Here is a 56,018-nt window from a genome sequence, read left to right on the forward strand (position 1 = left end):
ACCAAAACCGGGGTCAGTTCTGCCAATCGCACACGGGCGCTACCGTAGCAGCTGCTACGGTAGCGCCCGTGTGCGATTGGCAGAACTGACCCCGGTTTGATTAGAAGCGGTACAGCAGCGACGCTTCCCAGGTGCGGCCAAACAGCGGACGCGCGTTGATCGGACCGGTGCCGCCGGTGGTCAGGCGCGAGTTGCCTTCGGTCAGGCCCAGCTCGTTGTTGAGGTTGGTGCCGGCCAGGCGCACTTCGATTTTTTCACCCAGCGAGAACAGCACGCCCGCGTCCACCGTGCGGTAGGACGGCAGGTATTGCGTGTTCAGCTGATCCGCCCAGCGTTCGCCGATCGAGGTGTAGGTCGCGTACAGCTTGGCCGAGTTGCCTTCGCCGAAAGGAATGCGGTAGGTCGGCGTGAAGCGGAATTGCAGCTTCGGCTGGCGCTGCACGACTTTGCCGGCGGTGTCCGGATTGTCCTTGTACTCGGACTTCTGGTAATCGCCGGTCAGCGACAGTTGCAGGTTTTCGATCGGGCGTACCGCCAATTCAAATTCCAGGCCGTTGCCCTTGGAGCCGCTGATGCGGTGCAGCTCGGTGCCGTCGGTGAGGATCTGGGTGAAGGCGATGCCGTCGAAATCCGTGTGGAAGGCGTTGATGTACGCGGTGTACAGCTGGGTCGCGGTCTTGAAGCCGATCTCGTACTGGCTGACTTTTGGCGTTGGCAACACGCTGCGGTCGTTGGCGCCAGCTTGCGTGCCGGCGCCGCGGATATCGTCAAACGACACGAAGGTGTGACCACGGTTGGCGCGCACGAACACCGAGCTGTTGGCGGCCAGCTTGTAGTTGCCGCCCAGGGTGAACGAGTTGGCGCTGTCGGTGCGGCTCAGGTAGGTGTTGGAACCGTTCGGCATCGAGGTGCCGTTGTTGTAGACGGTCAGCACGTTGCCATCGGTATCGCCGGAGCTCAGGTTGGAAATGGTGCCGCTGATCTTCTGCTGCTCGTGGCGAATGCCGGCATCGACCTTGATCTTGTCGTTAATCTGCCACTCGTCCGACACGAAGCCGGCGGTGTTGCGGCCGTCGTACGACGCCACCGGCGCGTAGTTGACCGGACCGTCGGTGCCGTTTTTCGACACGACCACGCCGTTGTTCAGGGTGACGTTGATCAGGCTGGCCTGCGGCTGGGCCGTCATCAGGTGGCTGTTGCCCAGATACCAGACGTCGTGCGACGAGTAATCGGCAAAGTAGCCGCCAACGGTAATCGTGTTGCCCTTGAACAGTTCCTTGCTGACGCGCAGTTCGTCGGTGAACGATTTCAGTTGCTTCTCCACTGCCCACAGGCCGGCCTGCACCACCTGCTGGTTGCCGGCCACGGCGCCGCCGTGCACATACGATGCCGTGCCCGAGGTCGCCACGCCGCCAGCCGCCGCCACCAGCGCCGGGTTGCTGTTGGCCGAAGCGATCGCCTGGCTGATGTAGTCGCTCATCGACAGCGGGTTGTTACCGGTGAACATGGCGATGGTGTTGAGGTCGCCGTCAAAGCGGTTGAACTTGTTCGACACGCTCCAGTCGCCGATCTTCTGGTCGAAGTTGGCGCCGAATACCGTGGCTTTCAGGCCACGGCCATCGCCGAGGTCCTTGGTCAATGTCTTGCCAGGACCGGCTTCGATGGTGAAGTTGCGCATTTCGCCGCTCATCAGCGTGCCGGTCAGCGGATCGAAGCCGGGGAAGGCGCTGATGGTGCGGCCGCCGTTGCTGGAGATCAGCGGCACGCCGGTGTAGAAGGCGTTCTTGTCGTCGGTGCTGCGCGCGTACAGGGTCAGTTTGCCCTGGTCGAGGTTGCGGGTCAGCGTGGCGGTGATCTGGTGGCCGTCGTCGGCCGGGAAACCGGCGTCGCGCACGCCATCGGTCTTGCGGTAGAAGCCGCCGACCGAGCCGTACCAGCCGTCGCTGATCTTGCCGCCGTAGTACATGTCGACACGGCGCAGGCTGCCGGTGCCGGTGGTGAAGCGCACCGTGCCTTCCGGCGTGTCCGTGCCTTCTTTCAGGATGAAGTTCATGGTGGCGCCAGGCTGGCCGTTGGACCAGATGGTCGACGGACCGCCGCGCAGCACTTCGACGCGCTCGACCGTGTCGTCCAGGCGGAAGGCCGACGAGCCTTCAAAGAACGACAGCGTTGGCGGCGGGAAGATCGGATTGCCCATCATCTGCACCGACACAAACGGCGAATCGCTGCCAGACGGGAAGCCGCGCACCTCGATGTTGGCGCCGGACTGGCCGCCGGTCGATTCCGCATACACGCCCGGCACCAGTTTCATGATGTCGGCGGTGCTGCTTGGCGCGGCCTGCTTCAGTTGTTCTTCGTTGGCGGTGGTGATGGAGAAGGCCGAATCGACCTTGCGCACGCCGCGCGCCGACGCCACGCCGGTCACCACGACTTGCTGGATTTCTTTGGATACTTCCTTGGACGGCTCGGCGGCGGGGGCTTCGGCGGTCTGGGCCTGGGCGGCGCTTTGGTTCACAAGGATCAGGACGGCGGCCGCGATGGCCGATGGCAGGAACGGATTTTTCATCGTGTCTCTTCTTTCTTATAGGATGTGTCGTCTTCCGGAGACAGCGTTCCGCCATCGCCGATTTAGCCATTGAAACAAGAAATGTTATCGATGTCAATTGAAATGTTATCGATGTCATTTTTCGCGACAAACGAAAAATTTCTGTCATAATGCGTCCGCACTTCCGCTTTTTTACCCCTATAACAACGATGCCCGCAAAGAAGACTGTAGCCACCACGCTGACGATGGAAGACCTGGCCAAGCTGGCCGGCGTCTCCAAGATCACGGTCTCGCGGGCGTTGCGCGACAGTCCCCTGGTCACGCCCGAGACGCGCGAAAAGATCCGCGCGCTGGCCGAGCAGCAGGGCTATCGCTTCAACGTCAGTGCGCGCAACCTGCGCATGGGCCGCAGTTATTCGGTGGCGGTTGTTGTGGAAATGACACCCGTGCGCGGCCGGCCAATGTCCGATCCGTACCCGCTGGAGCTGTTGGGCGGCATTACGCAGGAGCTGACCACGGCCGGCTACAGCGTGGTGCTGACTTCGAAGCAGTTGATGAACACGGCGCCGGTGCAGGGCGCCGACGGTTTGATCCTGCTGGGCCAGGGGTCGCACGGCGAGGCGGTGCGCGCCTTGCAGCAGACCGCCATGCCGCTGGTGGTGTGGGGTGCGCCGGAAGCCGACACCGACTACATCGTGGTCGGTTCGGACAACCGCAAGGGCGGCATCAGCGCGGCCGAGCGCTTCATTTCTCAGGGCCGGCAGAAGCTGGTGTTCCTGGGCGACGTCGATCACGCCGAGGTGCAGGAACGCTGCGCCGGCTTTATCGACGCCATGGGCGGTATGGCGACGGTGCACATCATCCGTCCGAAGGCGTTCACCTTCGAGGCGGGCTTCGACAGCATCTCGTCGCTGCTGAAGAAGAAGGGTGCCTCGTTCGACGGCGTGTTTGCCGCCAGCGACCTGCTGGCCATGGGCGCGATCCGCGCGCTGGCCGAGAAGAATTTGCGGGTGCCGGAGAATGTCTCCGTCATCGGCTACGACGATACGCCCGGCGCGGCCAGTTTCGTGCCGCCGCTGACCAGCGTGCACCAGTATCTGCGCGACGGCGGCGTGTTGTTGGCCAAAAAGATGTTGGGCCTGATCGAAGGCCACACGGTCGCTTCTGAAATGCTGCCGACCACGCTGATGGTACGCCAGACCTAGTTTTTCCCGAAATCGTCAAAAATACCTCAAAAAACGGCGTATTTTGAAATTCAAACCGCTTTGAATCGCTTTTCTAAGGAATTCGCTGTGCAAGAACACACTTATCCTCTTGAAGCCTGGTGCATCCGCGAGACCAGCTTTGACACCGACTCCCACTTCCTGGACGAAACGCTGTTCGCGCTGGGCAACGGCTACATCGGCCTGCGCGGCACCGGCGAGGAGGGCTACAGCGGCCCGGCCGGCACCTCGCTGGACGGCACTTACCTGAACGGCTTCTACGAGTCGGAGCCGATCCAGTATCCGGAAGCGGCTTACGGCCTGGCCAAGGTCAACCAGTTCATGTTGAACGTGCCGAACGCCAAGGGCATCGAGCTGTGGCTGGACGACGAGCGCTTCGATCCGCTGACCGGCACGGTGCAGACCTACGAACGGGTGCTGGACTTCCGCACCGGCCTGCTGACGCGCGTGGTGGAGTGGACCTCGCCGCAAGGCCGCAGCTTGCGTGTGCAGAGCCGCCGCCTGGTCAGCTTCGAGAACAAGCACCTGTTCGCGATCGAGTTCGAAGTGACGTCGCTGAACTTTGAAGGCCGCATGCGCCTCGTGTCGGCACTGGATGGCGCGGTGAAGAACCTGGAAGCCGGCGACGATCCGCGCGTCGGCTCGGCCATCTCCGGCCCGACGCTGCACATGATCGACAGCGAGCAGGCGGACGGCTTTTCGGCGCTGGTGCAGAAGACGCACAACAGCGGCTTCACCCTGGTCAGCGCGACCGAGACGGTGCTCAGCGTCGACCTGCCGCCCGTGACGGCGCAGGATGGCCAGCGCCTGACGCAGACCTGGGAGCTGGCGGTGAACGCCGGCCAGTCGCTGACGCTGACCAAGTACGGCAGCTACTACTCGTCGCGCGACTATGAAGCGAAAGAGCTGATGTGGCGCAGCAAGGACACGCTGGCCAGCGCCAGGGCCGCAGGCTTCGAAGATCTGCGCCTGGCGCAGGAGCAGTACCTGGGCGACTTCTGGCAGCAGGCCGACGTGCAGATCGCCGGCGACGACGCGCTCCAGCAGGGCATGCACTTCAACCAGTTCCACCTGCTGCAATCGGTGGGCCGCGACGGCAAGACCAATATCTCGGCCAAGGGCGTGACGGGCGAGGGCTACGAAGGCCACTATTTCTGGGACACGGAAATCTACATCTTCCCGTTCTTCCTGTACTCCAAGCCGGAGATCGCGCGCAAGCTGCTGGAGTACCGCTACGCCGGCCTGCCGAAAGCCCGCGAACGCGCGCGCCAGATGTCGCACGACAAAGGCGCCCTGTACCCATGGCGCACCATCGCCGGCGAGGAGTGCTCGGCCTACTTCCCGGCCGGGACGGCGCAGTATCACATCAACGCCGATATCGCCTACTCGATCAAGACCTATATGGAAGCCACCGACGACCAGGAATACCTGGTCAAGGCCGGCGCCGAGATCGTGATGGAGACAGCGCGCATCTGGACCGGCATCGGTTCGTATGACCGCGAGGGACGCTTCTGCATCAACCAGGTCACCGGTCCTGACGAATACACGGCGCTGGTCAACAACAACTACTACACCAACGCGATGGCGCAGATGCACCTGAACTTCGCGGCCTCCATCGCCGAGCAGCTGCAGGCGCAGGAGCCGGCCGAATTCGCGCGCATCGCCGCCGCCATGGCGCTGGATGCGAACGAGCCGGCCGCATGGCGCCGCGCCGCCTCGCTGATGAATCTTCCCTACGACGACGCGCTGCAAATCCACGCGCAGGACGACAGCTTCCTGTCCAAGAAAGTGTGGGACTTCGCCAACACGCCGAAGGAGAACTACCCGCTGCTGCTGAACTATCACCCGATGGTGATCTACCGTCACCAGGTGTGCAAGCAGGCGGACGTGGTGCTGGCGGCGCTGCTGCTCAGCGACCAGTTCACGCTGGACGACAAGCGCCGCGACTTCGACTACTACGAGGCGGTGACCACGCACGATTCGTCGCTGTCCACCTGCATCTTCAGCATCATCGCGGCGGAAGTGGGTTACGAGGACAAGGCCTACGACTACTTCATGGAGACCGCGCGTCTCGACCTGGACGACACGCACGGCAATACGCACTACGGCGTGCACACGGCGGCGATGGCCGGCACCTGGATGGGCGTGGCCTACGGCTTCGCCGGCATGCGCGTGGTGGGCGGCGAGTTGCACTTCGCGCCGAAGCTGCCGAAGCAGTGGCAGCATTACACCTTCAAGATCCACTTCCGCGGCGCGCTGCTGGAAGTGCACGTGCAGCCAGGCCAGGTGGAGTATCGCCTGCTGCAAGGCGAGGTACTGGACTTTACCCACGGCGGCGAAGCGGTCGCGCTGAACCTGTCGCAACCGAAGCAATCGAGGAGTTTCGCATGAGCCGTTTTAAAGCAGTCATATTCGATCTGGATGGCGTGATCACCGATACCGCCCACTATCACTACCTGGCGTGGAAGCAGCTGGCCGAATCGCAGGGCGTGCATTTCGATCACGCGTTCAACGAGAACCTGAAGGGCATCGACCGCATGGGTTCCCTGGACCTGATCCTGGCATCGTCGTCGCGCAGCTACACGCCGGAAGAGAAGCTGGCGCTGGCCGACGCGAAAAACCTGCATTATCAGCAGCTGATCGCCACCATGTCGTCCAAGGATCTGCTGCCTGGCGCGGTGGAGGCGCTGGACGCGGTGCGTCGCGCAGGACTGCGCATCGGCCTCGCATCGGTGAGCAAGAACGCCTTTACGGTGCTGGAACGCCTGGGCATCACCGATAAATTCGATTACGTGGTCGATGCGGCGACCATCGCGCGCGGCAAGCCGGACCCGGAAATTTTCCTGAAGGCGGCGCGCGAGCTGGGCGTGGCGCCGGCCGATTGCCTGGGCGTGGAAGACGCCGTGGCCGGTGTGGCGGCTATCAAGTCCGCAGGCATGTTCGCGCTGGGGATAGGACATCCCTTCGTGCTGACCGAAGCGGACGTGGTGATTACAAGTCTCAAAGAATTCAACCTCGCCGCTTACTAAATAAAAACGCCGGAGACAAGCAGCATGAAGAACAACAGAATATTATTCGCGCTATTCCTGATCTACTTTGTATTCGCCATTCTGCTCAACAGCGTCGGCACGGTGATTCTGCAGGTGATCAGCAACTACGGCGTCAGCAAGTCCGCCGCCAGCGTGCTGGAAGGCTTCAAGGATCTGCCGATCGCGGTGGTGTCGTTCCTGGTGGCGTCCTTCCTGCCGCGCGTGGGCTACAAGAAGGCGATGCTGATCGGCCTGGCCATCGTCACCGCCGCCTGCGTGGCGATGCCGCTGCTGCCGTCGTTCGCCACCACCAAGGCCTTGTTCTTCTGCGTTGGCGTGTCGTTCGCGCTGGTGAAGGTGTCGGTGTATTCCACGCTCGGCCTGATCGCCGCCGACCGCAAGCAGCACGCCAGCACCATGAACCTGCTGGAGGGCTTCTTCATGGTCGGTGTGCTGAGCGCCTACTGGGTGTTCGGCTACTTCATCAACTCGCACGATCCGCAATCGCAAAGCTGGCTGCATACCTACTGGGTGCTGGCGGTGCTGTGTGCGGCGACCTTCCTGCTGATTTTGTCCACGCCGTTCAACGAATCCAAGGCGGCGCTGCCGGAAGGTCGCGGCATCGCGCAGGACTTCGCGGCGATGCTCAAGCTGTTCTTCAAGCCGCTGGTGTGCGTGTTCATCATCACCGCCTTCCTGTATGTGCTGATCGAACAAAGCATCGGCACCTGGCTGCCGACGTTTAACAACGAAATCCTCAAGCTGCCGGCGGCGATGAGCGTGGAAGTGACCAGCATCTTTGCCGCCTGCCTGGCCGTGGGCCGGCTGTCCGCCGGCGTATTGATGCGCAAATTGAACTGGTATCCGGTGATGAACGCCTGCGTGCTGGGCATGGGCGCCACGGTGCTGCTGGCGCTGCCGCTGACGCATGACGTGGTGGCCGATCCATCCATCACCTGGGCCACCGCGCCGCTGGCGACGTTTCTTTTCCCGCTGATTGGCCTGTTCATGGCGCCGATCTACCCCGGCATCAACTCGGTGATGCTGAGTTCTCTGCCGAAGCATCAGCACTCGGCCATGACCGGGCTGCTGGTGATTTTTTCAGCGCTGGGCGGCACCACCGGCTCGCTAATCACCGGCTACGTGTTCGGTAACTTCAGCGGCCACTTTGCGTTTTATCTGACGCTGGTGCCGATCACGATCGTGCTGGTGATGTTGTATTTCTTCAAAAAGGCAGTCGATGACGGTGGCGGGGAGTTCGACACGACCGCTATAATCAGCGGTCAACATTAAACTTTAGGCCATGAATCTCGCTCACCTCGCAAATCACCTTGGCATGTCCAAGACGACGGTGAGCCGGGCGTTAAACGGTTACCCTGAAGTCAACGTGCGCACCCGCGAGCGGGTGCTGAAGGCGGCCAAGGAGGTCGGCTACCAGCCGAATCCGATGGCGCGCTCGCTGGCGCTGGGACGCACCAATGTGTTCGGCATCATCTATCCGCTGCTGCCGACGGACCTGGGCGATCCGATGTTCCTCGACGTGGTGGCCGGCATGTCGGCCGCGCTGGAAGAGGTCAACAAGAACCTGATCATCGCGCCGGTGTCGCCGGCGGCGGAACAGCCTTCGTATCAGCAGATCGTGCGCGGACGGCGTGTCGATGGCCTGGTGGTCGGGCGCACGCTGGTGCATGACGAGCGCATCGCCTTTCTGAGCAAGGCCAAATTCCCCTTTGTCGCCCATGGTCGCACGGAGCTCAACGCGCCGTATGCATGGTTCGACTACGACAACGACGCTGGCATCCGCATCGCGATGGAGCGCCTGCTGGGATTGGGCCATCAGCGCGTGGCGCTCATCAGCGCGCCGTTGGACCTGAACTTCGCGCGACAGCGCAAGGACAGCTTTGTCGCCGCCTTGTCGGCGGCAGGCCTGAGCGCCGATCCGCGCTACCTGATCGACAATACGCTGGACCGCCGCAGCGGCTACCAGGCCATGCAGCAACTGCTGGCCTGCTCGCCGCGTCCGACAGCGGTCATCGTCGACAATCACCTATCCGGCGTCGGCGCGGTGCGCGCGCTGCTGGATGCGGGTGTGGCGATCGGCAAGGAGATTTCCGTGATTGTCTGGGGCAGCATGGCCGATACGCTGGCCGGTGCCCACGTCACCACCATCGACCAGCCATGCCCCCGCAAAGCCGGCGCCCGCATGGTCGAAATGCTGCTAGCCCTGGTCGACGGCGCCCCTGCCAGCGACCTGCATGAACTGTGGCAGCCAGTCCTGCTGGAAGGTACGACGCTAGGCCAAGCTACAACCGCTTAGGGCATCGTACCTTGGATGCGCCGAACTGCTTCCGTTACCTGAATGATCGGTATATTTTGGTACTGCTTCATCACCAGAAGGTCAACATCCCCGGTGACGATTAAATCTGCCGACGCCTTTGCGGCGCAAGCAAGCACAATGTCGTCATTGATATCCCGACAGAGCTGCGGCACTGGCTTGGAGACGATGATTTTCTTTGTAAAGCTTGAGTAGTTTTGCTGAAGCATATCGATATTGATGCCTGCGGCCGAAATTTTTTTATAAAATTTGGCATAGCCACACACTCGTCCGAGTTCCGCTAATAATTCTTCGCAGGTGAAGATCTCGGCTTTTTGTAATCGAACGAGATCAAGCAATTTCCTTGGCGCGCCGTGCCACAGCAGCCCCGATATGACAATATTTGTATCAAGTACGAGCCGCATTTTCAGCGGCCTGCTGTGAGCGAATTTCTACCTCGACTTCTTCAGGCGTCATTGCAGGCCCATCTAGTGCGGCCATTTTATCTGCAGCAAAGAAAAGCTGGTCGGTGCGCACACGCCGTATCTCTGCACGAAGTAGCTCGGCTAACTTCTCCGGAGTTAAAAGGCCGAGTTCATCAGCATCGCGTATGAGCTCTTCTTGCAAGGAAAACCTTATCGTCTTCATGATTGTCCTCCAGTTGACATATCAGTATAGGCTGCATGGACGCGTGCCAAAAGAATGCCGGTTTGACCAAAATCAAATGGTGACCGTCGCTTCAATTTCAAACAGCATGCCGTCGAGCGCGAGGCGAGGTACGGGGATCAGGGTACAGGTTGGAGCAGGGTGTTCGCCCCATGCTGCGCGCAAGGCGCTGCCGAAGATGTGCAGGCGTTCTTCGCTATGGTCGACGATCAAGGCGGTCACTTTCGCGATGTTCCACAGTTTTGTATCCGCAGCTTGCATGGCGGTTTGCAGGTTGCTGAGCGCTTGCTGGACTTGGGTGGCGAAGTCTTCACACATAACGCCGTTTTCGTCTTCGCCGCCTTGGCCGGCAATGTAGATGATGCGCGCGGGCGGAACGCGCCGGCGTTGCCGTCTCCGCGCTGCATTTTTATGAAGCCAAGGGTTTGATTCATTCCGTGCGCAGCAGCGGCAACCAGCGACGTTATGCACGCTCGGTGTTGCGCCGACTGGCCGTTATCAAGGTGGCGCAGCGCGTCGGCCTGCCGCTGGCGGACATCGCACAGGCACTCAACGCGCTGCCATCCAGCCGCACGCCCACCGTGGCCGACTGGCGCCGTCTGTCCGCAGCGTGGAAAAGGGAACTCGAAGAACGCATCACCACACTGACCCAACTGCGCGACCAGCTGGACGGCTGCATCGGCTGCGGATGCCTGTCGCTGAAAGCCTGCCCGCTACGCAATGCCGGGGACGCACTGGTCGATCAGGGCGCCGTACCGCATTTCAGAGAGGGAAACTAGCTGATAAAAAGCGAACTATCTAACGTACCGGCGGCATCGGACGCCATGATTAGTCGCTTCCGCAGGTTGGCTAAGGTAGAGTGGGAGTATTTCCATCATTCCACGCGATTGCATGAAACCTCATCTCGGTTATGTCACCATGGCGCTTCTGATCAGCAGCTGCGCCAGCATGCCGCCGCCGGTCGTGCTGGAAAACACCGGTACGGAGTTTCCGACCATGTGCATGCTGCTGCAGTCAGACGGCAGCTTGATCTTCCGTGGTGGCTTCGCGTTTTACAATCCAGGTACATGGCGGCGCACCGACAACGATGTGTTAACCGTGACCTTGGGTGGAACCGAGCCATTCCCCACGCCGGTGCTGAAGGAACAGCTGCCGAAACACATCGGCGGCCTGCTCGGTTTTGACGAGAAGCGACGGGAGATCACCTATCGCTTCGACGCCAAAACCGAGTTCCTCAACTTCGGCAACTTCTACTTCTACCGCGCGGCAAGCTGCCACGCTTCCTGACCTACATATTGCGGCGATACTGGCCACCGACTTCGAACAGCGCGGTGGTGATCTGGCCGAGTGAGCAGACGCGGACGGCGTCCATCAGCTTGTCGAACACGTTGGCGTTGTCGATGGCGGCTTGCTGCAAGGCGGCCAGTGCTTGCGGCGCTTCGGCCGCATGGCGCGTGTGGAAGTCCTCCAGGCGCTTGAGCTGCGATTGCTTTTCATCGTCGGTGGAGCGTGCCAGTTCGATCTGCTGCGGCGCTTCCACGCCTTTCGGATTGCGGAAGGTGTTGACGCCAATGATGGGCAGCGTGCCGTCGTGCTTCTGGTGCTCGTACAGCATCGACTCTTCCTGGATCTTGCCGCGCTGGTAGCCGGTTTCCATCGCGCCCAGTACGCCGCCACGTTCGGCGATGCGTTCGAATTCCTGCAGCACCGCTTCTTCCACCATGTCGGTCAGTTCGTCCATGATGAACGAACCCTGGTTCGGATTCTCGTTCTTGGCCAGTCCCCATTCACGGTTGATGATCAACTGGATCGCCAGTGCGCGGCGCACCGATTCGTCGGTCGGCGTGGTGATGGCTTCGTCGTAGGCGTTGGTGTGCAGCGAGTTGCAGTTGTCGTAGATCGCGATCAGCGCCTGCAGCGTGGTGCGGATGTCGTTGAAGTCGATTTCCTGCGCGTGCAGCGAACGGCCCGAGGTCTGCACGTGGTACTTGAGTTTTTGCGAGCGGTCGTTGGCGCCGTATTTGTCGCGCATCGCCACGGCCCAGATGCGGCGGGCGACGCGGCCTAGCACCGTGTATTCCGGGTCCATGCCATTCGAGAAGAAGAACGACAGGTTGGGCGCGAAGTCGTCAATGTGCATGCCGCGCGCCAGATAAGCTTCCACGAACGTGAAGCCATTCGACAGCGTGAACGCCAGCTGCGAGATCGGGTTCGCGCCCGCTTCGGCGATGTGGTAGCCGGAGATCGATACCGAGTAGAAGTTGCGCACCTGGTGGTGCACGAAGTATTCCTGGATATCGCCCATCACCTTCAGCGAGAATTCCGTCGAGAAGATGCAGGTGTTCTGGCCCTGGTCTTCCTTGAGGATGTCCGCCTGCACGGTGCCGCGCACGTTTTGCAGCACCCAGGCCTTGATCTTGGCCGCTTCGTCGGCGCTAGGCTGGCGTTTGTTCTCTTCGACGAACTTGTCCACCTGCTGATCGATGGCGGTGTTCATGAACATCGCCAGGATGGTCGGCGCCGGGCCGTTGATGGTCATCGACACCGAGGTGCTCGGGCTGCACAGATTGAAGCCGTCGTACAGCACTTTCATGTCGTCCAGCGTGGCGATGGACACGCCCGAGTTGCCGACCTTGCCGTAGATGTCCGGCCGCAGCGCAGGATCGGCGCCGTACAGGGTGACCGAGTCGAATGCAGTGGACAGGCGCTTGGCGTCCATGCCGGTGGAGACCAGCTTGAAGCGACGGTTGGTGCGGAAGGCGTCGCCTTCGCCGGCGAACATGCGGGTTGGATCTTCGCCTTCGCGCTTGAAGGCGAATACGCCGGCGGTGAACGGGAAGGAGCCGGGCACGTTTTCCAGCATCAGGAAGCGCAGGATTTCGCCGTGGTCTTCGTAGCGCGGCAGCGCCACCTTGCGGATGCGCGTGCCGGATAGCGTGTGCTGCACCAGACGCGTGCGGATTTCCTTGTCGCGGATTTTCACCACGTAGTCGTCGCCGGCGTAGGCGGCCTGCATGTCGGGCCATTGCGCCAGCAGCTTGCGGGCGCCGGCATCCATCTCGGCATCGCGTTCGGCGATCAGGTCGTCAAAGTCGGCGGACTTGTGGGCGACGGCCAGCATGCGTTTGGATTCGCTCAGTTGCTGGCGTTCGCGCGCCAGTGTGACCTGCTTGCGCGTGAAGCGGTGGTAGCCGCGCACGGTGTCGGCGATCTCCGCCAGGTAGCGCGCGCGGGCCGGCGGCACGATCACGTTCTTGCCGCTGGAGTGGTGCACGTCCGTCGCCAGCAGCTTGCCTGCTTGCGCCTTCAGGCCGAATTGCGCCAGCTTGGGCAGCAGGCCCTGGTACAGCGCCGTCACGCCGTCGTCGTTGAAGCGCGAGGCCTGCGTGCCGTAGACCGGCATTTCTTCCGGACGCTTGCTCCACAGTTCGCGGTTGCGCTGGTACTGCTTGGCGACGTCGCGCAACGCATCCTGCGCGCCTTTGCGGTCAAACTTGTTGATGGCGATGAAGTCGGCGAAATCGAGCATGTCGATTTTTTCCAGCTGCGAGGCGGCGCCGAATTCCGGCGTCATCACGTACATCGATACGTCGACGTGCGGCACGATGGCGGCGTCGCCCTGGCCGATGCCGGAGGTTTCGACGATCACCAGGTCGAAGCCCGCCACCTTGCAGGCGGCGATGACGTCGGGCAGCGCCTGCGAAATCTCGGAGCCGGCTTCGCGCGTGGCCAGGGAGCGCATGAACACGCGTGCCTGTCCGGCCCACGGATTGATGGCGTTCATGCGGATGCGGTCACCCAGCAGCGCGCCGCCGGATTTGCGACGCGACGGGTCGATGGAGATGATGGCGATGTTCAGCGTGTCGCCCTGGTCGAGGCGGATGCGGCGTATCAGTTCATCGGTCAGCGAGGATTTGCCGGCGCCGCCGGTGCCGGTAATGCCCAGCGTCGGCACCGGCAGGTCTTCAGCGGCGGCCAGCAGTTCGGCGCGCAGCGTCGGCGAGGCTTTTTCGTTTTCCAGTGCGGTGATCAGTTGCGCCAGCGGACGGTGGCGCGCGGCGATGTCGCCTTCGCGCAGCGGCGCCAGCGTGGTTGGCGAGTAGTGCGACAGGTCGATGTCGCACTGCTGCACCATCCACTGGATCATGCCGACCAGGCCCATGCGCTGGCCGTCTTCGGGGCTGAAGATTTTGGTGATGCCGTAAGCGTGCAGCTCTTCGATCTCGCTCGGGACGATGACGCCGCCGCCGCCGCCGAACACCTTGATGTGCGCGCCGCCGCGCTGGCGCAGCAGGTCGATCATGTATTTGAAGTATTCGACGTGGCCGCCCTGGTAGCTGGAGATGGCGATGCCTTGCACGTCTTCCGCCAGCGCGGCGGTGACCACTTCGTCCACCGAGCGGTTATGCCCGAGGTGGACGACTTCCACGCCGTTCGATTGCAGGATGCGGCGCATGATGTTGATCGAGGCGTCGTGGCCGTCGAACAGCGAGGCGGCGGTGACGAAGCGAACCTTGTTTTTCACGCGCGGCTCATCCGCGACGGCCGCGATTTTCGGAGTCGAGAGATCGTTCATTGGTGTCCCTAATAATATTTTTATCGATTATATGACGTTTACGTTAACGTCAATGCGCGTCAAGCTGCATGCCGTTGCGTGAACTGCGCGAGCAGGCGGGCCTTCTCGGTGCGGAAGGTGGCCACGGCCTTTTCCTTCACGTGACCGAAGCCGCGCACTTTTTCAGGCAGCGCGGCCAGTTCGACCGCCGTCGCGTGGTTATCCGCGTTCAGCTGGCCGATCAGCGCCGTCACCATGTCGCGATACTCGCCGATCAGCGCGCGCTCCATCCGGCGCTCTTCGGTGTAGCCGAAGACATCGAACGCGCCACCGCGCAGGCCTTTGAACTTGGCCAGCAGTTTGAACGCGCTCCACATCCACGAACCGAATTCCGCTTTCACCAGATGGCCCTTGGCGTCCTTCCTGGCGAACATCGGCGGCGCCAGGTTGAATTTCACGCTGAAGTTGCCCTCGAATTGCTGCTGCAGTTGTTCGACAAAGCGGCCATCCGTGTACAGGCGCGCCACTTCGTATTCATCCTTGTAGGCCATCAGCTTGAAGTAGTACTTGGCCACGGCGGTGGACAGCTTGTTGCCCAGGCCGAGCGTGGTTTCCTTCGCGCGCACCTGCGCCACCAGCTCCGAATAGGTGTTGGCATAAGCGGCGTTCTGGTACGACGTGAGGAACTCCATGCGCCTGGCGACGACGTGGTCCAGGTTTTGCGGCATCTGCATGACGATGGCCTGCGCCGGCGTGGCGGTGCGCTCGACGCGCTTCAGGTCCACGGCGGCGCGGCGGCCCCACAGCAGGCTTTTCTTGTTCGATGCGACCGCCACGCCATTCAGTTCGATCGCGCGCAGCAGCGATTCTTCTTTCAGCGGGATGCGGCCGCGCTGCCAGGCATAGCCCAGCATGAACAGGTTGGCGGCGATCGAGTCGCCCATCAGCGCGGTGGCCAGCTTGGTGGCGTCGATGAAGTCCGCCGCGCCGGCGCCGACCGATTCCTCGATCAGCGCACGCACGTCGGCGGCCGGATATTCCCAGTCGGCGTTCTGCGCGAAGGTGCCCGGCGGCTGCTCGTGCAGGTTGACGATGGCCAGCGTGCGGCCGGGGCGCATCTTCGATACCGCATCGGAGGCGCCGGCGGTCAGCATGTCGCAGCCGAGGATGACGTCCGCTTCGCCCGTGGCGATGCGCTGCGCGCGCAGATGCGATGGCGTGCGCGCGATCTTGACGTGCGAGGTGACCGAGCCGTTTTTCTGCGACATGCCGGTCATGTCCAGCACCGAGGCGCCTTTGCCTTCGATGTGCGCGGCCATGCCCATCAGCGCGCCGACAGTGATCACGCCGGTGCCGCCGATGCCGTTGATCAAGATGTTGTATGGCTGTTCGCATTCCGGCAGCGTTGGCGTTGGCAGTTCATCCCAGCCGTCATCGCTCTTGGTGGCGCCGGTCTTGGATTTTTTCAGCGCGCCGCCTTCGACCGTGACGAAGCTCGGGCAGAAACCCTTGACGCACGAGTAGTCCTTGTTGCACGACGATTGATCGATGGTGCGTTTGCGGCCGAATTCCGTTTCCTTCGGCAGGATCGACACGCAGTTCGACTGAATGCCGCAGTCGCCGCAACCCTCGCACACGGCTTCGTTGATGACCATGCGCTTGGCGATGTCGGGATAGGCGCCGGTTTTGCGGCGGCGGCGCTTCTCGGCGGCGCAGGTCTGGTCGTAGATCAGCACCGAGACGCCGGACACTTCGCGCAGTTCGCGCTGCACCGCATCCATGTCCTTGCGGTCGTGCAGCGACACCAGCGACGGCAGCGCCGAACGGTCGGTGTAGCGCGACAGGTCTTCCGTCACCAGCGCGATGCGTTTGACGCCTTCGGCCGCCATCTGCTGCGCGATCATCGGCACCGAGGTCTGGCCGTCCACCGGCTGGCCGCCGGTCATGGCGACAGCGTCGTTGTACAGGATCTTGTAGGTCATGTTGACCTTGGCCGCCACCGCCGCGCGGATCGCCAGGTAGCCGGAGTGGAAGTAGGTGCCGTCGCCCAGGTTCTGGAACACGTGCGGAATCTTCGAGAACGCGGCCTGGCCGATCCACGGCGCACCTTCGCCGCCCATGTGCGTGGTCAGCTTGTTGAATTCAGGGTAGATAGAGGTGGCCATCACGTGGCAGCCGATGCCGGCCAGCGCGAAGGAACCATCCGGCACCTTGGTTGAGGTGTTGTGCGGGCATCCGGAGCAGTAGAAGGCCGGGCGGAAAGGCGTGTTGATGGCCTTCTTCAGCACCGCATCCTTGGCGTCGAGGAAGGTCAGGCGCGCCTTGATCTGGTCGTGGATGTTGGCGTCGCTGATGTAGCGCGCCACGCGGCTGGCGATCACGCGCGCCACTTGCGACACCGAGAAGTCGGCCTTCGGCGGCAGCAGCCATTCGCCGCGCGGCGCGACCCACTCGCCCTTGTCGTCGAATTTGCCGACCACGCGCGGACGCACGTCGTCGCGCCAGTTGTACAGCTGCTCCTTCAGCTGGTATTCGACGAACTGGCGTTTTTCTTCCACCACCAGGATTTCGTCGAGACCCTGCGCGAATTCGCGCACGCTGTCCGGCTCCAGCGGCCATGGCATCGCCACCTTGAACAGGCGCAGGCCAACCTTGGCCGCCATGGCTTCGTCGATGCCCAGTTCCTCCAGCGCTTCCAGCACGTCCAGGTAGGATTTGCCGGAGGCGATGATGCCCAGCTTGGCGTCCGGCGCATCGATGGTGGTGTGATTCAGCTTGTTCTCGCGCGCGTAGGCCAGCGCGGCGTAGATTTTGTAGTCCTGCATCAGCGCTTCCTGATTGCGCGCCTGCTGGCCCAGCGGCACCGAGGACAGGCGCGCGTTCAGGCCGCCGGCCGGCATCACGAAATCCTTCGGCAGCCTGGTCTCGACGCGGAACGGATCGGCGTCGATCGAGGCCGACGACTCCACCGTGTCGGCCAGCGCCTTGAAGGCCACCGCGCAGCCGGAGAAGCGCGACATGGCCCAGCCGTGGATGCCGAGGTCGAGGTATTCCTGCACATTGCAAGGGTAGAGCACCGGCACCATGCAGGCCGAGAAGATGTGGTCCGACTGGTGCGGCAGCGTGGACGAATACGCGCCATGGTCGTCGCCCGCCACCAGCAGCACGCCGCCATGCTTGGCGGTGCCGGCGTGGTTCATGTGCTTGAAGACGTCGCCGCAGCGGTCCACGCCGGGGCCTTTGCCGTACCACATGGCGAACACGCCGTCGTACTTCGACTCGCCGATCAGGTCCACCTGCTGCGATCCCCACACGGCGGTCGCCGCCAGATCCTCGTTCACGCCCGGCACAAACTGCACGTGGTGCGCTTCGAGGTGCGGCTTGGCTTTCCACAGGTTTTCGTCCAGCCCGCCCAGCGGCGAGCCGCGGTAGCCGGAGATGAAGCCGGCCGTATTCAGGCCGGACGCCTGGTCGCGCAGGCGCTGCATCATCGGCAGACGCACCAGGGCCTGGATGCCGGACAGGAAGATGGTGCCCTGGGTGTTGGTGTATTTGTCGTCGAGGCTCACGGACGTGAGCGAGCTGGTGCCGTCTGGCATGGTGGTGTCTCCGTTTTTGGTATCAGATCGCGCTCAAGCTGGGGGACGCCGGGTGGGCGTGCCAGGCTCAAGCCATGGTGCCGCATTGTTAGCGGCTTACTCCCAGTATGGGCGCGAGTTGACGTATACGGAAATACCGTTTGCCGATGGGGTCATAAGAAAAACTTATAGCGGCTTGGCGCCGGGCCACAATCCTTCCATGCACAGGCGCTCGCTGACCTGGCGCACGAGGCGGGTGACAGCAGCGGCCGCATTCGTCAGCGGGATGTTGCGCGAAAAGCACAGTACGACCGTGCGGGAAATCGCCGGGTTGTGGATGGGCTGTGCGCGCAGGGTGCCGCGTTGCAGTTCGTCCAGGACAGGCGCGGAGGGCAGCAGCGTCGCGCCCATGTCCGCCAGCAGCGCGGATTTGAGGATGGCGATGGAGTTAATCTCGATCACATTGCCGACGCCAAGGCCGGCAGCGCGCGCCACGCTCTCGATGCGCGGCCGCACGCCATGCTGCAGGCCGGGCAGGATCAGTGTCGCAGCCAGCGCCTCTCGCAATGTAAGTGAGTGCTTGCCATTGGCGTAGGCCGCATCGGCGCGCGAGATGAACTGCAGTTCCTCCTCGACCAGCGGCGTGGTGCCGAACTGCCCCAGCTGGCCATCGTCGAACAGTACCGCCAGGTTGATGCGGCCGGATTTGAGCTGCTCGCCCAGGTTGCCGGTCAGCTCCTCGGTGAGTTGCAGGGTGATTTCCGGATACTGGGCGCGGCTGGCCGTCAGCAGCGGCAGGGCCAGCGCGCCGGAAATACTGTGCGGCAGTCCCAGGGTGACGCTGCCGCTGGGGCGCTCGGCCGACTGCGCCACGGCGGACCGGGCGTCCGCGACTTGCTTGAGGATAGCCTGGGCGTGCTCGTAAAAGACCTTGCCGGCGTCCGTGCTGAGTACGCCCTGGGCGGAGCGGTGCAGCAGCTGCACGCCCAATTCTTCCTCCAGCTGGCGTAGTTGCTGGGTGAGCGCGGGTTGCGCAACGTGCAAGATTACCGCCGCACGCGACAAGGAGCCGTGATCGACGATCGCAACAAAATAGCGTAACTGGCGTAGTTCCATGTAAATTTAAATCCCGGTGGGAAACGTTTTGTTATACTGGATGCATGACGGTTTAGCGTCCAGCTCTTCATTTTGGTAGGTATGCGTATGTTAAAGAAAGTCGATTCTTCTCAGCTTAAGGTGGGCATGTATATTCATGACCTCAGCTGCGACTGGATGACCCATCCTTTCGTGCGCAACCGTTTCCTGATCACCAGCTACGACGAAATCCGCAAGATCCTCAACGCCGGCATTCACGATGTTGTCATAGACAGTTCCAAGGGGCTGGATGTACAGGATGCGCCGACCGTGGCCGAAGCGCAAGCCGCCACCGAGCGCGAAATCGTCGAAATCGTGGCCAAGGCGCCGGTGCAAACCCGGGTGTCGCTGGGCGAGGAGATGCAGCGCGCGGTGCAGATCCGCCACCAGGCCTCGACCCTGGTGCGCAGCGTGATGCAGGACGCCCGCCTCGGCAAGGCCATCGAACTGGACCAGGTGCAGCCGGTGGTGCAGAACATCACCGAATCGATCCTGCGCAATCCGGGCGCGCTGGTCGGCCTGCTGCGGATCAAGACCAAGGACGATTACACCTTTTTGCATTCGGTCAGCGTGTGTACGCTGCTGGTGGCCTTCTGCCGTTCGCGCAACATCCCGGCCGACATCACCCACCAGGCCGGCCTCGGCGGGCTGCTGCACGACACCGGCAAGGCGCTGGTGCCGGACGCCATCCTCAACAAGCCCGGTCCGCTGACCGACGAAGAATTCGCCATCATCAAGAAGCATCCGGAAGATGGCTACAACATCCTGAAGCAAACGCCGGAGATCGGCCCGATTCCGCTCGATATCACCTTGCACCACCACGAGCGGCGCGACGGCAGCGGCTATCCGAGCAAGCAGGCCGACGACCAGATCAGCGAACTGGCGCAGATGGCCGCGATTGTCGACGTGTACGACGCCATTACCGCCGACCGCTGCTATCACAAGGGCATGTCGGCCGCCGCCGCGCTGCGCAAGATTTATGAGTGGAGCAAGTTCCACTTCAATCCGCAGTACGCGCAGGAATTCATGCGCTGCGTCGGCATTTATCCGGTGGGTACCATGGTGCTGCTGGAGTCGGGGCGCCTGGGTGTGGTGATCGAGCCACATGAGACCAATCTGCTGGCGCCCAAGGTCAACGTGTTCTTCCATACCAAGAAGAATGTCTACATCAAGCCGGAAACGATCGATTTGTCGCGCGGGCTGGGCTTCGGCGGCGGCGACAAGATCGTCGGCCATGAATCGCCGGCCAAGTGGAACGTCGATCCGATGCGCTTCCTGACCGTGGCGGTCTGAGCGGCCTAGAAGAATTCGGCGGTATCGTTGGATTCGATGGCCTGCAGCAGGCCGCCGCTGACCAGTTCGTCGTAGTGGCACACCAGGTTGCGGCCATGGCTCTTGGCGTAGTACAGCGCCTGGTCGGCATGGCCGAGAATGATCACCGGCGCTTCCAGCGCGCTGATGCTGACAAAGCCCACGCTCACCGTCACCTTGCCCACTTGCGGGAAGTCATGCGCCGCCACGTTCATGCGGAAGCGTTCGATGATTTTCTTGGCGTTGTCCAGCGTGGCCGAACGCAGCAGCACGACGAATTCCTCGCCGCCGAAACGGAACACGCGGTCCTGCGCGCGGAATGACGAGGTCAGCAGGTTGGCGATCAGGATCAGCACCTCGTCGCCGTACAAATGGCCGAAGCGGTCGTTGACGTGCTTGAAGTGGTCGACGTCGACCACCGCCAGCCATTGCTTTTCTTCCTCGCCGTGGGCGCGGCGCTCCGGTTCGCCCGGCAGCGTCAGCGCGTCCTGCTCGGTGCTGGCGGCCAGCATCTTGGACAGCTGGTCGTCGAAGGTCTTGCGGTTGAGCAGGCCGGTCAGCGAATCGCGTTCGCTGTAGTCGAGCAGATTCTGGAAATTGCGGTAGACACTGACGATGCCGCCAATGACGTGGATGGTTTCCTTGGTGTACGGCGTTGGATTGACGATTTCCAGGCAGGTATCGGCCTTGTCGCCCAGCCAGATCGGCAGCCACAAGGTGTGCTCGTCGGCTTCGTTGGCGATGTCGGCGCCCGACTCGTGACGGGCGATGCACTGCGCCAGCGCCGGGTAGCGTTCCACCGGGTCGCCGGGATGCTGCTGGTCGGAGGTGTCGACCATGTGCGCAGCTTCGCCGTGACGAATCACGGCGCGCGGACGGACGAACACCTTCCCTCTGACAGTTGCCAGGGTCAGCACACGGACCTGACTGGCGCGAGCAAGCTCCTGCACCGCTGAAATCACCGAGATGTCGAGCATCGTGTGATCGCGGTGACCGGTCATGTCCACCATGTGTTTCAGTAGGGAGTCCATTTGCCTTTCCAAAGAACAGCTAAGCAGGATAATAGCTTTTTGCAATCGAAGCAATTCTTGTGTGCGAAAAAAAACTTCCTTTCATGAAGAATGCGACCTTTTTCCGACATTCGCCACTTCACCTCTTCATCATAGACTAAAAAAGATTCCGCACGGAAAACTTGCGTGACGTCAACTCCCATAAAAATGCGGTCCGTATAGTGGTACGCAATGGTGCGGACAGCAAGGCGCCAGAGGCCTTTATGAACCAACCCAAGGAGTACGACATGAACTCGCTGATGGCAGTAGCAAAAGAGTTTGCGCGCGACGAGGACGGTATCACGGCAATCGAGTACGGCCTGATCGCGGCGACCATGGTGGCCGCCGTGGTCGCCGCGTTCGGCGTGCTGGGACCGGCGCTGAAAACCGCGTTTGACGCGATTGCGCTTCAAATCAAAGGGTAGCAGGCAGTAGCAGGCTTTCCAGCCGCAGTCAGGCTGGAAAGCCTTTCCATGGAGAAACCTCATGCTGAACGCCATCGAAGTAATCCTGATCTGTCTGGTCGCGCAGGCGGCGCTGACCGATCTGGCGGTGCGCAAGATTCCCAATGTGCTGGTGCTGAGCGGCTTGCTGCTGGCGCTGATCCTGCACCTGTTGAGCAGCCCGCCCTGGGCGCCGCTGTCGCAGTGGCTGGCCGGCATCGTTGCCGGCTTTTTTTTATTTCTGCCGCTGTACCTGCTGCGCGGCATGGCCGCCGGCGACGTCAAGCTGATGGCGATGGTGGGCGGCTTCAGCGGGCCGGCGCTGGCGCTGCAGATCGCCGTGCTGTCCTACCTGATCGGCGGCGTGATGGCGCTGCTGATGCTGGGCGTGAGCGGCCGCTGGCGCGACAGCGCGCGCAATCTGGCGCAGATCTGCAAGCCCTTGCTGCTGCGCCTGTTCGGCATGCCGCTGCTGCCGGTGCCGCTGGCGCCCAGCGCCAGTGTCGGCGGCGTTCCGTACGGCGTGGCGATCGCGCTCGGCACTGTTGGTGTGGTTGCCTGGACGCATCATTGACTAGTGCTTGCTGCAAGTCAATGTCCCTCGGGCAAGTGCTGGATAGACTGCTTTCCATACCGAACGTACCTCGCGGAGATAACATGCTTGCCCTGGAACCACCATCCCCCTACACCCAGCTGCTGGACGCCGAGCCGGATGCGCCGTTGCCGCCGCAACCCAAGTCGGTGCGCGACACCGGCCTGACGCAGCAGCTGATCGTGGAGCTGATCGCCAAAGCGCTGTACCTGGGCGGCAAAAGCCATCTGCCGGTGCTGACCACCAGGCTGCACCTGTCGATCAACGTGCTGCGCGAGGTGCTGGACTTCATGGTGACCGAGCACGTGGCGGAAGTGGCGTGGCGCGGCGAGTCGGACCTCGACGTCCAGTACCAGCTGACCGGCGCCGGCAAGCAGCGCGCCGCCGCGTGGCTGGAGCGCAGTCCCTACGCCGGCCCGGCGCCGGTGACGCTGGAAGCCTATCGCGCCATGGTCGAGCGCCAGGCGCTGCATGCGCCGCAGCCGTGCGCCGATGAACTGGCGGCCGAATTCGCCGACGATTTCCTGGCGCCGCCGGTGCAGCGCATGCTGGGCGCCGCCATGTTCGCCGGCCGCAGCGTGCTGCTGTACGGTCCCTCGGGCAGCGGCAAGTCGATGCTGGCGCGCCGCCTGGGCGCCTTGCAGCAAGGCCTGGTGGCGGTGCCGCATGCGCTGGTGGTGGGGCAGGACATCGTGCAGGTTTATGATCCAGCGGTGCACCGCGCGCCGCCATCGCACCAGCAGCGCCAGATGCGGCAGACGCCGGAGCGGCGCAGCAGCGATCCACGCTGGATGCTGTGCCAGCGCCCGGTGGTGGCGCTGGACGCCTCGCTGGATGCCGAGATGCTGGACCTGCAGCCGGATGCGGCCAGCGGCTGCTATCGCGCGCCGCCGCAGCTGAAGGCCAACAACGGCCTGCTGATCGTCGATGACCTGGGCCGCCAGCGCCTGCCGGCCGGCGAGCTGCTGAACCGCTTCGCGCAGGCGCAGGAACTGGAGCGCAGCGCCCTGTCGCTGGCGGGCGGCTATCACTTCCAGGTGCCGTGCCGCATGCGGCTGGTGTTCGCCACCAGCCTGCCGCCGTCGTCGCTGCTGGATGAGGCGGCGTTGCGTCGTGTCGGCTACAAGATTCCGGTCGAAGCGCTGAGTGCCGCCAACTACCGCACGCTGTTCCGCCAGCAGTGCCTGAGCATGGGCGTGGTGTACGACGAAGCCGGCCTGCGCTACCTGCTTGACGAGCTGCATGCGGGCTGCGGACTGCCGCTGCTGGCCTGCTACCCGCGCGAGATCATCGCCCGGGTGGCGGACTTCGCCGGCTTCATGGGCGAACCGGCGCGCATCTCGGTCGCGACGCTGGACCAGGCCTGGATCAGCATGTTCGCCGGCGGCCAGCCGCGCGCCGACGACGACATCGAGGCCCGGATAGCATGAAGAACCGGCGCGCACTGCTGATGATGGCGTTGGCCGTCGTGTTCGGGCTGGCGGCGGTGGCGCTGGCCTCGCGCTGGCTGCTGCGGCAGACGCCGGGCGGCGCCAACAAGATCATCGTGGCGGCGACCGACGTCAGCCTTGGCCAGCGCCTGACGCCGGAGATGCTCAAGCAGATCGAATGGCCGGCCGACAGCCTGCCGCGCGGGGCGCTGAACGACAGCAGCAAACTGGTGGGACGCGTATTGAAAAGCAGCGTGCTGCGCGACGAGCCGCTGAGCGAAGCCAAGCTGGCGCCGGCCGGCACGCTGGGCGGCCTGTCGGCGCTGATCGCCGAAGGCAAGCGCGCCATCACGGTGCGCGTGAATGATGTGGTGGGCGTGGCCGGCTTCGCGCTGCCGGGGAATTTTGTCGACATCATCGTCAACACCCAGTCCAACGACAGCGCCATTTCCAAGATCGTGCTGGAACGGATACTGGTGCTGGCCGTGGCGCAGGAAGTCGGACGCGACGAGACCAAGCCACGCGTGGTCAACGCCGTGACGCTGGAGGTGACGCCGGCGCAGGCCGAGAACCTGGACCTGGCGCGCAGCGTCGGCAGCCTGTCGCTGGTGCTGTGCAATCAGGTGGATCCGCGTCCCGGCACCACGGAGGGCGCCACCAAGGGCACGCTGCTTGGCGCTCGTGCGCAACCGGCCGTGCCGCCGGCGCCAGCCGCCGAAGCACCGGCGCCGGCCAGGCCACGGGTACAGGTCGCAACCGCCGCGCCGCGTGCGCGGTCTTGCGTAGGCGTGATCGCGGGCGTGCAGCGCACGCAGGAATGCCTGTGAGCGCGCCATGGACTTCCGCCACCACGCCTGGGCGCTGTCGCTGGCCGCCGCGCTTGCGCTGACGCCGGCCGCACCGCTGCGGGCCGCCGTGCCCGCGTCCGCGCTGGCGTCACCGTCTGGCGAGATCACCGGCTTGCGCTGCACGGGCCAGGCGGCGCAGCCGGGCAGCCTGCCGCTGCAACTGGGGAAGTCCACGCTGGTGCGCATGCCGGAGGCGGTGCAGGCGCGCAGCGTCGGCAATCCGGCCGTGCTGCAGGCGATGCTGGTGGCGCCGGACACGCTGTACGTGGTGGGCGTCGACATCGGCAGCAGCAATATGATCGTGCAGGGTCGCAGCGGCTTGTGCAACGTGATCGAAGTGGTGGTCGGCATCGATCCCACCGCCTTGCAGCAGGCGCTGGCCGCGCTGCTGCCGGAGCAGAAGGACATCCAGGTCAGCGCCGCCGGCGATACCCTGGTCCTCAGCGGCACCGTCGACGACGCACCCACCGCCGCACGCGTGCTGGAGCTGGCCACCGCCTTTGTGCGCCGTCCGGCGCAGGCGCTGGACGGCGCCAGGCGCGAGGACGCAACGTCCATGCAGAACGCCAGCGCCGTCGCCGCGCAGGCCAGCACGCGCATCGTCAACTTCCTCAACATCGGCGCGCCGCAGCAGGTGATGCTGGAGGTGAAAATCGCCGAAGTCTCCAAGTCGTTGCTGGAAAGCCTGGAAGCGAATGTGGCGCTGAGCTTCGGCGGCGGCAGCTGGGCCGGTGCGCTGAACACCAGCTTTGTCAGCGGCACGCTGAAAGGCCTGCTCAATATCGGCAAGCCCGGCGGCCGCCAGGCCGGCATCGCCGCCGACAAGCAGGATGCGCTGGTGCGCATGCTGGCCGAACCGACGGTGATGGCGATCAGCGGCCAGGAAGGCAGCTTCCTGGCCGGCGGCCGCATCTTCATTCCGGTCGCGCAGGACAACAACAAGATCACGCTGGAGGAAAAGGAGTTCGGCGTCGGCCTGCGCTTCACACCCACCGTGCTGGCCGGCGGCCGCATCAACCTGCGTGTGGCGCCGGAAGTGTCCGAGATTTCGCGCGAAGGCATCGGCATCTCCGCATCCGGCATTTCCGGCACGTCGATCCTGCCGCTGTTCACCACGCGCCGCGCCGCCACCACGGTTGAACTGTTCGACGGCCAAAGCTTCGCCATCGGCGGGCTGATAAAAAACAGCGCCACTTCCAGCATCCACGGCCTGCCCGTGCTGGGCGAAGTGCCGATTCTGGGGGCGCTGTTCCGCAGCACAGACTTCCAGCAGGACCGCACCGAGCTGCTGTTTGTCGTCACCCCCCGCTTGGTGCGCCCGCTGCCGGCCGGCTACCGGCTGCCGACGGATGGCGTGACATTGCCCAGCCGCGCTGGCCTGTTCCTTGGCGGCCGGCAGGAAGGTCCGCCGCCGGAGCCGGGTACGGAACGCAAATAACCAGGGAACCATCATGCGCCATCTTTTGATCCTGCTGGCGGGGGGCACGCTGTGCGCCTGCGCCGGCACCACGCCAACATTCGACAGCCGCTTCGGCATCGACACGCGCCTGACGCTGGCGCAGCAGATCCTGCATCCGGACGCCGGCGCCAACACCGATCCGGTGGCCGGCATGGACGGCCGCAGCGCGCGTGCCGCCTACGAGCGCTATCAGAAAGCCAGCGGCGAGCAGCCGCAGGCGCCCATCATGAGCGGGAGCGCCAAATGAAAGCGCTGATGGTCAGCAAGGACAGCCTGCTGCACGCCGAGATCGCCGCACAAGGCTCGGCGCGCATGCCGGCGGTGCAGCTGGTGGCGTCGCGCAACGGCCTGCGCGACGCCGTCGAACGCCAACTGCCGGAAATGCCGGAGCTGGTGGTGCTGGACGCCAGCGACATCGCGGCCGAGGAGGGCGAGCTGGTCGAACGCCTGAGCAAGCAATATCCCGCCGCCTCCTTCATGCTGCTGACCCGCGATCCGCAACAGGATCTGCTGATACGCGCGATGCGCGCCGGCATGCGCGAGGTGCTGCAACTGCCGTTGGTACACCGCGCCTTCCACGAGGCCATGGACCGCATCGAAGTGGCGGCGGGCCTGAGTCCTGTCCGCGAAGGCAAGGTGCTGGCCTTCATCTCCTGCAAGGGCGGCAGCGGCGCGACCTTTTTGTCGACCAATTTCGGTTTCGCGCTGGCGGCGCTGGCAGACAAGAAGGTGCTGCTGATCGACCTGCATGGTCAGTTCGGCGACGCCACGCTGTACGTCTCCGACCAGAAGCCGGCAATGACGCTGTCCGACATCTGCGCGCAGATCAGCCGCATGGACGGCGCCTTCCTCGATTCCTGCCTGGTGCACGTGGCCTCCAACTTCGGCGTGCTGGCGGCGGCGGACGATCCGAACCGCACCGTCGACATGAAGCCCGAGCACATGGACAGCATCCTGCGCGTGGCGCGCCAGCACTACGACTTCGTGATTCTCGACGTGGGCCGGCAGATCGACGCCATTTCGCTGCGCGCGCTGGACCAGGCGGACACCATTTACCCGGTGCTGCAATTGGCGCTGCCGGACATCCGCGACGGCCGCCGCCTGCTCGACATTTTCCGTTCGCTTGGTTATCCGAGCGAGCGCACGCGCCTGATTGTCAACCGCTACGAGAAGGGCGGCAAGCTACGGCTGATGGACCTGGAGCAGGCGCTGGGCGCCGACGTGGTGCACACGGTACCCAACGATTACCTGTCGGCGACGGACTCGGTCAACCAGGGCATACCGGTATTGCAGCTGTCGCGCAGCAGCGCGGTGGCGCGCAGCCTGGCGGAACTGGTGGGGCTGGTGGCGGCGCGCCGCGTCGCCGAGAGCAAGGGCCTGTTCGACCGCATCTTCGGCCGCAATGATGGAGGATGAGATGAGCTTACGCGAACGCCTGTCGAACGCAGACGAGGGCCGCAACACCGGCAACGGCCCGCCGGGCCTGGCCGCTGCCGCCTACCAGGAACTGAAGAAGAGCATGCACCAGACCATCCTGGACCGCATCGACCTGGAACGCTTGAAGCGCCTGACGCCGGAGCAGTTCAAGCACGAGCTGGCGCTGCTGGTCCAGCGCATCATCGAGGAAGAACGCATCGTGCTTAATCAGCACGAGCGGCACAACCTGGTGCTCGATATCCAGCACGAGATGCTGGGCTTCGGGCCGCTGGAGCCGCTGCTGGCCGATCCCGGCGTGTCGGACATCCTGGTGAATACGGCGGCCAGGGTGTACGTCGAACGCGCCGGCAAGCTGGAACTGACCGAAGTCGCCTTCAACGACAACGCGCACCTGATGAAGATCATCGAGAAGATCGTCTCGCGCGTGGGGCGGCGCGTGGACGAATCCAGTCCGATGGTGGATGCGCGCCTGCCGGATGGTTCGCGCGTCAACGCCATCATTCCACCGCTGGCGATCGATGGGCCGATACTGTCGATCCGCCGCTTTGCCGTCAACCCCCTTAGCATCGAGAACCTGCTGGAATACCGCAGTCTGACGCCGCCGATGGTGCAGGTGCTGCAGGCGCTGGCGCAGGCCAAGATCAACATTCTGGTCTCCGGCGGCACCGGCTCGGGCAAGACCACTTTGCTGAACGTGCTGTCGGGCTTCATTCCCGCGCACGAGCGCATCGTCACCATCGAGGATGCGGCGGAGCTGGCGCTGCGCCAGCCGCATGTGGTGCGGCTGGAGACGCGTCCGCCCAACATCGAGGGCAAGGGCGAAGTGAACCAGCGTTCGCTGGTGCGCAATGCGCTGCGCATGCGGCCGGACCGCATTATCCTCGGCGAGGTGCGCGGGCCGGAGGCGCTGGACATGCTGCAGGCGATGAACACCGGCCACGAAGGTTCGCTGGCCACCATCCACTCCAACACGCCGCGCGACGCCTTGTCGCGGCTGGAGAACATGGTTGGCATGGCCGGTGTGAACCTGACGCCGCGCGCTACGCGCCAGCAGATCTGCTCCGCCGTCACGGTGGTGATGCAGGTATCGCGGTTGACGGATGGCGCGCGCAAGCTGGTCAGCCTGCAGGAGGTCACCGGCATGGAGGGCGACGTGATCGCCATGCACGAGATTTTCCGCTTCGAGCAGAAGGGCGTGGATGCGCGCGGCGCGGTGCAGGGCAGCTTCTACGCCACCGGCGTGCGGCCGCGCTTTGCCGACCGCCTGCGCATGTTCGGCGTGGCGGTGCCGGACAGCGTGTTCGATCCGGACAAGATCTACGAGTGACGCCATGGACAGTATCTTCACCGCTTTCGCCGTGCTGCTTTTTGCGGCCGTGATCCTGATGCTGGAAGGCGCCTGGCTGTGGTGGTCCGGCGCGCATGGCCGCGCCGCGCGCCGCATCGCCAAGCGTTTGCGGCTGATGGCGGCTGCCGGCGAGGGCGGCATCGAACGTGTCGACATTCTCAAGCGCCGCAGCTACAGCAGCAATCCGGCACTGGAAAAGCAGTTGCGCCGCATCGCCAGGCTGGCGTCACTGGACCGGCTGTTGATGCAGGCCGGCGTGCGCTGGTCGGTGGCGCAATTTCTCGGCGGCGCGCTGGCGATGGTGCTGGCCGGCCTGCTGCTGCCGCAGATGATGGGCATGCCGTTGCTGCCGGCCGCCGGCGCCTTGGCGCTGGTCGCCAGTGTGCCGTGGCTGCTGCTGTTGCGCATACGCGGCGCGCGCCTGCGCAAGCTGGAAGAGCAGTTGCCGGAGGCGGCGGATTTCCTTGCGCGCGCGCTGCGCGCCGGCCACTCCTTCGCCAACGTGATGCAAATGGTCGGCGAAGAGCTGCCCGATCCCATCGCCGCCGAATTCAAGTTCGCCTACGAGGAAATCAACTATGGCGTGCCGATGAACGAAGCCTTGCACAACCTGGCGCTGCGCGTGCCGCTGACGGACTTGCGTTATCTGGTGATCGCGGTGCTGATACAGCGCGAATCGGGCAGCAATCTGGCCGAGGTGTTCGGCAGCATCAGCCGCTTGATCCGCTCGCGTCTTAAGCTGCTGGCGCAGGTGCGGGTGATGTCCGCCGAAGGCCGCATGTCGGCCTGGATACTGGGCCTGCTGCCGCTGGGCGTGATGCTGTTGATGACGCTCTCCAATCCGGCCTATGTGGGCGTGCTGTGGACCGATCCGATCGGCGTCAGGTTGATGTGGTATGCGTTTGCTGTCGCGATGTTCGGCGTGCTGTGGATGCGCAAGCTGATACGCATCCGCGTGTGAAGGAGAATGGCATGGATGGATCGCAGATTCTGTTCCTGGCGATTGTGTTCCTGGTGGCTGCCGGCGTGGCGGTGGCGGCGTTGATGGTGTTTTCGCCGATCGCTTTGCGCGAGCGCCTGAGCGACGTGGTGGAACACACGGAGACGGCGCCCGATCCGGCGGCTGGCGGCTGGGTGGAGAAGGTGGCGCAGGCGGCGCAGCCGTTTTCCCGCCTGTCGCTGCCGGAGCAGGGCTGGGAAAGGTCGCCGCTGCGCACCCGCTTCATGAACGCCGGCTGGCGCAGCGCGTCGGCGCCGTCGCTGTATTTCGCCGCCAAGACGCTGCTGGCGCTGGGCTTGCCCGCTGCGCTGGCGCTGTGCGGCGCATTCACGCTGGAGTCGGCGCACAAGCTGTTCATGTACCTGTTGCTGCTGGTGGCGGGCATCGGCTATTACCTGCCGAATGCGGTGCTGTCGCACATGGCGGCGGCGCGCTGCCGCGAAATTTTCGAGAACTTCCCCGATGCGCTGGACCTGCTGACCGTGTGCGTGGAGGCGGGCCTGAGCCTGGAGCGCGCGCTGGCCAAGGTGGCGGGCGAGATTCACATCAAGAGTCTGGCGCTGGCGCAGGAGCTGCAACTGGCGCTGATGGAGATGCGCGCCGGCTTCACCAAGGAGCGCGCCTTGCGCAACCTGGCCTTGCGCAGCGGCGTGGAGGATGTCGATACGCTGGTGGCGATGCTGATCCAGTCGGAGCGCTTCGGCACCAGCATGGGCGATTCGCTGCGCATCCACTCCGACAACCTGCGCAGCAAGCGCAGCGTGCTGGCCGAGGAAGCCGCCGCCAAGATCGCGTTGAAGTTGCTGTTCCCGCTGATCTTCTGCATTTTCCCAACGCTGATGCTGGTGCTGATCGGGCCTGCGGGCATCCAGGTCTTTCGCATGATGCAGGCGCACTAGGAGATCAGGATGAACAAGCTGCTCATCACCACATCCCTGCTGCTGGCGGCATGCAGCGGCGCGCGCGCACCGGCGCCAGTGGACGATCCGATCACGCCGCTGGAGCAGGCGTGCCTGCGCGAGCCGCTTGACCCGGCCAGGTGGGAACAGCTGGCGGCGGCGCTGTCGGCGGCCGGAGAGCGCGAACGCGCGGCCACCATGTATCTGCAAGCGGCATCGCTGCGCCGGCACGATGTGCGGCAGGACTATACGATCGTGAAGCAGGCGCGCGACGAAGCCGCCGCCGACATGCCGCGCACGCAAATCAAACGTCTTGGCCCTGCACTGGTGGAAGTGCAGCGGATTGCGGCCGGCGCCAGCGAAACGGCGGCGCCAACGTCCATGCCGCTGCGGCTTGAGATCAGCAACGGCAACGGTGTCGCCGGCGCCGCCGCGCGGCTGGCGCGCCTGCTGGAAGCGGATGGCGTGAAGACGGTACGCCTGTCGAACCTGCGGCCCTTCGTGGTGCCGCTCAGCCGCATCGAATATCCGCGCGCGCAGCAGGCGACAGCGCAGGCGCTAAGCAAGCGGCTTGGCCTGCCGCTGCAACAGCGTAGCGGCGGACCGGCCTACGCCGACATGCGCATCGTGCTCGGTCACGACATCCGCGTTCTGAAATAAAAAAACCGTCCAGGAGGGATCGCCTTCCGGACGGTGAAAAACACACCCATGTGTTTCCTGCTGTGCCGGCGTGTCACGCCGGCGCATTCCTTACTGCCAGCTCACGCTGCCCATGCCGCGAGCGCTGGCGTTACGACTGCTTGGGTTGCCGTACACCTTGGCCGAACCCATGCCGGTTAATTTCAAATTGGCGCTGGTCTTCGCATACACCGTGGCGCTGCCGAGGCCCGTCATGTTGACATCGATGGCGTCGGCGCGCAGCTGTTCCGCGTCCAGGCTGCCCACGCCGCCGAGGCTGGCGTGCAGTTGTTTGGCTTGGCCGATGATCTCGATCCGTCCAGCGCCGTTCAGTTGCAGCTCGACGTTATCGCTGTTGCCGCCGTTGACGGTCATGCCGCCCACGCCACCCAGCCGTACGTCGAGATTGCGATACTGTGCGTCGACCTTCACCGAGCCGGCACCTTCCAGTGCCAGGCGCAGATTGTCGCCGCTAAAACCACTGACTTCGGTGGCGCCCACGCCGCCGGAGGTCAACGCGCGCAGTGTCGGCAGCGTCAGCTCGGCGCGCAGTTCGCGCTTGTTGCCAAAGTTAATCGTGTTCATTTTCCTGGTGCCGATGTGCAGCGTGTCGCCGCTTTGTTCGACCACCACTTTCTTGATCGCTTCCGGTTCGCCGTAGATCGTCAGCGCCGCGACCGGACCTTGCCTGACCTTGATGCTGATCACGCCGTCCAGTTCCACCTTGACGGTGCGCGCATCGACGCTGCGGCTCTCGCTGATGCTGTCGTCGGCCAGGGCGGCGTGTGCGCCGCTGCTCAGTGCCGCCGCCAGCATCGCGGCCTTCAGGTATTTTTTCATCATGCGCTCCGTCGTGGTCGGTGGAATTACAGGGCTGCTTTTTCTTCAGCGGTCAGGCGCTTGGCGGTGACGGTCACGGTAGGCATCGTGGTCGCTTGTGCTTTGACAGCGATGACGGCCGGTGCTTCGACGGCGGCGGTGGCGAAGGAAGTAGCGCTGGCGATGACGATGGCGGCTACGAAGATGGCTTCCATGTTTTTTGCGATGTTCATTTTGAGCTCCTTGTGGGTGGTTAGTTCGTTGCGTTGAGTGAACTATAGACAAGGGCTAACCGTCCATCCACCGGGATGTGACGAACTGCAAAAAACGGGGGACAGGATGCGTTTTAAGGGTGCGAATCCGCGCCGCACAGCAGGTGTCCGCTGGCGGCGTACACGCCGGACAGCCAGGCGGACACGGTTTTGAAGCGGGCGATGGTGCCGGCGTCGCGATGGCTCAGCAGCCAGATGTCGCGCAGCACTTCGACCTTGGCGCCGATGCGCTGCAGCCCTTCCTGCTCGCCCATGATGCAGGGCAGGAGCGCCATGCCGACGCCGGCGCGGCAGGCGCGCACCATCGTGCTCAGACTGTTGACCTTGAGGACTTTGCGCGGCTGCGGATTCATGCCGGCCAGCCACTGCATCTCGGCGGTGCCGCCCAGCACATCGTCATAGGCGATCCACGGCTGCGTGCCCCAGCAGGCGCGCGGCGTGTCGGCGAACTTGCGGTGACCGTAGACAGCGAAGCCGAGCTCGCCCAGCTTGCGCATCACCAGCGCCGCATCCTCGCCGGGCTTGCCCAGGCGCAGGGCGAAGTCGGCTTCGCGGCGGGTGAAGGAGAGATTCTGGTTTTCCGCCTGCAGCGTCAGTTGCAAGTGCGGATGCTGGGCGTGCAGGGCGGGCACGTGGTCCAGCAGCCAGTAGTCGAACAGGAAATCGATGGAGGTGATGTTGACCGGCCCGGCGGTGGCGTCGGCTTCCTGCGACGAGGCGTGCAGCATGCTCTGCACGTTGTCGTACACCGCTTCGCCGTGCTCGACGAAGACCTGGCCGGCGTCGGTCAGCTGGTAGCCGGTGTTATCGCGGATAAACAGGCGCAGCTTCAGCGCTTTTTCGGCGGCGGCGATGCGGCGGCTGATGGTCGATGCGTCCACGCCCAGCTGGCGGCCGGTGGCGCTCATGCTGCCGCTGCGGGCGAGTGCGAGGATCAGCGGGATGTCGTTCCAGTCGAAGTCGTTGCTAGTTGGCATATCGGGGGCTGCATTTTTGCAAAGTGGCCTTGCAGTGTTGTCTGTTCCGCAAAGTTTGGACGAGGTCTAAGATGCATTCCATCGCAGCTGCAGAACGAAATGACTGTAGCACAACACTGGTTATCCATACATCGACTAAAAGGAAGAACATCATGAACACCGCCAACCTGTCCCGCCGCAACGTACTGTTCAACTCCGCTGGCGCCGTCGCCGCCGCCGTGGCCCTGCCGCTGGCCGCCCTGGGTACCGCCGAAGCGCAAGCCGCTGTCGCCAAGGGCGGACCGGTCAGCAAAACCGCCAGCACCATCACCACCCGTGACGGCGTCGAGATCTATTACAAGGATTGGGGCCCGCGCAACGGCCAACCGGTGATCCTGAGCCACGGCTGGCCGCTGAGCTCGGACAGCTGGGAATCGGCAGCGTTCTTCCTGGCCAATAACGGCTTCCGCGTCATCACCCACGACCGTCGCGGTCACGGCCGTTCGAGCCAGCCCTGGGAAGGCAACGACATGGACCACTACGCCGACGACCTGGCGCAGCTGATCGAAGCGCTGAACCTGAACAACATCATCCTGGCCGGCTTCTCGACCGGCGGCGGCGAAGTGGCGCGCTATGTGGGCCGCTACGGCACCAAGCGCATCGCCAAGCTGGGCCTGATCTCGGCGGTGCCACCGCTGATGCTGAAAACCGCCGATAACCCAGGCGGCCTGCCGATCGAAGTGTTCGACGGCATCCGCGCGGCATCGGTCAAGGATCGCGGCCAGTTGTACCTGGACCTGGCTTCGGGCCCGTTCTACAACTACAACCGTCCGGGCGCCAAACCATCGCAAGGCATCATCCAGGCATGGTATTCGCAAGGCATGCAGGGCGGCTTCAAAAACACCTATGACTCGATCAAGGCGTTTTCGGAAACCGACTTCCGCGACGACCTGAAAAAATTCGACAAGCCGACCTTGGTGATCCACGGTGAAGACGACCAGATCGTGCCGATCGACGCCGCCGGCCGCGCCTCGGCCAAGATCGTCAAGCACGCCAAGCTGATCACCTACCCAGGGGCGCCGCACGGCCTGACCGACACCCACAAGGACAAGTTCCACGCCGACTTCCTGGCTTTCGCCAAGTCCTAATCCCCGCCAAGGCCCCCTCCGGGGCCTTTTCTTTACAAGACCTTGCAGAGAGATACATTAATTTACGCGTTGATCCTTGTAACTGCGCGCAAAGTGTGGTTTGCAGCGCACAATTTCAAATTGCAAGATCTTTATTTTGAAGGCAGTTGCACGCGTTTTCGGCGCGCGCTGCTCAAAGTCCAAATCGTTAAGTTAGATTCATATTGCCGGGAGATCGGCGTAAAAAGCTGAAAATTGCCCTGTTGTGTTTTTGCAACGCCGGCTTGGGTGGTGATGTTGTCGACTGAGGATGTGGAAGAAACCCGCATTGACGCAATTTTCGACGGGTGTTTCCATGATCCCGCTTGAGAAAAATTGCATTTCTCAACAATCACCATTCAAAACAAAAAGCCACTTCAGGGAGCAGTTCATGATGAAAGAAACAGTGCTGGCACATTCGGTGCGCCAGATGTTTGCAGGCGGTCTCGCCATCGCCACGCTGGGCATGATGGCCCAGGTTCAAGCACAGGAAGCCCAGGCGCCGATCCAGCGCGTGGAGATCACGGGTTCCAGCATCAAGCGCGCAACTGCCGAGACCGCATCGCCGGTCCAGGTGATTTCCCGTGATGATCTGATGAAGTCCGGCAAGGCCACCGTGGCTGACTACCTGCAAACCCTGACCGCTGACGGCGCCGGCTCGCTGCCGACCGGCTTCGGTAACGGTTTCGCCGCTGGTTCGACCGCCATTTCGCTGCGCGGCCTGGGTGCGACCTCGACCCTGGTGCTGCTGAACGGCCGCCGCATGGCGCCATTCGCCCGTGCCGATGACGGCCAGAAGAGCTTCACCGACCTGTCGACCGTGCCGATGCAGATCGTCGAGCGCATCGAGATCCTGAAGGACGGCGCTTCGTCCACCTACGGCGCCGACGCGATCGCCGGCGTGGTCAACATCATCCTGCGCAAGGACTTCACCGGCCTGACCATCAAGGCCGACACCGGCGCCTCGCGCTACAGCGACGCCCAGCAGCACAAGGCGTCGGTCACCTACGGCAAGGGCTCCCTGGACGAAGACAAGTACAACTTCGTGGTCAACGCCGAGTACTTCAAATCCGACCCACTGATGAACAGCGACCGCAAGGACCGCGCCTGGATCGGCAAGGGCGACCTGCGTCCATACGGCTACCCGATCGGCACCCAGTTCGCGTCGGGCTACATCAGCGGCAACAACAACGCCGCCGCCAGCCCGGTCGGCGCGATCCGCAATCCGACCACGCTGGACTACGTGTCGCTGCCAGGCTGCTCCAAGCTGTCGACCGCGTCGCCACAAGATCCGAAAGGCGGCTGCCTGTGGTACCAGGACCAGTTCCGCTCCATGCAGCCGAACATCGAAGGCGTGAACCTGTACACCCGCGGCACCTGGCAGGTCAACGAGAACACCCAGGCCTACGCGGAAGCCGGCTACTCGCAGCGTAACACCTCGTTCATCCTGACCCCGCCGTCGATCACCCCGACCGTGGCCTTCCCGCCAAACGCGGCCAACCCGACCGGCGTGATCAACTACGGCTCCGGCGCCGGCACCACCATCGTGCTGGCCCCGTCGCATCCGCAGAACCCGTTCGGCGCCGCCGCCCGCGTGCGCTACAGCGCGTTCGACGTCGGCCCAAGCACCCGTGCCGTGGACAACAACTTCACCCGCTTCGTGGTCGGCCTGAAAGGCTCGGCGCTGGGTTGGGACTACGACACCGGCTACACCCACTCCGAGTCCAAGCTGGACCTGGACTACAGCAACATGCTGAACATGGCCGTGGTCAAGGCTGCGCTGGGCGATCCGACCAGCAAGTACTTCCCGTACTACATCGGCGACCAGGCGTCCAAAAACCCGGCCTCGCTGTACGCAGCAATGGTGACCCATGCTTACTCGCACTCGTTCACCAAGCTGGACATCATCGACTTCAAGGCCACCCGTTCGCTGATGACCCTGCCAGGCGGCGACCTCGGTCTGGCAATCGGCGCGGAACACCGTCGTGACAAGCTGTCGAACCCATCGCTGTCGGGCACCGAAAACGGCACCATCAACGCCAGCTACGTGGCGGCGTTCGGCGACACCAAGGTGTCGGCGGTCTACGCCGAATTGCTGGCGCCGGTACTGCAAACCGTGGAACTGTCGGCCGCCGTGCGTTACGACAAATACGACCACTTCTCGTCGACCACGCCGAAAGCCGGCGTGAAATGGACCCCGGTGAAGAGCTTCGCCCTGCGCGGCACCTACTCGGAAGGCTTCCGTGCGCCAGGCCCTGCGGAAAGCAGCGCCCTGTCGCAATCGACCGGCACCTCGACCGTGCGCGATCCGATCCGCTGCCCGAACGGCACCCCGCTGCCAGGCGCAACCTCGACCGACTGCGCGGCTTCCGTCGCGGCTGTGAAAATCGGCGATCCTAACCTGCGTCCGGAAACCTCGAAAGGTCTGACCCTGGGCCTGGTGTGGGATCCGCTGAACGACCTGTCGCTGTCGCTGGACGGCTGGAAGATCAAACGTTCCGACGAGATCAACCCGCTGCCGTACAACGAAGCAGCAGCGCTGCCGACCGCGATCCGCGCCGACAACAACCTGGTGGGTGCTGACGGTAAAGTCATCCCGAACAGCGGCACGCTGCTGATCACCAAGGCGCCATACCGCAATTCCAGCTTCACCGAAGTCAAAGGTGTCGACCTGGATGTGAAACAGCGTCTGCGTCTGGGCGACTACGGCCGCGGCAGCGTTGGCCTGACCTGGACCCACGTGGCATCGTGGGTGCGCGCCGAGTCCGCCACCGTGCGTTACCAGTTCGCTGGCACCCACGGCAACTGCGACACCTCGAACTGCGCCGGTACGCCGAAAGACAAGATCAGCGTCAACGCTTCGTGGGATCCTAGCCAGGCCTGGAACTTCAGCGCCATCGCCAACTACCGTTCGGACATGAAAAACGTCCTGTTCGAAGGCGACCTGTGCGCTTCGAAACTGGCCAGCGGTGCCGACGCGCCTAACGGTTGCAAAATCGCTTCGTTCACCACGGTTGACCTGTCGACCCGTTGGAACGTGAACAAGCAACTGCAACTTTTCGCTTCGGTCAACAACGTGTTCGACAAGATCGCCCCGCTGGATCCACTGACCTACGGCGGCATGAGCTACAACCCGATGGATGCTAGCGGCGCAATCGGCCGTTACTTCAAAATCGGCGCCAGCTACAAGTTCTTCTGATAGCTGCGCATGCCGGGGCCTGTCCCCGGCATGCGATGGAAAGGGCGGTGAGCAATCACCGCCCTTTTTTTATTTTTAAAAATTGCTTGCTATTGAATAGTGCGCGATATATATTGAGCACATGGACAGCGCAACATTGTCCGGCAAGACCGAAAAACATAGTTCACTACTAAATCGCTAATTACTGAATGGAGTCCATCATGAGCAAAGAAAACCAAGACCAAGCTGTCAGCCTGTCGCGTCGTTCCGCAATGTTCAGTGGCGCCGGCGCCGCAGCCGCCGCTGTCGCCGTGCCGCTGGCGGCGCTGGCTGGCGGCAGCGCGCAAGCTGCTCCAGTGGTGAACGGCAAAGGTGCGGTCGCCAAGACCGGCAGCACCATCACCACCCGCGACGGCGTCGAGATCTATTACAAGGACTGGGGCCCGCGCAACGGCCAACCGGTGATCCTGAGTCACGGCTGGCCGCTGAGCTCGGACAGCTGGGAATCGGCAGCGTTCTTCCTGGCCAATAACGGCTTCCGCGTCATCACCCACGACCGTCGCGGCCACGGCCGTTCGAGCCAGCCGTGGGAAGGCAACGACATGGACCACTACGCCGACGACCTGGCGCAGCTGATCGAAGCGCTGAACCTGAACAACATCATCCTGGCCGGCTTCTCGACCGGCGGCGGCGAAGTGGCGCGCTATGTGGGCCGCTACGGCACCAAGCGCATCGCCAAGCTGGGCCTGATCTCGGCGGTGCCACCGCTGATGCTGAAAACCGCCGATAATCCAGGCGGCCTGCCGATCGAAGTGTTCGACGGCATCCGCGCCGCCTCGGTCAAGGACCGCGGCCAGCTGTACCTGGACCTGGCTTCGGGCCCGTTCTACAACTACAACCGTCCGGGCGCCAAACCATCGCAAGGCATCATCCAGGCGTGGTATTCGCAAGGCATGCAGGGCGGCTTCAAAAACACCTATGACTCGATCAAGGCGTTTTCGGAAACCGACTTCCGCGACGACCTGAAAAAGTTCGACAAGCCGACCTTGGTGATCCACGGTGAAGACGACCAGATCGTGCCGATCGACGCTGCCGGCCGCGCCTCGGCCAAGATCGTCAAGCATGCCAAGCTGATCACCTACCCAGGTGCGCCGCACGGCCTGACCGATACCCACAAGGACAAGTTCCACGCCGACTTCCTGGCTTTCGCCAAGTCGTAAAATCAAAAGCCCCGGTCGAAAAACCGGGGCTTTTTTATCAGATCAGATCGGCTTCGAGTTTGAATTTCAGCGCGGTGAGGTGGACCTCCTCGATACCGGCATCATCAGGCGCAGAACATCGCGTTATCTCGACGATACCCAAGCGTTTCAACTCGTTGATGTCGCGCTGCACAGCATTACGGGAGCGTTGAAGACGTTCTGCGATGGCATCGATCGAGCCGGGATGGTCTTTGATGACACGGAACAGAAAACGGTTTTTCGGCCGCAGCAGCCGCAGTAAGTCAGCAGGGTCTCCAAACATGATATAGCTTTGCTCAGGCAGCTCGCGCTTCTGATCGATAAGCTTGGCCATGACGCGGCTATGCTGGATAAATTCCTGCTCATCGCAAGTTTTGATGGTAGTGAGAGTTTTCATGCCTTCTCCAAAACCGACGTCCAATCAAGTAGAAATCGCTCCTGGATTTCGTCGAAATTAATGAAGTCAACAAGCTGGACCTGGCCCATGTAATGTCTATGGTGTACATGATGGCTGTTGTCGTAGCCGACTACGCGCCCATGGTCCTTGTGAGACAGACTGTGATTAATATACGCTAAATTGTAATGTGTGACCGTACCATGCGCGTCGGCCCAGGCTTCAGTGCGAACCAAGCCATTGCCCCGTTTTTTGGGGACATGGTAAAGCGTATCGAGGATTTTTTTGTCAGCCATGACTTAGCCTAGCAAGGCTGAGTCATGGGAACTTTGTTCAAACTCAGGTGAGACGGGCGCGCAGGAAGTCGGTGGTGCGCTGCCAGGCCAGTTTGGCGGCCGCCGCATCGTAGCGCGGCGTGGTGTCGTTGTTGAAGCCGTGTTCGACGCCAGGGTAGACGTGGTATTCGTAGTGCACGCCGGCCTCTTTCAGGGCCTTCTCGTAGGCCGGCCAGCCGGCGCGGATGCGTTCGTCATTGCCGGCATCGTGAATCAGCAACTGCGCCTTGATGCGCGCCGCATCGTCCGCCTTCGGCTGCGCGCCGTAGAACGGCACCGCCGCCAGCAGATCCGGCAACTGCGTCGCCAGGTAGTTGGCAATGCCGCCGCCGTAGCAGAAGCCGACCACGCCCAGCTTGCCATTACCTTCCGGCAGCTGCTGCAGCCAGCGCGCGGCGGCGACGAAATCGACGCGGGTCTTAGTCTGGTCCAGCTTGCCGAACAATTCGCGCGCCTTGTCCTCGTCGCCGGGATAGCCGCCCAGCGTGAACAGCGCGTCCGGTGCGAAGGCGATGAAGCCGTCGACCGCCAGGCGGCGCGCGATGTCTTCGATGTGCGGATTCAGGCCGCGATTCTCATGCACCACCAGCACGGTCGGCAGCTTGCCCTTGACGCCGGCAGGGGAGGCCAGGTAACCGCGCACCTTGCCATTGCCCTGCGGCGACGGCAGCTCGACGTAGCGCGTGGCGATGCGCTTGTCGTCCGGCGTGACCAGCGGCGCGGCAAAGCTCGGGCTGAGGGCGCTGAGCAGACCCGCCGCCGTCGTGCCGCCCACCGCATAACGCGTGGCCGAGGACAGGAAATCACGACGGTTGATGCCGCCGTGAACATACTGGTCAAACAGCTTCAGAACTTCCGGATCAAAATCAGCGGCGGTCTTGCGGGTCATGTCTCGCTCCGTTGGAATAAAGATGAACCGCCAGTGTAGCCTACAGATTCATTTCCAGCCGCACCGAGAAACGGGCATAGGCGTCGTTGTTGGTGTAGCGGCGCAGCGTCTGGTTGGCGCCGTAGTATTCGTTGATGCTGTGGCTGTCCCGCGCCAGCAGATTGTCGATGTTGAAGATCAGGCGCTGCGTGGCGCCGACTTTCCAGTTGGCGCCGGCGTTCAGCGTGAAGCGGTTGGACTGGTAGGTGCGCTGGGTCAGATTGTTGCGGAACCAGTCGCCGGGCAGCCAGTTGGCGTCCAGGTTCAGCTTCAGCGGCAGATCGGCCAGCGCATAACCGGCGCCCAGCTTGGCGCGCCACGGTAACTGGCCTTCCAGGCGGTTGTCCGGCCCCGGCAGGTCGCGCAGCGCGGAATGCGCGTAGCCGACGCTGCCTTGCAGATCCAGATTGGGCGCCTCCTTCCACACATCACGCGCGGCCAGGCGGCCTTCCAGATTGACGCCGCGCAGCGTTGCATCGCCCAGGTTGGCCGGACGCATCACGTAGCGCGGCACAGTCGCCCACGCCACGTTTTCCAGCGCCAGTTCGGTGCCGGTCTTGTGCGTGATGTCGCGGGTATAGAACTCGATCTTCGCTTCGCTGCTGGCGCCGAGGCCGTGCGCATACGACAGGTTCACGCCCAGCGAACGTTCCGGCAGCAGCTTGGGATTGCCGGCGCTGTCGGCCGTGTCTAGCGTGTTGGCGCCGCACAGGCTGCGGTCGTAGCAGGGCGCCAGCGGATTGATGGTCGGATGCAGGAACAACTGGCCGGTATCCGGCGCCTGGAAAGTGCGGGCGACCGAGGCGCGCAACTGGCGCTTGCTGTCGCCACCGACCTTGTACGCCACATGGGCCGACGGCGACCAGATGCTGAAGCGCGGACGGTTGTGCACCGTGCCCTCGTCCAGCTCGTGAATGCGCTGCTCGGTGGACATGCCTGCGCTCAGGGACAGGCTCTTGTTCACGCGCCAGTCATCCTGGACGAAGAATTGGCGCCGCTCCGTGCGCGCGTGGGTGCTGGTGCCGAGCACGGCCTGGCTCAGGTCGGGCAGGCCGTCGATCAGGTCGGTGTAATCGGCATCGTTGTCGATCTTGGCCAGTTTCATGCCGGCGGAGAAATCGTGGCCGCCGGTGAATGCGGTCTTGAAGGTCAGGTCCAGGAAGCGGTTCGTGACGTCGAGGTCGCGGACTTGCTGGCGCAGGTGATCACCCTCCACCGACCAGTTGTCCATGCGCCGGATGGTGGTGGTCGGCTGCATGCGGCTGAAGCGGCCCTGCAGCGACAGGCTGCTGTCCGGACTGATCTTCCAGTCCCAGCCCAGCGGCAGTTCGATGATCGTGGTGCGATCGCGGTGCTGCCGTTCGGCTGACAGCGTGTCGCCATCGCCCCACAGGCGCTGCTCCACGCCATGCGAATGGACGCCCATATACGTTGCCGCCGGTTTGAAGGACAGCTTGTGCTCGGGATTGACGGCCCAGGCGATCTCGCTGCTGGCCAGCACGGTCTCGACCCGGCTCACGCCGCTGCTTTCCCCGTGAAACTGCGGCGTCGGCGCGGCGGTGCCGAGACTTTGCGTCTGCTGATACTGCTCGGCATTGGGCGTCGTGCGGCTGTTCGCGATCAGCATGAAGTTGTAGCTTATTGGCAGGCTGGACGGCAGTTGATTGCTCATCAGCGTCGCATTGGCGCTGCCGTAGCCGGCCGACGTGGAACCGCCGGCACGCAGCAGCGTCATCGCCTTGCGGTCGATCTTGCGGCGGATGATATTGATGGTGCCGGCAACGCCGAACGGCCCGGTGCTGGCGGTGGCAGACTTGATGATCTCGATCTTTTCCACCTGCACCAGGTCCATCGCGTAAGGATCGGTGAGGCTTTCGCGACCATCGACCAGGATCTGCGTGTAACCCGTCAGGCCGAGTAGGCCAAGGCGGCCATCCTTGCCGATCGTAATGGCCGGCTCGCGCCGCAAGGCGTCGCCGACGTTTTGCTGACCGCTTTCTTCCAGCGTCTTCCTGCTGATGATGAGTTTTCCAGCGACAAAATCGCGGCTCGCCTCCACATCGGTCTGACCATTCACCACAACGGTTTGCGGCCCGTCTTCCGCGTACACCTGCGCCGATGCCAGCAGCATCAACAAGCAATATCTCAGCGTCATTACTTCATTGTCTATTGATAAAACACTATTATTGCATGCGGTAAAGATGTTAAAAAGAAAAATATGAAATTTACTAATATGGCATGTCGATAAAGCGGCAGACGATTCCAGTAAAAGCTCGTTTTATTATAAAAAATAGTCGTACAATCAAAGACTTGTAGTAATCGTAAACCGGCAAAAAAAGCGGCAAAAATGTACGATTCAGCACATCAGTTTGAACCACTTTTGCTTAACGACCGGCAACTTGAAACAGTAGCGCCGTTAAGCCAGAGCATTGTCATGGGCTCGATAAAGCTGACATCCGTTGCGCATGAAACAACCCGAGCCACGCTCCGCGAACTTGTCCAGAAGATGAACTCCTTCTACAGCAATCGGATAGAAGGCCAGATTACACATCCGCGCAATATTGAGCGGGCGCTACAGAATGACTTCTCGCACCGACCGGATATAGCCCGGTTGCAGCGCATCGCGCTTGCGCATATCGCAGCGGAAAAAGAACTGGAAGGGGTGGGTGACGCTGGTTCCGCACTGCGATCGGTTTTTTTGATTAATGTGCATCGTGCACTGTATGAAAGACTTGCGCCCGGCGACCGGCTTTCTGATGACGGGGACGTGATTATTCCTGGACAGATCCGAACCCGGAATGTGCAGGTTAGCAGGCATGTGCCGCCGAATGCTGGTTCTCTGCCAGTTTTTCTCAAGCGGCTCGATGAAGTCTACGATGCCTCACGAGGGTGGGGACAGATTTTGATCCACACTGCCTGCCTCCACCAAAGGATCGCCTGGGTTCATCCTTTTTTGGACGGGAATGGCAGGGCAACCCGGCTTCAGAGTCACTGCGCCTTGTGGAAATTGTCTGAAGGCCTTTGGTCGCCTAGCCGGGGATTAGCGAGGTCCACGGACGCTTATTACGCCGCACTGCATAACGCCGACTCTCCGCGACGTGGGGATCTGGATGGTCGCGGCAACCTCAGTGCTTTGGGATTGCTGGAGTGGGTAAAGTACTTCCTCGGCGTTTGTGAGGATCAGGTGACGTACATGTCGAACATGCTGGCGTTAGATGGCATATCGCAGCGGATCGAGGCGCTGATCCTCTTCCGCTCAACGCAGGACAAGCGTATGCGGCGCGAAGCGATCCTGCCACTCATTCATGTTTTCGCACTCGGGCCAGTGACACGCGGGGAGTTTGCGCAACTGACAGGTCTGGGCGAGCGCAATGCCAGATCGCTGCTGTCGAAGCTGTTGGCGGATGGCCTCCTGGTGAGCGACACCGCTTATGGTCCGGTTCGCATTGGACTGCCCTTGGATTCGTTGGGGATGCTGTTCCCTAACCTCTACCCCGAGGCAAGCCTTCCTCTCGACTAGGCGCAGGATAGAATGATGAGATGTCAAAAACTCCCAAATTCCCAGGCCCATTGACAGCGCGCGGCGCCGTCCTGGCGGTATTGATATCGGATGCCGACCAGACCGGCGCTGAACCGCTGCAAGGCCGCACCTCACTTGCCGTCATCGTCAAGACATTGAAGCGCAAGTACCATTGGCCAATCGAGTCCAGCAGCTTCCCTTCCAATTCCGGCGATGGGAGAGCGACGTGGGCTACTGTGTATAGCCTGCCGCCGGCAACGGTGGCCAAAGCCTTGGACAATGGCGGACGTGAGTGGCTGGATCGCCGAGTGGGGGCGAAGGCCTGAATTCTTGTGGGAACGCGTGGAAAAGACGGTCGAGATATGGTCCAAGAAAAAAAGGGTTACAAGCGTGAGCATGTAACCCTTCATTTTTCCTGCTTATTTCTGGTGCCGACTGCCGGTTTCGAACTGGCCACCTGATGATTACAAATCATCAAAAGATGTCATTTATAAGAATTTATCGGTATGCATCAATTTTGAGATGATATTTAAAATCAATGACTTGTGAAAACACAGAGTTGATTTGCACCAATTGACGCCGTTGTTTATACTCCCAATCCGGTTACATAGGGGTTACATGAGAGGCTGACGATGGCGCGAGTAGCGTTTACTGCTGGAAGGATTGATGCCCACAGGTGTGGGCCTGACAAGGCACAGGAGTTCATCTGGGATACCGAAGCGCCAGGGCTTGGGCTACGAGCTACAAGACCGGAAGCAGGCAAACCATTGCCGCCGACATCTTTCATCTTTCAAGCCAAGTTGAATGGCAAGACCATCCGCGTGACAATTGGCGACCGCAAGGCATGGAGCATTGATGCAGCGCGTGCAGAGGCACGTCGGCTGAAAGTGATGATCGACAGCGGTCAAGACCCTCGTCAAGTTAAAGCTGACGCGCTGGCAGCAGAGGAGGCCCGCCGTGAAGCCAAGTTGGCGGAACAAGCCGCCGCTGCCGCTGCGGCTCTTCGTGACTCGATAACGTTGGGCGATGCGTGGCCGATCTACGTGGCCGAACGCACGCCACACTGGGGCGATCATCAAATCTCCGCACACAGAAAAATCATGCAGGCAGGCGGAGAGAAACGGAAACGTAGTCCAAAGCTGACCAAGGCAGGCCCGCTGTCGGTGCTGTCCGGTGTGCGCTTGGTGGACTTGACCGATGCGAAGATCGAAGCTTGGGCTAAGGTGGAAGCGGCGGTGCGCCCATCCAGCGCGAGGCTGGCGATGCGACTGCTCAAAGCGTTTATGAATTGGTGCGCAGGACATTCGGTCTATGCCGCCCTGGTCACAGTGAGCGCCGCAAAGAGCAGTCGCGCGCGTGAGATCCTGGGCAAACCCAAGATGAAGCATGATCTGCTCCAGCGGGAGCAACTGGCGGCCTGGTTCGATGAGGTGCGCAAGATTGGCAACCCAGTCATTGCCGCCTACCTGCAAACGCTGCTGATGACTGGCGCTCGTCGCGAAGAGGTAGCCAAGTTGCGTTGGGCTGATGTCGATTTCCAGTGGGCGAGTATGAGGTTAGGCGACAAGGTGGAAGATTTCCGCATGGTGCCGCTCACGCCTTACGTCGCGCACTTGCTTGCCGCTTTGCCACGTCGTAATGAGTGGGTTTTCAGCAGCCCCAGTGCTGAATCAGGCAGGCTGGCAGAACCGCGCATTGCCCATAATGAAGCGGTTGCCGCCGCCGGTTTACCGCACCTCACCTTGCACGGTCTGCGCCGGAGTTTCGCAACTCTGAGCGAATGGGTGGAGATGCCTGCGGGCATCGCGGCTCAAATTCAAGGCCACGCACCGCAAGGTGTGCGAGAACAGAACTACATCCGTCGTCCGCTGGACCTGCTGAGGAAGTGGCACATTAAGATCGAGGAGTGGATTCTTGAGCAGGCCGGTGTCGAGTTCACCCCAGCTGTCCACGGTCTGCGAGTTGTTGGCGCAAACTGAACTTGGAACCATTGACAACCAGCAACGATAATAAATGAAACAAGTCCAAGTACCAGAATTCGATTTTGAATTCGATGAAAGTTTTCCCCTTTACGGTGACGTAGTTTTTCATCACGAAATGCGAGAACTCCTTCGTGGCGAAGTGTCTTATGGCGAGGACGACAACAAAGACAAAGCGCGCCGAGTTTTGGAATATGGTTCGCAACAAATCCTCAATGATGAAGCCTCGTCGCCATTTATGCGCTATGTCGCAATCTGTTTTAAGCGCCACCTGGAAGGGAACAAAGGAAAAAAGGTAAGCCTGGATGTCGCTTTCAGCCGCGAACAGGGGCTGGGACGGCCCAAAGATGACCCTGCAAAACATGATGCCGTTGTTGTCGCATACTACTCGGGTTGTGCTTGTGTTGTACCTCAAAGCGCCCACGTCTTTGCATACTATCTCCACGCATTAGGCGACCCAGCCTACGCTCACACAGCTTTAACTGCGGACATTACGATGGACGAAGAAGAACGCCGGGAGCGGAGCTTCAATGCGGCTTTCAGCGTCCACCACGGCTGGACTCAGGATGAGCTTAGTCGCAAGGGAATTGACTCCAGATCCGTCGAAAGCAAGAAGGAGCAGACCAGGAGCCTGTTGCAGGACAGGGGGCTTTACCTCAAACAAAGGAAAAAGAAAATCAGAAAATAATATGCCCGATTTTAATCTGGCTTACAAAATTGGGGTCCTTCGTCAGACTACGGGTTCGTTAAACAAACAAGGAACCCGTTCCATGCAAATCGTAACACCTCAATTCCCACCAATCGACCAGGAAACCCGCAGCCATGTGGACACCGCGTGCGCTGCGCATTGGCTGAACCGTAAAGAACAGACAATGCGTGCTTGGGCCTGCCTGGAAAACGGCCCCATCCGTCCCATTCGCGTCATGGGGCGTTTGGCGTGGCCGGTGGACGCAATCAGGCGCGTACTGGCTAACGGCCATGCCACCGGGACTGGGGGCGCAGCATGAGTGCCCTCAATTTCAAGAATCACACGCCCGAGCAACCACGCCTGTTTAATTCAAAGGGATAACGATGAGCTATAAACTTGATTTGCCGGAAGAAACCGACGAGTTGTTGCAGAGCCTTTCCGTTTCCACGGGGCTTTCTTTTAGCTACATGGTCAACAAGCTTCTGAGCGCACATTTGACGGACCTGCATGAATTGCTGGCGCTGGTTGAAGCTCATCCTGAACTGGAGGAAGAGGCGGCAAATGTGTTCCACTCGTTCGGGCCAGAGCAGATGATGGTCGGCATCAAGCGCATTGCGCCGCCTGCTTACCTGACACTGGCGGAGCGTTTCGAGCGCGACGTTGGGGTCTCTCGTGATCCGGCGCAGTTCACTAGTCACTAATGGAAGTAGTAAGCGCTTCTGATGAAGCGCCACGGGACTTTGCGCGCCTTTCGGCGCTGCTTAGTCCTGTTGCGCCAAGCGGGCTTGAGCACGCGCGACAGCGGCTGGCTGCCACAGACCGAGAGAAGCTCATCGGTGGCTTCAAGAAGGCGTTCGCAACCGATAGGCGACTTCTGACTCGCTTGATTGGTGAGGAACTCGTATTGCGTGGTGTCCCTCCGTGCTACTGGCATGACACCTTGAACTGGAAGAATGCCAGCCTGAGTCAACGTTACGACCTCTTTGTTGGCGACCTGCTCTGGCTGCGCCGTTGGCATCGTCTGCACGTACAGCAAATAAGGTATGCCAGGTATCGGCGCCTGCTGACGGGGTTCGATACCTTATTCTACCGAGAGGTCGATCACGCTTTCTGGGCAGGTAGGCGACCGGCATGGCAGTTGATCAAGTCGCTGAGCCTGACGGTGAGCCAGCAGTGGGAGTGCGCGTGGCTTCGTTCGACACCCGTGCAGAGGAAATCGGCGTCCATCGATGCTGACAGCGCTGGCGTCCTTGAGCTACTGCGCGCCGACCTGGGCGTGGTGCGGCGGACTGCGGCCTATGGTGAAGCCGAGGCCGAAGCAACGTTGCGCCGCCGTCACGCGATTTGGCGTTGTTGGCGTATTGCGGGCACCGCTAGCCCTACTGCGATTGCCGCGCGCTACGAGCAGCTAACCGGAGAGGCAATCAGTCGGCAGCTTGTCGCGAATCACCTGGTAAAGATTCGATCCAGTCTCAAACAAAAGGAGATGAAAACGACATGACCTAACGAGCAGAAATTGGGCGGTGTATCCCCTTTTCCAGAACGTAGTTCTGGATTGTTTTCGTCACCCCAGAAAAGCCTTTACCTAAAGGCTCCTGATGGGTGACGAACGGAGATGAAAAACACCTTGGCGGACATAAAATGTCGTCACCCCTCAATCTTATACCTTCTGTCACCCCTCGCGGCCCTGGCGTTGACACCGACGAACCGGCTCCCCTGTTCAGCGGCCCGACGAACCCGGAGAGAATTATGCGCAAAATCACAACTGGCGAAATGGCCGAAATCCTCGAAATCATGAACATCAAGCAGAGCATCGACAGCGGCTTCGCGGTAACGCATCATGGCGACCTCGACGGCCGCGCGATCATCGCTATCTCTACTTGTCGCGGCGAAGGCGATTGTTACATCGTGGACTGACCTCACTGCGGAACTAATGCGCAAGCAATGCTGCCCCATCCGGCGTTGAAAAGGCAAAGTCCTAGAATATAAGGATCGCCGGGATGGGGAAGTCGTCTTCAACTTCAGGGTTTTTAACGGCGATCCTTATACCCCCGCGACAGAAATGAAAGACAACGAACTGTCGCGAGTTTATGCTTCAATTGTTGCAGCAAAAATATTTGCTATCGTATTGTGCCGGGCCATCCTTTGGCGCTTGTTATTTACTGCCTCACGAGCTGCAAGTGCGTAGTCGGCTGGAGGCGCGTCAATAAAGGCAATAAGATTTTCCCTGATTTCCTTCATCTTAATCTTGCCAATTTTTTTAATATCACCTCCATACGCGTCCAGGACATTAATTAACGTAAATGCATTGGACTTTGAAAACCAGGCGGAATTTTTCGGGAACTTAAAGTTTAAGAATATTTTGGCGGCATCGTTAAGGCGGGTGACTAATTTGTCACGTTCTTCAAATTCTGCGACCTGGTCCAGATATGCTTCCAACTGCTCGTTTCGGTTGTAATAGCCTCCGGTGATGGTAGCCATTAAATTCAAAGTATAGGCGAGATGGGTTTGTCGTTGAATCTCATATCGCGTAAATATTGATGATTCGACAATTAATTCCAAGAATGAAGAAATGTTTTGTTTGTTCCCCCAGGCAACAAAATCCGCATCGATATTCGGATCTGTTTTACTTAACCCCGAAAATACATTATCAACATTCTCATTTTCCGTGTCGTCGCCGTTCACTTTTCGCAACTCGCCACAAAGCAGCTTAGCAATAAGCATGAAGTCCGATGAGCCGTACTCGGCTGACATTTTTTCAATTGTAGACAGCGCATAGAATGTTCTATTCAAGCGTTGGAAAATTTCAATAATCTCGGGATCGTTTTGCTCCAAATCCAGATCAATAATAGCTATTTCATACTTGAGAAACCCCTTTTGCTGATCTTCATGAAGCTGAGCGAACGTTTTCCCATCAACAGCGAATTCGTTATTAATAAACTCCTGAATTGTGGTCATACGTTGCTGTCCATCGACAACGCACATAGTTGACCTCATGGTTACCACGTCCAATGTACCCCGCGATAGAAAAATCTCTGGAAACGGATATCCAAGCAAGATTGTCTTAATAAAGTCAATCTTATGAGTTAAACGCCAAACGAGCTTTCGCTGAAAATATGGCGAGAGAATAATGGAGCCTTCCCGAATATCACGGACGATATCAACAAGGTCACGGGGGCGAACTTTATATTTCGACATTATTTTTCCAATTTGTAAGCACCTAGATTTCTAACCAGGCTCTGCTCAAAAAACACGGGCGATAGATAAATTCCACAATTAACGTCTTTGAACGATTCAAAGTGTTTTTGGGTTAGTTGGCTAAAGAATTTAAACCAATCCTTCCTTAATTGGCAATGCGGCATGACATCAGGTCGAAACCAGCCCTGAGCAAGGTTTTTTTGAAAAAAATCTGGAACGTTCTTAATTTTGCTGCTTTTGGGAAATTTGGTTAAGTCGCGGTAACCCTTGGTGATCGAAAAGGCTTCCTCGCTAAATTTTGTAAATAGTCGTTCGTCAACAATAGCTAAATCAAGATCAGAGTCACTTTCGGTGAACTCCGTATTTTTATAGAGACTATGCCCAGTTTGGGCCGAACCGGAAACGTAGATGGACTTGAACGGGACACCGAACTCGTCGGCAACGGAACTAAATATCTTAAAGATCGCATCGTCATGAACAAGAGATATCGGTGACCGTCTAAAGTAAAATAGACGTTTCACAATTAACTCGTCGCTATCACCTCTTTCGCGCGCCGTCTTGATTTCTGCATCCAGCTCGTTTTTATATTTATTCATGACGAGTGGTTGTAATTGCTTAAGTGACATCATATCCCTTTTGGCAGCGACAGTTATAGCCGAGATCTTCCCTGCGTCCTAAAGCCCTCGAAACAAGTCCTCTACCGTAATACCGAACGACGCAGCGAGGCGTTCTATACCATCCAAGGACAAGTTCGACGTGCCGCGTTCGATCCTGCTCATATAGCTGCGTGCAAACCCGCACTTGTCCGCGAAGTCTTCTTGCGAGACTCCCGCGTCACGGCGTAGTTGGCGGACCCGTTCGCCAAATCTTTTTCTCAGCGTTTCCACGCTGATACTGTCGAGCAATGTATACTAAATCACCACGCTCTAATCGTGACATTTTTGCTCAATTATTTTTGTTTCGGGAACTATGAAATTGAATAGGCGGCGCAAGGTAGCCACTTCACTCGCTGCACTGATCCTTCTTTCTGGCTGTGGGAAGTCGTCTGAGAAAGAAGCGGCAGAACAGCGTGTCTTAGATGCAGACCCGACTGTGGTATCGGCCTGCACATTTGATGCTCTTTACCCAGTTCACATCTCGATGTTGGACGTAGAGGAAACCTCTGCCGTCTGTGAAAAGATGGCCAGGGCAATGGGTCACAACCCGTCCGTGAAGCAGCTCAGGCATCTCGCGCGGGCTGTAGGTCTTTTGAGCGTCCAGGGCCGCACCAAAGACGTTGTTGGTACCGCCTATCAATTCATGCGTGTCGTTGAAGTCAGGGGACAGTTGAAGAATGAGCAGGCGATGTACGCGACCATCGAACTAGTCTTCAAGATCGCGAATGGCACGGATGGCCGGGTCATGCCCAAGGATTTAAATGTGTTCTTGACCAGTCTCGGCAAAGGCGCGAAGACAATGAGCGACCAGGGTCTGATCAACAGCGCCTCAATGTTGTCCATCATGAAGCAGGACCAGGGCGGTTGACTCAACCGTGACTCAACCGGTGGTTGTTGGTATTGCGCCACGATTTATAAAGACGAGGCACAAAATTCGCACCGGTTTTCAAATCGGGTTACAAGGCGGTTACATAGCGCATGAGAAGGGCACGTCAAACAAAAAGGGTTACACGACGAATCATGTAACCCTTTGTTTTTATTGCTTCTTTCTGGTGCCGACTATCCGAATCGAACGGATCACCTGATGATTACAAATCAACTGCTCTACCAAATGAGCTAAGTCGGCGTAACTTTTACGCTGCGGATTATACGCTATTTAATACGCGTAAGGGTGGGGCGGCCGCCCTTTTTGGGCGGCTCGTTGTCGTCGTCCGGCGCGCCTGGGGCCTCGGTTTTGGCCTCGGATGCGGCGCTTGGCACGGCCGACAATACCGGCGTGGCCGGCACCTCTTCCACCGTTTCCGGCGCCGGCGCGGCGGCCTGGCCGACTTGCGGTTCGAACGCCATGCCCTGGCCGTTTTCGTTGGCGTAGATCGCCATCACGTTGTTGACCGGGATGTAGATTTCGCGCGAGACGCCGCCGAAGCGGGCGTGGAAACGGATGCTGTCGTTGTCCATCTTCAGGCCCGAGGTGGCGCCGAAGCTGATGTTGAGCACGATTTCGCCCTTCTTCACGTATTCCATCGGCACGGTGGTGCCGGCGTCGACTTTGACCGCGAGGTAGGGGGTGTAGCCGCTGTCCGTGCACCATTCGTAGATGGCGCGCAGCAGATAGGGCTTGGTTGAGATTTCAGACATGGGATTCCAGACTGCGGTAAAACACGGCGCGCCGCCAGCTGTCGCCGGCAAACGCGCCGCAGTACTTCAGACAAACGGCCTGCGGCCGATCAACGGCGCATGACCTTTTCCGACGGCGTCAGCGCTTCGATGTAGGCCGGGCGCGAGAAGATGCGCTCGGCGTATTTCATCAGCGGGGCGGCGGTCTTCGACAGTTCGATGCCGTAGTGATCCAGACGCCACAGCAGCGGCGCGACGGCCACGTCCAGCATCGAGAACTCGTCGCCCAGCATGTACTTGTTCTTCAGGAACAGCGGCGCCAGCGTGGTCAGGCGGTCGCGGATTTCCGCGCGCGCCTTGTCGTGGCTCTTGTCGTTGCCCTTGGCGCGTTCGCTTTCCAGCGTGTGCACGTGGACGAACAGTTCTTTTTCGAAGTTGAACAGCATCAGGCGCGCACGGGCGCGCATCAGCGGGTCGGCCGGCATCAGCTGCGGATGCGGGAAGCGCTCGTCGATGTACTCGTTGATGATGTTCGATTCGTACAGGATCAGTTCACGTTCGACCAGGATCGGCACCTGACCATACGGATTCATGGTCGAGATGTCTTCCGGCTTGTTGAACAAGTCGACATCGCGCACTTCAAAGTCCATGCCTTTTTCAAACAGGACCAGGCGGCAGCGTTGCGAAAATGGGCAGGTCGTACCCGAGTAGAGAACCATCATGTGTGTAGTTCCTTAGAAGAACAAAAGGGGGTGGGCCGCGAACGGATCACCCCGGATCGATCGCCCGCCAAACGCGGGCTTCGCAAAACAAGCGCCGGCCAGCCGGCGCTCTCGTCTATTTCACTTCTTTCCAGAACGACGCATTCAAGCGCCATGCCAGGAAGGCGAACACGGCCATAAACAGCACGACCGCAGCGCCCAGTTTCTTGCGGGTCTGCGCAGCAGGCTCCGCCATCCACTCCATGTAGCCGACCAGGTCGGCCACGGCGGTATCAAATTCCAACTTTTGCAGTTTACCCGGAGTGACCTGCTCAAATCCAGCAAACTCGTGAATCATTTTGCCGTGTTCGTGCGGATCGGGCACTTCCTTCATCACGACTTTCTGAATACCTTGCAATTCCCACAACACGTGCGGCATCGCCACATTGTTGACCACCAGGTTGTTCCAGCCGGTGGGGCGGGTATCGTCCTTGTAGAACGTCCGCAGGTAGGTGTACAGATAGTCGCTGCCGCTGCCGGCGCCAGACGCTTTCGCGCGCTGGATCACCGACAGGTCCGGCGGCACCACGCCGAACCAGGCTTTGGCGTCGGCCGGCTTCATGGTGGTGGTCATCATTTCGCCGACCTTGTCGCCGGTAAACAGCAAATTGGCCTTGATCTGCTCCTCGCTCAAGCCCAGGTCTTTCAGGCGGTTGTAGCGCATGGAGGACGCATTATGACAGTTCAGGCAGTAATTTACGAACAATTTGGCGCCGTTCTGCAGTGCCGCCAGGTTATTCGAGCGGTCCGGCGCCTTGTCGAGCGCCACGCCGCCTTCGTTGGCCAGGGCCAGGCCCGGCAATAATGCCAGGATGGCAATCAATCGTTTCGGGAAGTTCATGTGTTGTCCTTTATATACTTTAGCGCTCAGTGAGCGTGGAAGACCACGCGGTCCGGAACCTTCTTGAACGTGCCCATGGCGCTCCACCATGGCATGAACAGGAAGAAACTAAAGTACAGCAGGGTGCACACTTGCGAAACGATGGTGCGGCCGTCGGTCGGCGGCAGGGTGCCGAGGTAGCCCAGGGTCAGGAACGACAGGAAGAACACGGCGTACACATACTTGTGCCAGCTCGGGCGGTAGCGGATCGACTTGACAGGCGACTTGTCCAGCCACGGCAGGAAGGCCAGGATCACCACCGAGCCGCCGAAGAACACCACGCCCCAGAATTTCGCGTCCAGCACCTGCGGCAGCATGCCGACGATGGCCAGCAGCGCGATCACGGCGATGACGATCTTGGTGGCGCGCGCCAGGCGCGACTTGAGCCAGACGAACACCACGTAGGCGGCCACGAAGAACATCAGCACCCACATGAAGTCGGCGGTGGTGGCGCGCAGCACCGAGTAGAACGCGGTGAAGTACCAGGTCGGCGCGATGTGCAGCGGGGTCTTCAGCGAATCGCCCGGCAGGAAGTTGTTGTACTCCAGGAAGTAGCCGCCCATTTCCGGCGCGAAGAACACCACCGCGCTGAAGATCAGCAGGAACACCGAGACGCCGAACAGGTCGTGCACCGTGTAGTACGGGTGCGACGGGATGGAGTCGACCGGGTGGCCGTCGGCGCCCAGGTTTTCCTTGACTTCGATGCCGTCCGGATTGCTGGAACCGACTTCGTGCAGCGCGATCAGGTGCGCCGCCACCAAGCCCAGCAGCACCAGCGGGATGGCGATCACGTGGAAGGCGAAGAAGCGGTTCAGGGTGGCGTCGGACACCACGTAGTCGCCGCGTATCCACAGCGACAGGTCGGGGCCGATGAACGGGATGGCGCCGAACAGGTTGACGATCACCTGCGCGCCCCAGTACGACATCTGGCCCCATGGCAGCAGGTAGCCGAAGAAGGCCTCGGCCATCAGGCACAGGAAGATGGCGAAGCCGAACAGCCAGATCAGCTCACGGGGCTTGCGGTAGGAGCCGTACAGCAGGCCGCGCGTCATGTGCAGGTAGATGATGATGAAGAACGACGAGGCGCCGGTCGAGTGCATGTAACGCACCAGCCAGCCCCACGGCACTTCGCGCATGATGTACTCGACCGAGCCGAAGGCCAGGCCGGCGTCCGGCTTGTAGTGCATGGTCAGGAAGATGCCGGTGACGATCTGCAGCACCAGCACCAGCATCGCCAGCGAGCCGAAGATGTACCAGAAGTTGAAGTTTTTCGGGGCGTAGTACTTGCCCCACTGGTCGTTCCACAGCTTGGTCAGCGGGAAGCGGTCGTCGACCCAGCCCAGTGCTTTTTGTGCGGCCGGCGCGTCGGCCGGGAATTTGGTTTCTTTAAACGCCCCCATCTTATGCCTCGCCTTTCTCGTCTTTACCGATGACCAGCTTGGTGTCGCTCAAAAACATATAGCGCGGAACCTGCAGATTGTCCGGCGCCGGCTTGTTCTTAAATACACGGCCAGCCATGTCGAAAGTCGAGCCATGGCAAGGACAGAGGAAGCCACCTTCCCAGTCGTCCGGCAGCGACGGCTGCGGACCGGGGGTGAACTTGGACGAGGGCGAGCAGCCCAGGTGGGTACAGATGCCGACCGCGACCATGAGCTCGGGCTTGCGCGAGCGCCATTCGTTGCGGGCGTATTCAGGGGTGAATTCGTCGGGGTTGCGCTTGGACTCGGCGTCGGCGACTTTGCCGTCGGTCTTTTTCAGCGACGCCACCATTTCCGGCGTGCGCTTGATGATCCAGACCGGCTTGCCGCGCCATTCGACGGTTTTCATTTCGCCGGGATTGAGAGTGGAAATATCCACTTCGACCGGTGCGCCGGCGGCTTTCGCGCGCTCCGACG

General features: G+C 61.3%; 53 protein-coding genes and 1 tRNA gene (1 of these 54 running past the window's edge). 30 read left to right on the forward strand and 24 right to left on the reverse strand.

The genetic code is table 11. The features are described from left to right. Positions 1-100 precede the first annotated feature (100 nt). Positions 101-2,566, reverse strand: a complete 2,466-nt coding sequence (locus GJ698_RS19835) for a TonB-dependent receptor (protein ID WP_154359597.1) — start codon at positions 2,564-2,566, stop codon at positions 101-103. Positions 2,567-2,754: 188 nt separating this feature from the next. On the opposite strand from GJ698_RS19835, the gene GJ698_RS19840 reads away from it, so the two are divergent. The 5 genes from GJ698_RS19840 to GJ698_RS19860 all read left to right on the forward strand — a co-directional run bounded on the left by GJ698_RS19840 (position 2,755) and on the right by GJ698_RS19860 (position 9,114). Continuing rightward, positions 2,755-3,750 (forward strand): LacI family DNA-binding transcriptional regulator, encoded by a 996-nt coding sequence (locus GJ698_RS19840; protein ID WP_154359598.1) that lies wholly within the window; start codon positions 2,755-2,757, stop codon positions 3,748-3,750. 87 nt (positions 3,751-3,837) lie between these two features. Further along, a complete protein-coding gene (locus tag GJ698_RS19845) occupies positions 3,838-6,159 on the forward strand; it encodes a glycoside hydrolase family 65 protein (protein ID WP_371865390.1) in 2,322 nt (773 codons plus the stop codon). Then, complete coding sequence (pgmB, locus tag GJ698_RS19850) at positions 6,156-6,797, forward strand: beta-phosphoglucomutase (protein WP_154359600.1); 642 nt, start codon at positions 6,156-6,158, stop codon at positions 6,795-6,797. Before GJ698_RS19845 ends, pgmB begins: the two co-directional genes overlap by 4 nt. Before the next feature lie 24 nt (positions 6,798-6,821). Beyond that, a complete protein-coding gene (locus tag GJ698_RS19855) occupies positions 6,822-8,090 on the forward strand; it encodes an MFS transporter (RefSeq protein WP_154359601.1) in 1,269 nt (422 codons plus the stop codon). Between the two features lie 10 nt (positions 8,091-8,100). After that, positions 8,101-9,114, forward strand: coding sequence for a substrate-binding domain-containing protein (locus GJ698_RS19860; RefSeq protein ID WP_154359602.1), 1,014 nt, complete (start codon positions 8,101-8,103; stop codon positions 9,112-9,114). Here the strand turns inward: GJ698_RS19860 and GJ698_RS19865 are convergent. From GJ698_RS19865 to GJ698_RS19875, 3 genes are all read right to left on the reverse strand, one after another. Further along, positions 9,111-9,536 carry a putative toxin-antitoxin system toxin component, PIN family gene (locus GJ698_RS19865; RefSeq protein WP_154359603.1) on the reverse strand — a complete coding sequence of 142 codons (426 nt, stop codon included), beginning with the start codon at positions 9,534-9,536 and terminating at the stop codon, positions 9,111-9,113. The genes GJ698_RS19860 and GJ698_RS19865 overlap by 4 nt on opposite strands. After that, the gene (locus tag GJ698_RS19870) at positions 9,520-9,759 is read right to left on the reverse strand and encodes a hypothetical protein (RefSeq protein WP_154359604.1); all 240 of its coding nucleotides are present in this window, start codon (positions 9,757-9,759) and stop codon (positions 9,520-9,522) included. Before GJ698_RS19870 ends, GJ698_RS19865 begins: the two co-directional genes overlap by 17 nt. A 72-nt stretch (positions 9,760-9,831) precedes the next feature. Then, positions 9,832-10,095, reverse strand: a complete 264-nt coding sequence (locus GJ698_RS19875; RefSeq protein ID WP_307766664.1) for a RidA family protein — start codon at positions 10,093-10,095, stop codon at positions 9,832-9,834. An 83-nt stretch (positions 10,096-10,178) separates the two neighbouring features. On the opposite strand from GJ698_RS19875, the gene soxR reads away from it, so the two are divergent. Continuing rightward, the gene (gene soxR, locus GJ698_RS19880; RefSeq protein ID WP_154359605.1) at positions 10,179-10,556 is read left to right on the forward strand and encodes a redox-sensitive transcriptional activator SoxR; all 378 of its coding nucleotides are present in this window, start codon (positions 10,179-10,181) and stop codon (positions 10,554-10,556) included. A 112-nt stretch (positions 10,557-10,668) separates the two neighbouring features. Then, positions 10,669-11,064: a hypothetical protein gene (locus GJ698_RS19885; protein WP_154359606.1), complete on the forward strand. Its 396-nt coding sequence runs from the start codon at positions 10,669-10,671 to the stop codon at positions 11,062-11,064. Between the two features lies 1 nt (position 11,065). Here GJ698_RS19885 and icmF read toward each other — a convergent pair whose 3' ends face one another. The 3 genes from icmF to GJ698_RS19900 all read right to left on the reverse strand — a co-directional run bounded on the left by icmF (position 11,066) and on the right by GJ698_RS19900 (position 19,026). After that, positions 11,066-14,353 (reverse strand): fused isobutyryl-CoA mutase/GTPase IcmF, encoded by a 3,288-nt coding sequence (icmF, locus tag GJ698_RS19890; protein WP_154359607.1) that lies wholly within the window; start codon positions 14,351-14,353, stop codon positions 11,066-11,068. 59 nt (positions 14,354-14,412) lie between these two features. Then, positions 14,413-17,931: an indolepyruvate ferredoxin oxidoreductase family protein gene (locus GJ698_RS19895; protein ID WP_154359608.1), complete on the reverse strand. Its 3,519-nt coding sequence runs from the start codon at positions 17,929-17,931 to the stop codon at positions 14,413-14,415. Between the two features lie 165 nt (positions 17,932-18,096). Further along, positions 18,097-19,026 (reverse strand): LysR substrate-binding domain-containing protein, encoded by a 930-nt coding sequence (locus GJ698_RS19900; protein WP_154359609.1) that lies wholly within the window; start codon positions 19,024-19,026, stop codon positions 18,097-18,099. 87 nt (positions 19,027-19,113) lie between these two features. Here GJ698_RS19900 and GJ698_RS19905 point away from each other — a divergent pair, with 87 nt between their 5' ends. Further along, a complete protein-coding gene (locus GJ698_RS19905) occupies positions 19,114-20,337 on the forward strand; it encodes an HD-GYP domain-containing protein (RefSeq protein WP_154359610.1) in 1,224 nt (407 codons plus the stop codon). A gap of 5 nt (positions 20,338-20,342) precedes the next feature. Here GJ698_RS19905 and GJ698_RS19910 read toward each other — a convergent pair whose 3' ends face one another. Beyond that, complete coding sequence (locus GJ698_RS19910; RefSeq protein WP_154359611.1) at positions 20,343-21,386, reverse strand: GGDEF domain-containing protein; 1,044 nt, start codon at positions 21,384-21,386, stop codon at positions 20,343-20,345. Positions 21,387-21,628: 242 nt separating this feature from the next. On the opposite strand from GJ698_RS19910, the gene GJ698_RS19915 reads away from it, so the two are divergent. The 11 genes from GJ698_RS19915 to GJ698_RS19965 all read left to right on the forward strand — a co-directional run bounded on the left by GJ698_RS19915 (position 21,629) and on the right by GJ698_RS19965 (position 31,520). Then, positions 21,629-21,829 (forward strand): Flp family type IVb pilin, encoded by a 201-nt coding sequence (locus tag GJ698_RS19915; RefSeq protein WP_371865391.1) that lies wholly within the window; start codon positions 21,629-21,631, stop codon positions 21,827-21,829. 61 nt (positions 21,830-21,890) lie between these two features. Then, on the forward strand, positions 21,891-22,421 hold the full coding sequence (locus tag GJ698_RS19920; RefSeq protein ID WP_154359612.1) for an A24 family peptidase: 531 nt from the start codon (positions 21,891-21,893) through the stop codon (positions 22,419-22,421). A gap of 83 nt (positions 22,422-22,504) precedes the next feature. After that, the gene (locus GJ698_RS19925) at positions 22,505-23,869 is read left to right on the forward strand and encodes a DUF8689 domain-containing protein (protein ID WP_154359613.1); all 1,365 of its coding nucleotides are present in this window, start codon (positions 22,505-22,507) and stop codon (positions 23,867-23,869) included. Next, on the forward strand, positions 23,866-24,696 hold the full coding sequence (gene cpaB, locus GJ698_RS19930; protein WP_154359614.1) for a Flp pilus assembly protein CpaB: 831 nt from the start codon (positions 23,866-23,868) through the stop codon (positions 24,694-24,696). Before GJ698_RS19925 ends, cpaB begins: the two co-directional genes overlap by 4 nt. A 7-nt stretch (positions 24,697-24,703) precedes the next feature. Next, positions 24,704-26,155: a type II and III secretion system protein family protein gene (locus GJ698_RS19935; protein WP_154359615.1), complete on the forward strand. Its 1,452-nt coding sequence runs from the start codon at positions 24,704-24,706 to the stop codon at positions 26,153-26,155. A gap of 13 nt (positions 26,156-26,168) precedes the next feature. Further along, complete coding sequence (locus GJ698_RS19940) at positions 26,169-26,423, forward strand: hypothetical protein (protein ID WP_154359616.1); 255 nt, start codon at positions 26,169-26,171, stop codon at positions 26,421-26,423. After that, the gene (locus tag GJ698_RS19945) at positions 26,420-27,592 is read left to right on the forward strand and encodes a CpaE/TadZ family protein (RefSeq protein WP_154359617.1); all 1,173 of its coding nucleotides are present in this window, start codon (positions 26,420-26,422) and stop codon (positions 27,590-27,592) included. The genes GJ698_RS19940 and GJ698_RS19945 overlap by 4 nt, the downstream gene beginning before the upstream one ends. Before the next feature lies 1 nt (position 27,593). After that, a complete protein-coding gene (locus GJ698_RS19950; protein WP_154359618.1) occupies positions 27,594-28,940 on the forward strand; it encodes a TadA family conjugal transfer-associated ATPase in 1,347 nt (448 codons plus the stop codon). Positions 28,941-28,944: 4 nt separating this feature from the next. Further along, positions 28,945-29,922 (forward strand): type II secretion system F family protein, encoded by a 978-nt coding sequence (locus GJ698_RS19955; RefSeq protein WP_154359619.1) that lies wholly within the window; start codon positions 28,945-28,947, stop codon positions 29,920-29,922. Between the two features lie 11 nt (positions 29,923-29,933). Next, the gene (locus GJ698_RS19960; protein WP_154359620.1) at positions 29,934-30,860 is read left to right on the forward strand and encodes a type II secretion system F family protein; all 927 of its coding nucleotides are present in this window, start codon (positions 29,934-29,936) and stop codon (positions 30,858-30,860) included. Positions 30,861-30,869: 9 nt separating this feature from the next. Continuing rightward, entirely contained in the window at positions 30,870-31,520 is a 651-nt protein-coding gene (locus tag GJ698_RS19965) for a LytR C-terminal domain-containing protein (protein ID WP_154359621.1), read from the forward strand. A 90-nt stretch (positions 31,521-31,610) separates the two neighbouring features. On the opposite strand, the gene GJ698_RS19970 is transcribed toward GJ698_RS19965, so the two are convergent. From GJ698_RS19970 to GJ698_RS19980, 3 genes are all read right to left on the reverse strand, one after another. Then, the gene (locus GJ698_RS19970; protein WP_229260085.1) at positions 31,611-32,381 is read right to left on the reverse strand and encodes a head GIN domain-containing protein; all 771 of its coding nucleotides are present in this window, start codon (positions 32,379-32,381) and stop codon (positions 31,611-31,613) included. A 23-nt stretch (positions 32,382-32,404) separates the two neighbouring features. Further along, positions 32,405-32,590 (reverse strand): hypothetical protein, encoded by a 186-nt coding sequence (locus tag GJ698_RS19975; RefSeq protein WP_154359622.1) that lies wholly within the window; start codon positions 32,588-32,590, stop codon positions 32,405-32,407. A 113-nt stretch (positions 32,591-32,703) separates the two neighbouring features. After that, positions 32,704-33,606 carry a LysR family transcriptional regulator gene (locus tag GJ698_RS19980; protein ID WP_154359623.1) on the reverse strand — a complete coding sequence of 301 codons (903 nt, stop codon included), beginning with the start codon at positions 33,604-33,606 and terminating at the stop codon, positions 32,704-32,706. A 152-nt stretch (positions 33,607-33,758) separates the two neighbouring features. Here GJ698_RS19980 and GJ698_RS19985 point away from each other — a divergent pair, with 152 nt between their 5' ends. The 3 genes from GJ698_RS19985 (at position 33,759) to GJ698_RS19995 (ending at position 39,149) form a co-directional block, all read left to right on the forward strand. Continuing rightward, positions 33,759-34,733 carry an alpha/beta fold hydrolase gene (locus GJ698_RS19985; RefSeq protein WP_154359624.1) on the forward strand — a complete coding sequence of 325 codons (975 nt, stop codon included), beginning with the start codon at positions 33,759-33,761 and terminating at the stop codon, positions 34,731-34,733. 409 nt (positions 34,734-35,142) lie between these two features. Further along, positions 35,143-37,950: a TonB-dependent receptor gene (locus GJ698_RS19990; protein WP_229260086.1), complete on the forward strand. Its 2,808-nt coding sequence runs from the start codon at positions 35,143-35,145 to the stop codon at positions 37,948-37,950. 200 nt (positions 37,951-38,150) lie between these two features. Next, the gene (locus tag GJ698_RS19995; protein ID WP_154359625.1) at positions 38,151-39,149 is read left to right on the forward strand and encodes an alpha/beta fold hydrolase; all 999 of its coding nucleotides are present in this window, start codon (positions 38,151-38,153) and stop codon (positions 39,147-39,149) included. Positions 39,150-39,186: 37 nt separating this feature from the next. Here GJ698_RS19995 and GJ698_RS20000 read toward each other — a convergent pair whose 3' ends face one another. The 4 genes from GJ698_RS20000 to GJ698_RS20015 are packed head-to-tail and all read right to left on the reverse strand — an operon-like array spanning position 39,187 to position 42,955. Continuing rightward, positions 39,187-39,564 (reverse strand): HVO_A0114 family putative DNA-binding protein, encoded by a 378-nt coding sequence (locus GJ698_RS20000; RefSeq protein ID WP_154359626.1) that lies wholly within the window; start codon positions 39,562-39,564, stop codon positions 39,187-39,189. After that, positions 39,561-39,857, reverse strand: a complete 297-nt coding sequence (locus GJ698_RS20005) for a DUF6516 family protein (protein WP_154359627.1) — start codon at positions 39,855-39,857, stop codon at positions 39,561-39,563. The genes GJ698_RS20000 and GJ698_RS20005 overlap by 4 nt, the downstream gene beginning before the upstream one ends. A 43-nt stretch (positions 39,858-39,900) precedes the next feature. Beyond that, positions 39,901-40,785, reverse strand: a complete 885-nt coding sequence (locus GJ698_RS20010; protein ID WP_154359628.1) for a dienelactone hydrolase family protein — start codon at positions 40,783-40,785, stop codon at positions 39,901-39,903. 40 nt (positions 40,786-40,825) lie between these two features. Beyond that, entirely contained in the window at positions 40,826-42,955 is a 2,130-nt protein-coding gene (locus GJ698_RS20015; protein ID WP_229260093.1) for a TonB-dependent receptor, read from the reverse strand. 216 nt (positions 42,956-43,171) lie between these two features. On the opposite strand from GJ698_RS20015, the gene GJ698_RS20020 reads away from it, so the two are divergent. The 7 genes from GJ698_RS20020 (at position 43,172) to GJ698_RS20050 (ending at position 48,928) form a co-directional block, all read left to right on the forward strand. Beyond that, entirely contained in the window at positions 43,172-44,344 is a 1,173-nt protein-coding gene (locus GJ698_RS20020) for a Fic family protein (protein ID WP_154359630.1), read from the forward strand. 20 nt (positions 44,345-44,364) lie between these two features. Further along, a complete protein-coding gene (locus tag GJ698_RS20025; protein WP_154359631.1) occupies positions 44,365-44,670 on the forward strand; it encodes a hypothetical protein in 306 nt (101 codons plus the stop codon). Positions 44,671-44,976: 306 nt separating this feature from the next. Then, entirely contained in the window at positions 44,977-46,323 is a 1,347-nt protein-coding gene (locus GJ698_RS20030; RefSeq protein WP_154359632.1) for a tyrosine-type recombinase/integrase, read from the forward strand. 34 nt (positions 46,324-46,357) lie between these two features. Further along, positions 46,358-47,011, forward strand: coding sequence for a hypothetical protein (locus GJ698_RS20035; protein ID WP_154359633.1), 654 nt, complete (start codon positions 46,358-46,360; stop codon positions 47,009-47,011). A gap of 383 nt (positions 47,012-47,394) precedes the next feature. Then, positions 47,395-47,712, forward strand: a complete 318-nt coding sequence (locus GJ698_RS20040) for a YlcI/YnfO family protein (protein ID WP_154359634.1) — start codon at positions 47,395-47,397, stop codon at positions 47,710-47,712. Next, on the forward strand, positions 47,712-48,512 hold the full coding sequence (locus GJ698_RS20045) for a hypothetical protein (protein WP_154359635.1): 801 nt from the start codon (positions 47,712-47,714) through the stop codon (positions 48,510-48,512). Before GJ698_RS20040 ends, GJ698_RS20045 begins: the two co-directional genes overlap by 1 nt. 248 nt (positions 48,513-48,760) lie before the next feature. Beyond that, entirely contained in the window at positions 48,761-48,928 is a 168-nt protein-coding gene (locus tag GJ698_RS20050; RefSeq protein WP_154359636.1) for a hypothetical protein, read from the forward strand. Between the two features lie 171 nt (positions 48,929-49,099). Here the strand turns inward: GJ698_RS20050 and GJ698_RS20055 are convergent, their stop codons facing one another. The 3 genes from GJ698_RS20055 to GJ698_RS20065 form a co-directional block, all read right to left on the reverse strand. Further along, a complete protein-coding gene (locus GJ698_RS20055) occupies positions 49,100-50,209 on the reverse strand; it encodes a DUF262 domain-containing protein (protein ID WP_154359637.1) in 1,110 nt (369 codons plus the stop codon). Continuing rightward, positions 50,209-50,805, reverse strand: a complete 597-nt coding sequence (locus GJ698_RS20060; protein ID WP_154359638.1) for a hypothetical protein — start codon at positions 50,803-50,805, stop codon at positions 50,209-50,211. The genes GJ698_RS20055 and GJ698_RS20060 overlap by 1 nt, the downstream gene beginning before the upstream one ends. Before the next feature lie 78 nt (positions 50,806-50,883). Next, on the reverse strand, positions 50,884-51,096 hold the full coding sequence (locus GJ698_RS20065; protein ID WP_371865396.1) for a helix-turn-helix domain-containing protein: 213 nt from the start codon (positions 51,094-51,096) through the stop codon (positions 50,884-50,886). A gap of 82 nt (positions 51,097-51,178) precedes the next feature. Here GJ698_RS20065 and GJ698_RS20070 point away from each other — a divergent pair, with 82 nt between their 5' ends. After that, the gene (locus GJ698_RS20070; protein ID WP_154359640.1) at positions 51,179-51,733 is read left to right on the forward strand and encodes a hypothetical protein; all 555 of its coding nucleotides are present in this window, start codon (positions 51,179-51,181) and stop codon (positions 51,731-51,733) included. Positions 51,734-51,915: 182 nt separating this feature from the next. Here the strand turns inward: GJ698_RS20070 and GJ698_RS20075 are convergent. From GJ698_RS20075 to petA, 6 genes are all read right to left on the reverse strand, one after another. Then, a tRNA-Thr gene (locus GJ698_RS20075) sits at positions 51,916-51,991 on the reverse strand. Between the two features lie 26 nt (positions 51,992-52,017). After that, entirely contained in the window at positions 52,018-52,503 is a 486-nt protein-coding gene (locus tag GJ698_RS20080; RefSeq protein ID WP_154359641.1) for a ClpXP protease specificity-enhancing factor, read from the reverse strand. A gap of 89 nt (positions 52,504-52,592) precedes the next feature. Then, positions 52,593-53,204, reverse strand: coding sequence for a glutathione S-transferase N-terminal domain-containing protein (locus GJ698_RS20085; RefSeq protein ID WP_072788101.1), 612 nt, complete (start codon positions 53,202-53,204; stop codon positions 52,593-52,595). Positions 53,205-53,319: 115 nt separating this feature from the next. Continuing rightward, complete coding sequence (locus tag GJ698_RS20090) at positions 53,320-54,084, reverse strand: cytochrome c1 (protein WP_154359642.1); 765 nt, start codon at positions 54,082-54,084, stop codon at positions 53,320-53,322. A 26-nt stretch (positions 54,085-54,110) separates the two neighbouring features. After that, complete coding sequence (locus GJ698_RS20095; protein ID WP_154359643.1) at positions 54,111-55,523, reverse strand: cytochrome b; 1,413 nt, start codon at positions 55,521-55,523, stop codon at positions 54,111-54,113. 1 nt (position 55,524) lies between these two features. Continuing rightward, positions 55,525-56,018, reverse strand: the 3' portion of a protein-coding gene (gene petA / locus GJ698_RS20100) for a ubiquinol-cytochrome c reductase iron-sulfur subunit (protein ID WP_154359644.1). 115 nt of this gene lie beyond the right edge of the window; 494 of the gene's 609 nt are visible here — the last part of the coding sequence; its start codon lies off the right edge, out of view; its stop codon occupies positions 55,525-55,527.

The sequence above is a fragment of the Duganella aquatilis genome (assembly GCF_009674565.1).
Classification (GTDB): domain Bacteria; phylum Pseudomonadota; class Gammaproteobacteria; order Burkholderiales; family Burkholderiaceae_D; genus Rugamonas; species Rugamonas aquatilis.

Bases quoted from the DNA above. Each gene is read 5' to 3' on its own strand.
- GJ698_RS19915 (WP_371865391.1), top strand. From the start codon at position 21,629: ATGAACCAACCCAAGGAGTACGACATGAACTCGCTGATGGCAGTAGCA.
- GJ698_RS19980 (WP_154359623.1), bottom strand. From the start codon at position 33,606: ATGCCAACTAGCAACGACTTCGACTGGAACGACATCCCGCTGATCCTC.
- GJ698_RS19990 (WP_229260086.1), top strand. From the start codon at position 35,143: ATGATGAAAGAAACAGTGCTGGCACATTCGGTGCGCCAGATGTTTGCA.
- GJ698_RS19935 (WP_154359615.1), top strand. From the start codon at position 24,704: ATGGACTTCCGCCACCACGCCTGGGCGCTGTCGCTGGCCGCCGCGCTT.
- GJ698_RS19925 (WP_154359613.1), top strand. From the start codon at position 22,505: ATGCTTGCCCTGGAACCACCATCCCCCTACACCCAGCTGCTGGACGCC.
- GJ698_RS20025 (WP_154359631.1), top strand. From the start codon at position 44,365: ATGTCAAAAACTCCCAAATTCCCAGGCCCATTGACAGCGCGCGGCGCC.
- GJ698_RS19910 (WP_154359611.1), bottom strand. From the start codon at position 21,386: ATGGACTCCCTACTGAAACACATGGTGGACATGACCGGTCACCGCGAT.
- GJ698_RS19895 (WP_154359608.1), bottom strand. From the start codon at position 17,931: ATGCCAGACGGCACCAGCTCGCTCACGTCCGTGAGCCTCGACGACAAA.
- GJ698_RS19875 (WP_307766664.1), bottom strand. From the start codon at position 10,095: ATGTGTGAAGACTTCGCCACCCAAGTCCAGCAAGCGCTCAGCAACCTG.
- GJ698_RS19940 (WP_154359616.1), top strand. From the start codon at position 26,169: ATGCGCCATCTTTTGATCCTGCTGGCGGGGGGCACGCTGTGCGCCTGC.
- GJ698_RS20040 (WP_154359634.1), top strand. From the start codon at position 47,395: ATGAGCTATAAACTTGATTTGCCGGAAGAAACCGACGAGTTGTTGCAG.
- GJ698_RS20030 (WP_154359632.1), top strand. From the start codon at position 44,977: ATGGCGCGAGTAGCGTTTACTGCTGGAAGGATTGATGCCCACAGGTGT.
- GJ698_RS19950 (WP_154359618.1), top strand. From the start codon at position 27,594: ATGAGCTTACGCGAACGCCTGTCGAACGCAGACGAGGGCCGCAACACC.
- GJ698_RS19905 (WP_154359610.1), top strand. From the start codon at position 19,114: ATGTTAAAGAAAGTCGATTCTTCTCAGCTTAAGGTGGGCATGTATATT.
- GJ698_RS19920 (WP_154359612.1), top strand. From the start codon at position 21,891: ATGCTGAACGCCATCGAAGTAATCCTGATCTGTCTGGTCGCGCAGGCG.
- GJ698_RS20095 (WP_154359643.1), bottom strand. From the start codon at position 55,523: ATGGGGGCGTTTAAAGAAACCAAATTCCCGGCCGACGCGCCGGCCGCA.
- icmF (WP_154359607.1), bottom strand. From the start codon at position 14,353: ATGAACGATCTCTCGACTCCGAAAATCGCGGCCGTCGCGGATGAGCCG.
- GJ698_RS20000 (WP_154359626.1), bottom strand. From the start codon at position 39,564: ATGAAAACTCTCACTACCATCAAAACTTGCGATGAGCAGGAATTTATC.
- GJ698_RS19995 (WP_154359625.1), top strand. From the start codon at position 38,151: ATGAGCAAAGAAAACCAAGACCAAGCTGTCAGCCTGTCGCGTCGTTCC.
- GJ698_RS20005 (WP_154359627.1), bottom strand. From the start codon at position 39,857: ATGGCTGACAAAAAAATCCTCGATACGCTTTACCATGTCCCCAAAAAA.
- cpaB (WP_154359614.1), top strand. From the start codon at position 23,866: ATGAAGAACCGGCGCGCACTGCTGATGATGGCGTTGGCCGTCGTGTTC.
- pgmB (WP_154359600.1), top strand. From the start codon at position 6,156: ATGAGCCGTTTTAAAGCAGTCATATTCGATCTGGATGGCGTGATCACC.
- GJ698_RS19865 (WP_154359603.1), bottom strand. From the start codon at position 9,536: ATGCGGCTCGTACTTGATACAAATATTGTCATATCGGGGCTGCTGTGG.
- GJ698_RS20015 (WP_229260093.1), bottom strand. From the start codon at position 42,955: ATGCTGCTGGCATCGGCGCAGGTGTACGCGGAAGACGGGCCGCAAACC.
- GJ698_RS19860 (WP_154359602.1), top strand. From the start codon at position 8,101: ATGAATCTCGCTCACCTCGCAAATCACCTTGGCATGTCCAAGACGACG.
- GJ698_RS19945 (WP_154359617.1), top strand. From the start codon at position 26,420: ATGAAAGCGCTGATGGTCAGCAAGGACAGCCTGCTGCACGCCGAGATC.
- GJ698_RS19840 (WP_154359598.1), top strand. From the start codon at position 2,755: ATGCCCGCAAAGAAGACTGTAGCCACCACGCTGACGATGGAAGACCTG.
- GJ698_RS19835 (WP_154359597.1), bottom strand. From the start codon at position 2,566: ATGAAAAATCCGTTCCTGCCATCGGCCATCGCGGCCGCCGTCCTGATC.
- GJ698_RS20035 (WP_154359633.1), top strand. From the start codon at position 46,358: ATGAAACAAGTCCAAGTACCAGAATTCGATTTTGAATTCGATGAAAGT.
- GJ698_RS19970 (WP_229260085.1), bottom strand. From the start codon at position 32,381: ATGATGAAAAAATACCTGAAGGCCGCGATGCTGGCGGCGGCACTGAGC.
- GJ698_RS19855 (WP_154359601.1), top strand. From the start codon at position 6,822: ATGAAGAACAACAGAATATTATTCGCGCTATTCCTGATCTACTTTGTA.
- GJ698_RS19965 (WP_154359621.1), top strand. From the start codon at position 30,870: ATGAACAAGCTGCTCATCACCACATCCCTGCTGCTGGCGGCATGCAGC.
- GJ698_RS20010 (WP_154359628.1), bottom strand. From the start codon at position 40,785: ATGACCCGCAAGACCGCCGCTGATTTTGATCCGGAAGTTCTGAAGCTG.
- GJ698_RS19960 (WP_154359620.1), top strand. From the start codon at position 29,934: ATGGATGGATCGCAGATTCTGTTCCTGGCGATTGTGTTCCTGGTGGCT.
- GJ698_RS20050 (WP_154359636.1), top strand. From the start codon at position 48,761: ATGCGCAAAATCACAACTGGCGAAATGGCCGAAATCCTCGAAATCATG.
- GJ698_RS20085 (WP_072788101.1), bottom strand. From the start codon at position 53,204: ATGATGGTTCTCTACTCGGGTACGACCTGCCCATTTTCGCAACGCTGC.
- GJ698_RS20080 (WP_154359641.1), bottom strand. From the start codon at position 52,503: ATGTCTGAAATCTCAACCAAGCCCTATCTGCTGCGCGCCATCTACGAA.
- GJ698_RS19885 (WP_154359606.1), top strand. From the start codon at position 10,669: ATGAAACCTCATCTCGGTTATGTCACCATGGCGCTTCTGATCAGCAGC.
- GJ698_RS20060 (WP_154359638.1), bottom strand. From the start codon at position 50,805: ATGAATAAATATAAAAACGAGCTGGATGCAGAAATCAAGACGGCGCGC.
- GJ698_RS19870 (WP_154359604.1), bottom strand. From the start codon at position 9,759: ATGAAGACGATAAGGTTTTCCTTGCAAGAAGAGCTCATACGCGATGCT.
- GJ698_RS19955 (WP_154359619.1), top strand. From the start codon at position 28,945: ATGGACAGTATCTTCACCGCTTTCGCCGTGCTGCTTTTTGCGGCCGTG.
- GJ698_RS20070 (WP_154359640.1), top strand. From the start codon at position 51,179: ATGAAATTGAATAGGCGGCGCAAGGTAGCCACTTCACTCGCTGCACTG.
- GJ698_RS19975 (WP_154359622.1), bottom strand. From the start codon at position 32,590: ATGAACATCGCAAAAAACATGGAAGCCATCTTCGTAGCCGCCATCGTC.
- GJ698_RS19900 (WP_154359609.1), bottom strand. From the start codon at position 19,026: ATGGAACTACGCCAGTTACGCTATTTTGTTGCGATCGTCGATCACGGC.
- GJ698_RS20055 (WP_154359637.1), bottom strand. From the start codon at position 50,209: ATGTCGAAATATAAAGTTCGCCCCCGTGACCTTGTTGATATCGTCCGT.
- GJ698_RS20020 (WP_154359630.1), top strand. From the start codon at position 43,172: ATGTACGATTCAGCACATCAGTTTGAACCACTTTTGCTTAACGACCGG.
- GJ698_RS19985 (WP_154359624.1), top strand. From the start codon at position 33,759: ATGAACACCGCCAACCTGTCCCGCCGCAACGTACTGTTCAACTCCGCT.
- GJ698_RS20090 (WP_154359642.1), bottom strand. From the start codon at position 54,084: ATGAACTTCCCGAAACGATTGATTGCCATCCTGGCATTATTGCCGGGC.
- GJ698_RS20045 (WP_154359635.1), top strand. From the start codon at position 47,712: ATGGAAGTAGTAAGCGCTTCTGATGAAGCGCCACGGGACTTTGCGCGC.